We start from the raw sequence: 56,322 nt of genomic DNA on the forward strand, positions 1-56,322 counted from the left end.
CCTGCACGAGCGGTGGGCGGGCGGCGGTGAGCCCAACGCCTGGGTCGAGACGGCCGAGGGGCCGGCCGAGGGCGAGCCCGGCTACACCCACATGGGGGCCCCTCCCGTGCACGGAGTGCTACGGGGGAGGGTGGCCGCGCTGCGGCGGCGCGGGCGCGGCTGCTGCGTGGTCGCGCCGATAGTGATGCACGGGCGGGCGTGGGGCGAGCTGTACGTGGCGCGGCCGGCCGGCGCGCCGGTCTTCGACCGCGGCGACGCGGACTTCGCGACCGTCCTCGCGTCGGTGGTCGCGGCCGGGATCGCCCAGACCGAGCGGCTGGAGGAGGTCCGCAAGCTGGCCTTCACCGACCCGCTGACGGGGCTCGCCAACCGGCGGGCGGTGGACATGCGGTTGGACGAGGCCGTGGAGCGCTTCCTCAGCGACGGGACGGTGGTCTCGCTCGTGGTGTGCGACCTGAACGGCCTCAAGCGCGTCAACGACACGCACGGGCACGCGGTGGGGGACCGGCTGCTGGAGCGCTTCGGCTCGGTGCTGTCGTACTGCGGGGCGATGCTGCCGGGCGCCCTGGCGGCGCGGCTGGGCGGGGACGAGTTCTGCCTGGTGTCGGTGGGGCCGGAGGCGGACGAGGTGGTGCGCGCCGCGGACGAGCTGTGCGTACGCGCCGGGGACCTGGAGCTGGGCGAGGGCGTGGCGTGCGGGGTGGCGTCCACCGGTGACCCGATCGGTCCGGTGCCCTCGGCGCGGCGGCTGTTCCGGCTGGCGGACGCCGCCCAGTACCGGGCCAAGGCCGCCCGGTCGCCCAAGCCGGTGGTGGCGGGCCGCGACGGCACGGTCATCGCGCTGGCGGACCACCCCCCGTCCTCCTCCCGTGACCGCCGCAGCTTCCGCGACGCCCCGGCTCCGCAGGCGCCGGACGCCGCCCCCGGCCCGGGAACCGGGGCGGGTCCGGAGGCCGGTCCGGAGGCCGGACCGGGACCCTCCGGGGCGTAAGGGGCTCCGGACAGGCGGGGTAGTGACACGTTGGGATTCAGTCCGTACGCTGCTGAATATGGATATGCACACAGTCGTGGTGGGGACGTCCGGTACCACCGCCCAGGACGTCATCGCCGTGGCCCGCGGCAACGCAACGGTCGAGCTCTCCCCGGAGGCGCTCGCCGCGCTCGCCAAGGCCCGGGAGATCGTCGACGCCCTCGCCGCCAAGCCCGAGCCCGTCTACGGCGTGTCGACCGGCTTCGGGGCGCTCGCCACCCGGCACATCAGCCCCGAGCTGCGCGCCCAGCTCCAGCGCAACATCGTGCGCTCGCACGCCGCCGGCATGGGCGCGCCCGTCGAGCGCGAGGTCGTCCGCGCGCTGATGTTCCTGCGGCTGAAGACCGTCTGCTCCGGCCACACCGGCGTCCGGCCCCAGGTCGCCCAGACCATGGCGGACGTGCTGAACGCCGGGATCACCCCGGTCGTCCACGAGTACGGCTCCCTCGGCTGCTCCGGCGACCTCGCGCCGCTCAGCCACTGCGCGCTCACCCTCATGGGCGAGGGCGACGCCGAGGGCCCCGACGGGCGGGTGCGCCCGGCCGGCGAACTGCTCGCCGAGCACGGCATCGAGCCCGTCGAGCTGCGCGAGAAGGAGGGCCTCGCCCTCCTCAACGGCACCGACGGCATGCTCGGCATGCTGATCATGGCCCTCGCGGACCTGGACAGGCTCTACAAGTCCGCCGACATCACCGCCGCGCTCTCCCTCGAGGCCCTCCTCGGCACGGAGAAGGTCCTCGCGCCCGAACTGCACGCCATCCGCCCGCACCCCGGCCAGGGCGCCGCCGCCGCGAACATGCTCGCCGTCCTCCGGGGCTCCGGCCTCACCGGCCACTTCCAGCAGGACGAGGCCCCGCGCGTCCAGGACGCCTACTCGGTGCGCTGCGCCCCCCAGGTCGCCGGCGCGGGCCGCGACACCATGGCGCACGCCCGGCTCGTCGCCGAGCGCGAGCTCGCCTCCGCGGTCGACAACCCGGTCGTCCTGCCCGACGGTCGCGTCGAGTCCAACGGCAACTTCCACGGCGCGCCCGTGGCGTACGTCCTGGACTTCCTCGCCATCGCCGCCGCCGACCTCGGCTCCATCGCCGAGCGCCGCACCGACCGGCTGCTGGACAAGAACCGCTCCCACGGCCTGCCGCCGTTCCTCGCCGACGACGCGGGCGTCGACTCGGGCCTGATGATCGCCCAGTACACCCAGGCCGCCCTGGTCAGCGAGCTGAAGCGGCTCGCCGTCCCGGCCTCCGCCGACTCGATCCCCTCCTCCGCCATGCAGGAGGACCACGTCTCCATGGGCTGGTCGGCCGCCCGCAAGCTGCGCACCGCCGTCGGCAACCTGGGCCGGATCATCGCCGTCGAGCTGTACGCCGCGACCCGCGCCATCGAGCTGCGCGAGGGCCTCACCCCGGCGCCCGCCTCCCGCGCCGCCATCGAGGCGCTGCGCGCGGCCGGGGTCCAGGGCCCCGGGCCGGACCGCTTCCTCGCCCCCGACCTGGACGCCGCCGACGCCTTCGTACGCGAGGGCCGGCTCGTCGAGGCGGTCGAGAAGGTCACCGGCCCGCTGGCCTGACCCGGCCCGCGCGCGTGCCCGGGGCGCGCACCGTCACAGGACGGTGTGCGCCCCTCGTCGTACGGCGAAGGCCACCAGGCCCGTACCGACACCCAGGAAGGCCGCGCCCCCGATCAGGTACGGCGTGGTGTCGACGCTTCCGGTGTCGGCGAGCGCGAGGTCCTGGCCGCTCGCCGCGGACGTTCTCGTTTCGTGCTGCTCCGCGGGTGGCCGCTCAACGGTGGCGTTGGCCGAAGGGACGAACCACAGCGCGCCGAGCAGGGTCCCGGCGGCGGTGGCGGTCAGCAGCGGTCGACGTGCGACGGACACAGATTCAGATCCCCTTGCGGAACCGAGAATTGGTGGGTGCGTCGATGCTAATGAACACAGCGGGTCGCTGGAAAGTCGTGGGCCCCGGCGGCTTACGCTCCGTCATATGAGCCCTTCTGAGACATCACGGTATGTGCGCCTTCGAGTGGAACTGCTGATGGAAGTGACGGACGACGAACAACTCACCGCAGCGGCCCTCGAACGCGTCGAAGCCGACGAATTCATGCCCGACGAGGAGCGTACGCAGGCCCAGTCCGCGGTACGAGAAGACGAAGCGGAAGCTCTCGCGTACCTCGTCGAGCCGGTCGATCTGCTGAGCCAGGTGCCGGGTGTCGAACTCGCCCAGGCGTCCTGGAGCAGCGAGCTGGTCGACCACGACCCCGACGCGGACGTGTGGGAGCTGGAGGAGGAGGATGACGAGGATCACCTCGACGACGTACGGCCGTAGCGTGTGACCTGCGACACGCCGCGGGCCCCGGACTCCCACCGCGCGGGTGCGTCCGGGGCCCATTTCACGCGCGTCCGTATACCTCGGGAAGATCGGGAACCAACGGCTCCCCGGGGTGCGTCGATCAGTGGTGTTCCCCACATCCATGCCTGATGGGGAACCGGACGGGTTGTTATGGGTGTTGTTGTAACAGTTGGCAGGGAATCGGCGACGATGGAGAAGCGTGTGATGACGGACAGCAAGCGGCGCAGGGGCCTGGTGGCCGCGTCCGCACTGCTCGGCGGCGTAATGGTGCTCACCGGCTGCAGCGGCGGTGAGGACAAGGCCGACGCCGCCGGAAGCTCCAAGACGTCACAGTCCCAGGTCGACGCGGCGGCGGCGAAGGACGCCTCCCAGGCCCGAATAGCGATCTCGCCGAAGAACGGCGCGCAGAACGCGTCGATCAACAACGACGCCAAGGTCACCGTCAGCGAGGGCAAGCTCACCCAGGTCACCATGACCGCCCCGGACGGCACGACCGTCAAGGGCGAGATGGCCGCCGACGGCACGAGCTGGAAGCCCACCGAGCAGCTCGAGCGGGCCACCACCTACAAGATCGCCGCCACCGCCAAGGACTCCGAGGGCCGCGAGGCCCACGAGAACTCCTCCTTCACCACCGTCTCCAAGGACAACAGCTTCATCGGGAACTTCACCCCCGAGGACGGCTCCACGGTCGGCGTCGGCATGCCCGTCTCCCTCACCTTCAACAAGCCGATCACGGACAAGAAGGCCGTCCAGTCCGCGATCAGCGTCTCCTCCACCAGCGGCCAGGAGGTCGTCGGCCACTGGTTCAACGCCCAGCGCCTGGACTTCCGCCCCGAGAACTACTGGGCCGAGGGCTCCAAGGTCACCCTCAAGCTGAACCTCGACGGCGTCGAGGGCTCCGAGGGCGTCTTCGGCGTCCAGCAGAAGACCGTCACCTTCACCGTCGGCCGCAACCAGGTCTCCACCGTCGACGCCGCAGCCAAGACCATGACGGTCACCCAGGACGGCAAGACGATCAAGACCATCCCGATCTCCGCCGGCGCCCCCGAGAACCCGACCTACAACGGCCAGATGGTCATCTCCGAGAAGTTCAAGGAGACCCGGATGGACGGCTCGACGGTCGGCTTCACCAAGGAGGACGGCAAGGGCGAGTACGACATCAAGGACGTGCCGCACGCCATGCGGCTGTCCACGTCGGGCACCTTCATCCACGGCAACTACTGGGGCAGCGACTCCATCTTCGGCAAGGTCAACACCAGCCACGGCTGCGTGGGCCTGAACGACGCCAAGGGTGCCAACGACCCCGACCAGCCGGGCGCCTGGTTCTACGACAACTCGATCATCGGTGACGTGGTCGTCGTCAAGAACTCCAAGGACAAGACCATCGCCCCGGACAACGGCCTCAACGGCTGGAACATGAGCTGGGCCGAGTGGAAGGCCGGCTCCGCGGTCTGAGCCACCCGGCACGACGACGGGCGGCGGTCCTCCCCACGGAGGGCCGCCGCCCGTCGTCGTACCCGCGCTCAGCGCGCCCCGGCGACCTCGTCCACGCCCCAGTTCGCCAGCAGCCGCAGCGCGTCCGCCGACGGCGACCCCGGCTCCGCCGTGTACGTGACCAGCGCCATGTCGTGATCGTCCGGCACCTTCAGCGTCTCGTACGCCAGCGTCAGCTCACCCACCAGCGGATGGCGCAGTCGCTTGGTGCCGTGCCCCTTGTCCTGCACCGTGTGCGCCGCCCACAGCCTCCGGAAGTCCGCGCTCTTCACCGACAGCTCGCCCACCAGCGACGACAGTTGGGGATCGTCCGCCGAACAGCCCGCGTACATCCGCAGCACGCTCACCACCTCCGTCGCCTTCGCCTCCCAGTCGACGTACAGGTCACGCGCGTTCGGAGCCAGGAACACCTGCCACGCCATGTTCCGCTCGTGCGGCTCCAGCGCCGCCAGATCGCCCAGCAGCGCCCGCGCCATCCGGTTCCACCCCACGATGTCCAGCCGCCGCCCCAGCAGGTACGCGGGCACCCCGTCCATCGCGTCCAGCAGGTGCTGGAGCGCCGGGCGCACCGTCTGCGGCCGGGTGGCGGGCGCCCGCCGCTTCTTCTTGTGCGCCGGCTTCGCCAGGTGTGTCAGATGGTCGCGCTCGGCGTCCGTCAGCCGCAGCGCCCGGGCGATGGCGTCCAGCACCTCCGTGGAGACATTGCGGCCGTTGCCCTGCTCCAGCCGCGTGTAGTACGCCACGGACACCCCGGCGAGCTGCGCCAGCTCCTCACGCCGCAGCCCCGGCACGCGGCGGTGGCGCCCGAACGCGGGCAGCCCCACGTCCTGTGGCTTCAGCCGGGCCCGCCGGGAGCGGAGGAACTCACTCAGTTCGGCACGCTGGTCCATACCGCAAGTATCCCGGGTCGTACGCACCGGACCCGGGGCCGTTCCTGACCCTGCCAGTGGTACGCACACGGGTCGTACGCAGCACAGAGGCCTGGGTGACCCGCACAAACACCGGCAGGCTCACAGCCATGACCACGAACGTTCCCGCATACGCAGCCCCCGCCGCCAACGCCCCGCTGGAGCGCGTCACCATCCCGCGCCGGGCGGTCGGCGAGCGCGACGTGCTGATCGAGATCAAGTACGCCGGAATCTGCCACTCCGACATTCACCAGGCCCGGGACGGCTGGGGCGAGGGCATCTTCCCGATGGTGCCCGGCCACGAGATCGCCGGAATCGTCACCGAGATCGGCCCGGGCGTCACCACCTACCGGGCCGGCGACCGCGTCGGCGTCGGCTGCTTCGTGGACTCCTGCCGCCGGTGCGACCACTGCCGCCAGGGCCTGGAGCAGTACTGCGCCGAAGGCATGACCGGCACGTACAACGCCCTCGACCGCGACGGCGAGCCCACCTACGGCGGCTACTCCACCCACATCGTCGTCGACGAGAACTACGCCGTCCGCATCCCCGACGCCCTGCCCCTGGACGTCGCCGCACCCCTGCTGTGCGCCGGCATCACCCTCTACTCGCCGCTCGTCCACTGGAAGGCCGGCCCCGGCAAGAACGTGGCCGTCGTCGGCCTCGGCGGCCTCGGCCACATGGGCGTGAAGATCGCCCACGCGCTGGGCGCCGAGGTCACCGTGCTCAGCCAGACCCTCCGCAAGCAGGAGGACGGCCTGAAGCTGGGCGCCGACCACTTCCACGCCACCAGCGACCCCGAGACCTTCGAGAAGCTCGCGGGCACCTTCGACCTGATCGTCTCCACGGTCTCCGCACCGCTGGACTTCGGCGCCTACCTGGGGCTCCTGAAGACGGACGGCGCCCTGGTGAACGTCGGCGCCCCGGAGGAGCCCGTCTCCCTGAACCTCTTCTCCGTGATCACGGGCCGCAAGACCCTCGCCGGTTCGATGATCGGCGGCATCGCCGAGACCCAGGAGATGCTCGACTTCTGCGCCGAGCACGGCCTGGGCGCCGAGATCGAGCTGATCAGCGCCGACCGGATCAACGAGGCGTACGAGCGGGTGCTCGCCGGCGACGTCCGCTACCGCTTCGTCATCGACGCGGCGACCATCTGACGGCCCACCGCCCCACGGGCCGATGACCTCCGGGGTAATCGACCCCGGAGGCACGCCCCGCGAGCATGGGGTCATCCCACACGAGGAGGACCCCATGCCCGCCTACGCCCTCGGCAACCTGAAGCCCCCGGCCGTCCTCGACGACGAGGTCTTCACCTACATGGAGCGCATCCAGGCCACCCTCGACCCCTTCGGCGGCCGGTTCCTCGTGCACGGCGCACCGGCCCGGGAAGTCCGCGAGGGCGAGTGGAACAGCGCCCTCGTCGTCATCGGCTTCCCGACGCTCGACCACGCACGCGACTGGTACGACTCCGAGGCCTACCAGGAGCTCATCCCGCTGCGCACCCGCCACATGACCGGAGACGTCCTGCTCATCGACGGCGTCGCACCCGGCTACGACCCGGCCGCGACGGCGGCCGCGCTCAGGGCCGCGCAGACCGGCCGCCCCTGACGGGCACTCAGGCCACCCGGCCCGCCCGCACCTCCAGCCGGTCGCCGGCGAAGCCGCCCCGGAAGCGGCGGTCGTGCGACACCGCGACGACCGCCCCCTCGTACGCGGCCAGCGCCGCCTCCAGCTCCTCCACCAGCCCGGGCGCCACGTGGTTCGTCGGCTCGTCCAGCACCAGCAGCCCGGCCGGACGCGTCACCAGACGGGCCAGCTCCAGGCGGCGGCGCTGGCCCACCGACAGGGCGGCCACCGGGACCGCCAGGTCCTCCTCCCGGAACAGCCCGAGCGCCAGCAACTCCTCCGCGTGGTCCTCCGGCGCCCCCGGGCGCCCCGCCGCGTACTCCGCCAGCAGCGGCCGGCGCGACGCCCGCACGGGCACCTCCTGCGGCAGGTAGCCCACCGGGCCCGGGCGGTGCACGCTACCCGCGTCGGGGCGCAGGTCCCCGGCGATCACCCGCAGCAGGGTGGTCTTCCCGGCCCCGTTCGGGCCGGTCACCAGAAGCCGGCCGCCCGCCGCGACGCGCAGCGCGTCCACCCGCAGCCGGGCGCCCACGGCCACGCCGTCCAGCGCGACCGCCACCCCCTCCGCCTCCGGGGCGACCAGTCGGGCAGCGAACCGCAACGGCTCCGGGGGCGCCGCGACCGGCTCCCGGCGCAGCCGCTCCAGCCGCTGCCGCGCCGCCCTCACCCGCCCGGACAGCTTCGCCTCGTGCGAGCGCCGGTGCTTGCCGAAGCCCTCCCGGGGGTCCCGCCCGGTGCCGGCCAGCCGTTGTCCGGCCGCCGCGACCAGCGCCTCCGCCTCCGCCACGCCGTCCAGCCACGCCCGGTGGTCCAGCTCCCGGCGGCGGCGGGCCGCGGCCTTCGCCGTCCGGTAGCCCTCCCAGCCTTCCCCGTACCGGGTCACCGCCCGGGTGTCCCGGTCCACCTCCAGGATCGCGGTCGCCACCGCCTGGAGGAACGCCCGGTCGTGCGTCACGGCCAGCACCGTGCCGCGGTGCGCCCGCAGCCGCTCCTCCAGCCAGCCGGTGGCCTGCCCGTCCAGGTGATTGGTCGGCTCGTCGAGCAGCAGCAGCTCCGCGCCCGAGGCCAGCGCGCAGGCCAGCGCCAGCCGGGACCGCTCACCTCCGGACAGCGAACCCAGCCGCCGCTCCCGGCCGATGTGCCCGACGCCCAGTCCGTGCAGCGCGGCGTCGACGCGGGCGTCCGCCTCGTAGCCGCCCCGCTCCTCGTACGTGCTCAACAGCTCGCCGTACGCGGCCAGTTCGGCGTCCGTCGCGTCACCCAGGGACGCCTCGGCCGCCCGCAACCGCCGCTCCAGCGACCGCAGTTCGGCGAGCGAGGCGTCCACGGCGTCCCGCACGGTCGCCGCCGGGTCCAGCTCCAGGGTCTGCGCGAGGTACGCCACCCCGCCGGGGAAGTGGACGGTCACCTCCCCGCCGCCGGGCCTCTCGGCCCCGGCGATCAGCCGCAGCAGCGTGGACTTGCCGGAGCCGTTCTCGCCGATGACGCCGATCCGCTCGCCGGGACGCACGGCGAAGGTGACGCCGTCGAGGACGGACCTGTCCCCATAGGCGTGGGAAACGTCCTTGAAGGTGAGTTGTGCAGGGGTGTGGGCGCGCTCGCGCATGGTTTCTTTCCCTGATGTCCGGGTTCGGGCAGGACGGGGCATGACAGGACGCCTACGCGTCCGCGCCCGGAATCAGAGAAAGAAGTAGTACGCACCCATGCGTTCGAGTGTAGGCGGGCACCCCGGGCCGTTCCACCCGATAAAGACGCCCCGCCTACCAGTCGTAGACGTACCGGCCGGCCGCCCGGTCGAAGGCCACGTCCACCGGGTGGGCGGGCAGGCCGAACTCCTCCTCCGCCCACCGCAGCAGCGCGGCGGCCAGCCCTTCCGGCTGGAAGTCGGCCTGCGGGAACAGCACCCGGCGCACCGTGACCGTGGTGTGTCCGCCCGGGAAGCGCGCCTCGATGGCAGGGGCTGCCAGGGCCGCCCCGCGCCGCAGCCACTCCGCCTCGCCGCCGGTGATCCGCCACCCCGAGCGGTCACCGGCCGGATGGTTCAGGACGGCGGCCACATCCAGCCACACCCGCCCGGCGACGTGCTCGGCCCCGGCCGGGGGCCCGGGAGAAAGCCGGGCATCCGCCGTGAGGTCCACGGCGATGCCCCACGGGCCGCGGAGCAGCCGGTACGACGTCGTCCGCACCGGGCGCGGCTCAGCCGTCGGCCCTGGCGACCCCGACCGGGCAGGAGACCCCCGTACCGCCGATGCCGCAGTAGCCGCCCGGGTTCTTGTCCAGGTACTGCTGGTGGTACGGCTCGGCCGGGTAGAAGGGGCGGTCGTCCGCCGGGAGGATCTCCGTGGTGATCGTCCCGTACCCGGAGCCGGTGAGGACCCGCTGGTAGGCGTCGCGGGAGGACGCGGCGGCCGCCTCCTGGGCGGGGGAGTGGGTGTAGACGGCCGACCGGTACTGGGTGCCGACGTCGTTGCCCTGGCGGAAGCCCTGGGTGGGGTCGTGGGACTCCCAGAAGAGCTTCAGGAGCGTGGCGTACGGGACGACCGCGGGGTCGAAGACCACGCGGACGACCTCGGTGTGGCCGGTGAGTCCCGAGCAGACCTCCTCGTAGGAGGGGTTGCGCGTGTGACCGCCCTGGTAGCCCACCAGGGTCGTCCACACGCCGTCGGTCTGCCAGAACTTCCGCTCGGCGCCCCAGAAACAGCCCAGCCCGAAGTCCGCGACCTCCAGACCGTCCGGGTAGGGACCGAGGAGGGGGTTGCCGAGGACGGTGTGGCGGTCGGGAACGGCGAAGCCGGGCTCCGGACGGCCGCGCAGGGCCTGATCGGGGGTGGGGAGCACGGGAGTGCGGCCGAACAGCATGACTCGGTCTCCTTGTCGCGGGACGCCGGGGACGGCATCCGGACAACGTCCGGGGCGCGGCGGGAATTCCGGCCCCGGCGCCCGGCCGCTCAGTGCGGCAGCGTCGCCGGGCTGCCGCCGTTGGCCTCGTAGCCCGCGACCGCGAGCGCGCGGTAGACCGCGTACTCCGCCGCCGGGTCCTCGCTCAGCGTCCAGGGCAGGGCGCCGATGTGGCCGTCCACGTGGACGAGCTGGTGCATGGCCTCCGACCAGCGCTCCGCGCGTACCAGGAAGTGGATCAGCAGGTGGCGGACGTGGGCGAGCATCGGGTCGTCCGGGCGGGCGGAGTGCACCGCGTACAGCGCGCCCTCCATCGCCCTCGACACCACCTCGGTGCCGTAGAAGTCCCGCACCAGCGCCACCTCCGGCAGGTGCTCGAACACCGCGAACAGCGGCAGCGCGGTGAGCAGCGAGCCCTGCGGGGCGCGCGCCGCGGCGGCCGTGGCGAAGCGGTCCGCGTCCTTCCGGGAGCCGTGCCACTTCTCGCACCAGTAGTGCAGGGCGGCCAGGTGCGCGCCCATGTGCTGCGGCGCCCGGTCGATGATCTTCGCCCAGACCTGGTCGAACTGCTCGTGGGTGTAGCCGAGGCCCCGGGCGACGGCCAGCTCGGTGATGTACGGGACCGGGTCGCCGGGAGCCAGCAGCGCGGCCTCCTCGCAGACCGTGCGCGCCTCCTCCAGGATGATCCGGAAGTCGTCGCGGTCCGCCGAGGACGACCGCCACGCCTGCTGCACCAGGAACTCGGCGTGCACCTCGGCACCGCCCGGGTCCTTGGGCTTCTCGGCGCGCCACGCCCGCAGCCACGCCCCGCCCTGGCCGGGCTGCCGCGCCAGCTCGAGCGACGCGGCGCCCGCGAACGCCTGCACCCGCTGCCAGCGCACCTCGCCGTCCCTGCCGGTGCCCGCCAGCAACTGCGACGCGGCCCGCCAGTCCTGGGTGCGCTGCACGACGTCCAGGACGTCGAGGAGGTCCTGGTCCGGTCCCGGCATCCGCACGTCGAGGTCCTCCTGGCGCACGAAGCCGTACGCGCTCGGATCGGCGGCGTCCGGCGAGCCGGGCGCGACCAGGCGGATGCCGCCCCCGGCGCGGCGGCGCATCAGCCACGGCACGAGGACGGCGCCGATCAGGCCCATCGCGAAGAGGAACCAGAGAATCTCCATACGGCCATTGTCCCGGACGTGTCCGGTGCCCGGCGACGCCCGCGACTAGGCTCGGATCCCATGAGCGACGAGCACACCCACCAGAACTTCGAGACCCGCGCCATCCACGCGGGCAACACCGCCGACCCGCTGACCGGCGCGGTCGTCCCGCCCATCTACCAGGTGTCCACCTACAAGCAGGACGGTGTGGGCGGGCTGCGCGGCGGCTACGAGTACAGCCGCAGCGCCAACCCCACGCGCACGGCCCTGGAGGAGAACCTCGCGGCGCTGGAGGGCGGCCGGCGCGGTCTGGCCTTCGCCTCCGGCCTCGCCGCCGAGGACTGCCTGCTGCGCACGCTGCTGGTGCCCGGCGACCACGTGGTCATCCCGAACGACGCCTACGGCGGCACGTTCCGCCTCTTCGCGAAGGTCGTCGCGCGGTGGGGCGTGGAGTGGTCGGTCGCCGACACCTCCGACCCCGCGGCCGTACGGGACGCGATCACCGACCGTACGAAGGTGATCTGGGTCGAGACGCCCTCGAACCCGCTGCTCGGCATCACCGACATCGCGGCCGTCGCCGACGTCGCGCGTACCGCCGGCGCCAGGCTGGTCGTCGACAACACCTTCGCGAGCCCCTACCTCCAGCAGCCCCTGGCGCTCGGCGCGGACGTCGTCGTGCACTCGCTGACCAAGTACATGGGCGGCCACTCCGACGTCGTGGGCGGCGCCCTGGTCACGGCAGACGAGACGCTGGGCGAGGAACTGGCCTATCACCAGAACGCGATGGGCGCGGTGGCCGGGCCGTTCGACTCGTGGATCGTGCTGCGCGGCATCAAGACGCTGGCCGTCCGCATGGACCGGCACAGCGAGAACGCGGCGCGGGTGGCCGAGATGCTGACCCGGCACCCGAAGGTCACCAGCGTGCTGTACCCGGGCCTGCCCGAGCACCCGGGGCACGAGGTCGCCGCCAAGCAGATGCGCAGCTTCGGCGGAATGATCTCCTTCCGCGTCCAGGGCGGCGAGGAGGCGGCCGTCGAGGTCTGCAACCGCGCGAAGCTCTTCACGCTGGGCGAGTCCCTGGGCGGTGTCGAGTCGCTGATCGAGCACCCGGGCCGGATGACGCACGCCAGCGTCGCCGGGTCGCTGCTGGAGGTCCCGGGTGACCTGGTGCGGCTGTCGGTCGGCATCGAGAACGCCGAGGACCTGCTGGCCGACCTGCGCCAGGCGCTGGGCTGAGCCCCCGGGCGGGGCACGGGGGCGGCCGTTCCCGCCCCGCCCCCGTGCCGCCGGCCCGGCCCGTGGTCACCAGCCCTCGAAGGGCGGGGTGACCTCCGCCGGCGGCACCCGCCAGGGCTCGGCGACCGAGGCCCACACCGCGAACGCCACGGCCGCCGCCGCGAGCAGCAGCCACAGCACGCGGCGCAGTGCCCTGGCGCGGTGCTGGGCGCGCGTGCCGCGGCTGATCGCGCGGGGCAGCAGGTCCGGCGGGACCTGGACGCGCGGCGGGGCGTCCAGCATGCGCCGTACCTCGTCCTCCTTGCGGTCGTAGCCGCTCACGGCGCCCGCCTGAGCAGGGTCACCGCGCGCGTGCAGGTCGCCCGGACCCGGTCGGCGGGCAGTCCCATCAGGGCGGCCGTCTGTTCCTCGGCGACGCCCTCGTACAGGCGCAGCACGACGACGAGCCGTTCCAGCGGGGTGAGCCCGGACAGGATGCCGCCGCGGGGGCGGTGGAAGCGCCAGGCGGCGCGGGCGAACCGGGCGGCCAGTTCCCGCCGGGTCAGGTCGTACGGGTCCTCGTCGCGCAGCCGGTCCCAGCGGGCGTACGTGGCCGCCAGCGCGGCCGTCAGGAGGGCCCCGGCACGCGGGGCGCGGCCGGGCGGCTCGGTCGTCAGCAGGGTGGCGGCGTGCAGCAGCCGGCCCGCCGCCCCGGCGACGAACGCCTCGAAGTCCCGGTCCCGGGCGCGGTGGGGCCGCGCCGTGGCCTGCCGCTCTCGCACGTCCTCATATCAGGCCAGGGCCGGGGCCCGGGTCAAGAGGCGGGAGCGGTCCGTGTGCCCGTTCCCGGCTCCGCGTCCGTCTCCTTGCCGGCCGGCTCGGCCGGCTCGGCGGGGGGCAGGCCGGCCTGCCGGGCGGACAGCGCGGAGTTGAAGCGGGTGAGCAGCGTGCAGAACGACGTGCGCTCCTCCTCGGTCCAGCCGTCCGTCACCTCGGCCATCAGCCGGCGCCGTGAGGAGCGGACCTCGTCGAGGCGGGCCTGGCCGCGCGGCGAGAGCTGGAGCACGACGGCGCGGCCGTCCTCCGGGTGCGAGGTCCGCTTGACCAGGCCGGTGTCGACCAGCGGCGCGACCTGGCGCGTGACGGTGGACGAGTCGATGCCCATCCCGGCCGCCAGCGCCTTGACGCCCATGGGGCCTTCCTGGTCGAGGCGGTTGAGCAGCAGGTAGGCGGCGCGGTCCATCGAGTTGCGGAGCTGGCCCGTGCCGCCGAGGCGGGTCTGCTCGGCCCGGCGGGCGAAGACGGCCACCTGGTGCTGGAGGGCATCGAGGAGACCTTGGTCAAGATCAGTCGTCATGTCCTGAGATGTGGGCATGGCTGCGGGCTCTCTCGTGCGGTGGTGGTCGGTTGGTGGGGGACAGAGTACGCGGCCCCGTGCGCCTTGGTACCGGCGCTGCACAAACGTGATGAGCTGCGAGACTTGGCGTCATGAGCTTCGGTACGCCATACCCCTCACACCCCCTCATCCTCGACGATGTCCGGGGGGCGCAGAAGATGCTCTCCGGGGTGGCCAGGGTGACCCCCATGGAGGGCAGCCGGTACCTGTCGCGGCTGGTGGGCTCGCCGGTCCACTTCAAGTGCGAGAACCTCCAGCGGACCGGTTCGTTCAAGCTGCGGGGCGCTTACGTGCGGATCTCCGGGCTGCGTCCGGAGGAGCGGGCGGCCGGGGTGGTAGCGGCGTCGGCGGGCAACCACGCGCAGGGCGTGGCGCTCGCCTCGTCGCTGCTGGGCGTGCGGTCCACGGTCTTCATGCCGGTGGGCGCCCCGCTGCCGAAGGTGGCGGCGACCCGGGAGTACGGGGCGGACGTGCGGCTGCACGGGCACGTGGTGGACGAGACGCTGGCGGCGGCGCAGGAGTACGCGCACGACACGGGTGCGGTGTTCATCCACCCCTTCGATCACCCGGACGTCATCGCGGGGCAGGGCACGGTGGGGCTGGAGATCCTCGAGCAGTGCCCGGAGGTGGGCACGATCGTGGTCGGGATCGGCGGTGGCGGGCTCGCGGCGGGCATCGCGGTGGCGGTGAAGGCGGTCCGGCCGGACGTGCGGGTGATCGGCGTGCAGGCGGAGGCGGCCGCCGCGTACCCGCCGTCGCTGGCGGTGGGTCACCCGCTGGTGGTCGACACCGCGCCCACGATGGCGGACGGCATCCATGTGGGGCGCCCCGGTGACGTGCCGTTCGGGATTGTCGAGGAGCTGGTCGACGAGGTGCGCACGGTGTCGGAGGACGCCCTGTCGTCGGCGCTGCTGCTGTGCCTGGAGCGGGCGAAGCTGGTGGTGGAGCCGGCCGGGGCGAGCCCGGTGGCGGCGCTGCTGAGTGCGCCGGAGTCGTTCCGCGGGCCGGTGGTGGCGGTCCTCTCGGGCGGGAACGTGGACCCGCTGCTGATGCAGCGCATCCTCCGGCACGGCATGGCGGCGGCGGGGCGGTACCTGAGCCTCAGGCTCCGGCTCACGGACCGCCCGGGGGCGCTCGCGACGCTGCTGGGCGTCCTGTCGGTCGCGGACGCGAACGTGCTGGACGTGGGGCACGTGCGGACCGACCCGCGCCTGGGGCTGACGGAGGTGGAGGTCGAGCTGCACCTGGAGACCAAGGGCCCGGAGCACTGCGCGGAGGTGGCGGCGGCGCTGCGCGAGGCGGGCTACACGGTGATGCCCTGAGCTCACCCGGGGCGCCTGGGCGCGGCCCTTGTTGTGACGCGATGTATCGCGTTAGCCTGTGGTCGCAGTCACACAATCGCCGGGCGCGCGGCGTCCGGCATCCCTACGCTTCGGGTAGCGATTCACCCATCAACGGGAGAAGCACATGCCAGGCGCAATTCACGCCGAGGGACTGGTGAAGACCTTCGGCGACGTACGGGCTCTGGACGGTGTCGACCTGGACGTCCCCGAGGGGACCGTTCTGGGGCTGCTCGGTCCCAACGGGGCCGGTAAGACCACCACCGTGCGCGTCCTCACCACCTTGCTCAAGCCCGACAGCGGCAAGGCGGTCGTCGCGGGCATCGACGTCCTCAAGCACCCCAACGAAGTCCGCCGGTCCATAGGCCTGTCCGGGCAGTTCGCCGCCGTGGACGAGTACCTCACCGGCCGCGAGAACCTCCACATGGTCGGCCAGCTCTACCAGATGTCCGGCAAGGCCGCGAAGGCCCGCGCGGGCGAGCTGCTGGAGCGGTTCAACCTCGCCGACGCCGCCGACCGCCCCGCCAAGACGTACTCCGGCGGCATGCGCCGCCGGCTCGACCTCGCCGCCGCGCTCGTGGTGTCGCCCCCGGTGATGTTCATGGACGAGCCGACCACCGGGCTCGACCCGCGCAACCGGCAGCAGCTCTGGGACGTCATCCAGGAACTGGTCGCCGGCGGTACGACCCTGCTGCTGACCACGCAGTACCTGGAGGAGGCCGACCACCTGGCCCACGACATCTGCGTGGTCGACCACGGGAAGGTCATCGCCCGGGGCACCTCCGACCAGCTCAAGGTCCGCACCGGCGGCGAGCGGGTCGAGGTCGTCGTCCACCAGCCCGACCAGATCGACCCGGCCCGCGCGGTCCTCGCCGGCTTCGGCAAGGGCGAGGTCGCCGTCGAGACCCACACCCGCAGGCTCACCGTCCCGGTCACCGGCGGCGCCAAGCTGCTCGCCGAGGTCATCCGCGAGCTGGACGTCCGGGGTGTGGAGATCGACGACATCGGGCTGCGCCGCCCCACCCTCGACGACGTGTTCATCTCGCTGACCGGGCACGCCGCCGAGCTGGCCGACGAGGACGGCGGCGACCGCGAGGAGGCCGCCGCATGAGCGCCGTGTCCGGCACCACGCCCCGCCTCACGGCCCCCCGGCCGCGCGGGGGTGTCGTGCAGTCGCTGACCGACTCCCTGGTGGTCGCGCGGCGCAATCTGATCCGGATGTCGCGGATTCCCGAAATGATCATTTTCGGGCTCATCCAGCCGATCATGTTCGTGGTGCTGTTCAGCTACGTCTTCGGCGGCTCGATGAACATCGGCGGTACCAGCGACCCCGACGTCTACCGCAACTTCCTGATGGCCGGCATCTTCGCCCAGACCGTCACCTTCGCCACCGCGGGCGCGGGTGCGGGCATCGCCGACGACATGCACAAGGGCCTGATCGACCGGTTCCGGTCCCTGCCCATGGCGCGCGGGGCGGTGCTCACCGGCCGTACGCTCGCCGACCTCGTGCAGACCGCGCTGACCGTCGTCGTGCTCGCGGTCGTCGCGCTCCTGGTCGGCTGGCGCATCCACGAGGGGGTGCCCAAGGCGCTCGGCGCGTTCGCGCTGCTGCTCCTGCTCGGGTACGCGTTCTCGTGGATCGGCGCGCTGATCGGGCTGTCCGTGCGGACGCCGGAGGCGGCCACGTCCGGCGGCCTGATCTGGCTCTTCCCGGTCACGTTCGTCTCGAACGCGTTCGTGGACTCGTCGCAGATGACGCCGTGGCTGCGGCACGTCGCCGAGTGGAACCCGTTCAGCGCCACCGTGCAGGCCTGCCGCGAGCTGTTCGGCAACCCGGGCGTCTCCACCTCCAGCGCCTGGCCCATGCAGCACTCGGTGCTCGCGTCGATCATCTGGTCGGTTCTGATCATCGCGGTGTTCCGCACCCTGGCGGTGCGCAAGTACCGCTCGGCGGCGTAACGCGCGCGAAGGGCCGGGCCGCCCGTGCGGCCCGGCCCTTCGTCGTGTGCGATCAGCCCGAGTACGGCTTTGCGTCGAGGATCTTCACCGACGCCTTCTTGCCGTTCGGCAGCTCGTACTCCGCGTCCTCGCCGACCTTCTTGCCGTTCACGCCCGAGCCGAGCGGCGACTGCGGGGAGTACGTCTCGATGTCGGAGCTCGCGTACTCGCGCGAGGCGAGCAGGAAGGTGAGGGTGTCGTCCTCGTCACCGTCGAAGGCGATCGTGACCACCATGCCCGGCGCCACGACGCCGCTCTCCGAGGGAGCCTCGCCGACCTTCGCCTGCTCCAGGAGCTGGGTGAGCTGGCGCACGCGCAGCTCCTGCTTGCCCTGCTCCTCCTTGGCCGCGTGGTACCCGCCGTTCTCGCGCAGGTCGCCCTCCTCGCGCGCAGCCGCGATCTTGGCGGCGATCTCGGTTCGCGCGGGACCAGACAGGTACTCCAGCTCGGCCTTGAGCTGGTTGTACGCCTCCTGGGTGAGCCAGGTGACGTTTTCGCTGGTCTGGGTCACAGGTGCTCCTCGTCGGTACTGGGAATACAAAGCATCGCCCTACCCAGAAGGATTGTGCCTTCCTGGATGGGCGAAACCACGAGCCTAACAATTTCGGCGGGGAAGGGGGAGGACGAAAGCCACGGAATTTTCATCCGCGCAGGTCACGCCCCGCATGCGGGCGCGGCTGCCGGGACGGGCCGGTCCGCGGTGCGCGGGAGGCCTGGTCCCCGGTGCGCGGGACGGGCTGGTCCGCGGTGCGCGGGAGGCCTAGTCCGCGGTGCAGCCCAGCAGCTCGGCGCTGGTCGCCTTGGTGGTGACGCGCACCGTGACGACCTGGTCGATCCGCTCCTCGGCCCGGTCGAAGCGGACGTCCTTGTGGCCCACCTCGCTGCCGTCCTCCGCGAGGGCGCGCAGCGTGCAGGAGCCCTTGGCGGCGGCGTCCTTGCGCACCTCCAGGTGCACCTGCACCCGGTCGGCGGCCGAGACGTCGAACTTGATCACCTCGGCGCTGATCCGCTGGCCGGCGATGTAGTCGTACCCGAACCAGCCCACCAGTGCGAGCAGCCCGGCGCCCAGCACGGAACCCACGATCTTGAGCTTGCGGTCGGCGCGCTCGTCCGCGGAACGGCCGTAACGGCCGTCGGGGAGCCCTTCCCGCACCGCGCTCATGATCTTTCCTCTCCTGTGGGCCGGACGGCGGAATTTTCCGCCCTCCGATTCCGTCACTATAGAAGCCGCCCGATGGGACGAATCATTGAGGATCGAGTCTTGACTGAGCAGCTACGACTGATGGCCGTTCACGCCCACCCCGACGACGAGTCGAGCAAGGGCGCGGCGACGATGGCCAAGTATGTGTCCGAGGGGGTGGACGTGCTGGTCGTGACCTGCACCGGGGGCGAGCGCGGTTCCATCCTCAACCCGAAGCTCCAGGGCGACCCGTACATCGAGGAGAACATCCACGAGGTGCGCCGCAAGGAGATGGACGAGGCCCGCGAGATCCTCGGCGTCAAGCAGGAGTGGCTCGGCTTCGTCGACTCGGGGCTCCCCGAGGGCGACCCGCTGCCGCCGCTGCCCCAGGGCTGCTTCGCCCTGGAGGACGTCGACAAGGCCGCCGGCCGCCTGGTGAAGTCCATCCGCGCCTTCCGCCCGCAGGTCATCACCACGTACGACGAGAACGGCGGCTACCCGCACCCCGACCACATCATGACCCACAAGATCACGATGGTGGCGTTCGACGGCGCGGCGGACGCCGAGAAGTACCCGGAGCCGGAGTTCGGCCCGGTCTGGCAGGCGTCGAAGGTCTACTACAACCAGGGCTTCAACCGCCCCCGCACGGTCGCCCTGCACGAGGCGCTGCTGGCGCGCGGCCTGGAGTCGCCGTACGGCGAGTGGCTGGAGCGCTGGAAGGAGTTCGAGCGGGCCGAGCGGACCCTGACCACGCACGTTCCGTGCGCGGACTTCTTCGAGATCCGCGACAAGGCGCTGATCGCGCACGCCACGCAGATCGACCCGGACGGCGGCTGGTTCCGCGTGCCGATGGAGATCCAGAAGGAGGTCTGGCCCACGGAGGACTACGAGCTCGCCAAGTCCGTGGTGGACACCTCCCTCCCCGAGGACGACCTCTTCGCGGGCATCCGCGACAATGCATGACATGAGCGCACACCAGGCACTGACCCAGCTCGTCCCGCTCGCCGCCAAGGAGCTCGACGAGAACAAGGTGACCCCCGGCGTCCTCGGTTTCATCGTCTTCGCGGTCATGGCCGCGGGCGTGTGGCTGCTGATGAAGTCGATGAACCGCCACATGGGCAGGGTGAACTTCGAGGAGGCCCCGGAACCGGCGGCGGCCACGGGCTCCGAGCGGGAGCCCGGCAAGAGCGCGGGCTAGCGGGCAGCGGCCTCGTACACGGCTCCACGACCACCGGACGGCGGTCGTGGAGCCCTTACGTGTGCGGGGGCGGTCCGGGCGCCCGTGCCCTGACGCCGGAGGCGCGACGGCGCGTGTCGTCCCGGCGCGCGGCTGCCGTGTCCTGGCGGGCCCGCCCCGCCGTCAGGGGCGTGGCGCCGCCGTCGGGACGCCCATCACCTCCCGCGCGTGCCGGCCCGGGGTCAGGCCCAGGGGCCAAGCCTGCCAGGGCGACTCCAGCCGGATGCCGCGCTCCAGCACCAGGGACCAGGCCGCCACGGCGTCCCGCAGCCGGGGGTCGCGGGCCGGGTGCCTCGCGTCCGAGAGCTGGGCCAGCTCCTGCTGGGCCACGGCCGTGCCCACCTCCACCCCGCCCGGCGAGGCGTACGGCAGCAGGGTGCAGCGCAGGAACCGGGCCCAGTCCTCGCCGCGCCGGTCGCCGTACGAGGCGAACAGGGCGGCCGCCTCGTCGCACAGGGCCAGGGCCTGCGGCGCCCGGTCGTTGCCCGCGTCGACCACGGCCAGCTCCAGGCACGTCCACGCCTCCCCGTGCGCCACCCCGATGCGGCGGAAGTCGGCGCGGGCGTCCACCAGCAACTGGCGGGCGAAGCCCGAGTTGCGGAGGTTGCCCGTCCGGGCGGCGCGCTGGTCACGGGTGGCGCGGCCCGAGTGGTGGCGGGCGCACGCCAGCCCGTACACGTCCCGCATCCGGGAGAACATCGTGCGGGCCCGCTCCAGCTCCCGCACCGCCTGATCGGTCTCCTCCCCGTCCTCCAGCGCCTGGCCCAGGTAGTACAGCGTCCACGCCTCGCCCCGCGCGTCCTCGTTGTCCCGGTGGCGCGCCAGGGCCGCCCGCAGCTCCTCGGCCGCCGGGCCGGGATCGCCGTCGACCAGCCGGGCCCGGCCGAGCTGGGTCAGCGCCCACGCCTCGCCGCGCCGGTCGTGCGTACGCCCGTACAGCTCCAGGGCCGTACGCAGCGCCTCCTCGGCGCGCGGCACGTCGCCCATCCGCAGGCACACCTGGCCGAGCTGGAAGTGCGCCCACGCCTCGCCGTGCAGCGACTCGTTCTCCCGGTGCAGCTCCAGCGCCGAGTCCAGCAGCGTCAGCGCCTCCGCCAGGTTCGCCCGGTCCCGCTCCACCGCCGCCAGGGCGTGCAGCGTCCACGCCCGGTCGGCCGCGAGCTCCGGCGACGCCTGGAGCTCCAGCGCCTCCCGCAGCCTCGCCGCCGCCTCCGGCAGATTGCCCTGGTGCTGGAGCGTGATGCCCAGCGAGCACAGCGCGAGCGCCGCCCCCGCGTCCTGGTGGGCCTCCTGGTACAGCGACACCACCGACGTCAGCGTCGTGCGCGCCGTGTCCAGCTCCCCGAGCTGCCGCGCCGCGATGCCCGTCCGCCACTGCACCGACCGCACCAGCAGCCCCTGGTCCACCGCCTCGGACAGCTCCTGGAGCTCGCCCAGCCGGTACAGGTCGCCCCGCAGCAGGCAGTAGTCGCACAGCGCGCCCAGCAGGTCCAGCACCGGCTGACGGTTCACGCCCTCCGCGTTGCGCAGCGCCGCCGTGATGAACGACGACTCGTCGTCCAGCCAGCGCAGCGCCGCCTCCAGCGAGGCGAACCCGTGGCCGCCGAAGCGGGCCCCGTGCCCCGCCCGGGTCGACATCTTGCCGTCCACCATGCGGATCACCGTGTCGGCCAGCTCCGCGTACGCCCGGATCAGCCGCTCCTGCGCGGCCGCCACGTCCCCGGCCTCCTCCTCGGCGTCCAGCCGCCGCGCCGCGAACGCCCGCACCGCGTCGTGCAGCCGGAACCGGTCGCCCCGCACCTGGTCCAGCAGCCCCGCCCGCGCCAGCTCCCGCAGCCGCGCCCCGCCCTCCTCCTCCCCGGCACCCAGCAGCGCCCCGGCCGCCGCCGCCCCCAGCGACGCCCGCCCCGCCAGCGCGAGGCGCCGCAGCAGCCGCCGCTGGTCCTCGTCCAGGTCCGTGGCGTACCGCGCGGCCACCGCCCGCTCCACCGGACCGCCCGTCCCCCGCTCCAGCAGCCGGGCCACCTCCGCCGCCGGCCGTGCCGCGCCGACCGCCGACCCCGCCACCCGCAGGGCGAGCGGCAGCCCGCCGCACAGCTCCCGCACCCGCTCGGTCGCCTCCGCGTCGTAGGGCGCCCGCTCCTCCTCCCCGGCCGCCCGCCGCAGCAGCTCCTCCGCGCCCGCCGCGTCCAGCCCCGCCACGGGAAGGTGGTGCACCCACGCCGGGACGCCGTCGCCCAGCTCCAGGGGTTCGTCCGCGGTGACCAGCACCAGGCTCTCGGACCGCTCCGGTATCAGCGTGCGCACCTGCTCCGCGTCCCGCGCGTCGTCCAGCACCACCACGACCGGCAGCCCGGTCAGGTGCTGGTGGTACAGCTCGGCCAGCCGCCGGACCTGCTGCCCCGCCGACGGCGAGCGGTCGCGCAGCAGCAACTGCTCGCGCGGCGCGCCCAGCCGGTTCAGCAGGTGCAGCAGGGCGTCCCGGGTCGACACCGGCCGCCCCTTGGGCCCGGTGCCCCGCAGATCCACCAGGCACGCCCCGCGGAACAGGTCCTTCAGCCGGTGCGCGGCCCGCACCGCCAGGGCGGTCCGTCCCGCGCCCGGCTCGCCGTGCAGCACCACGACCGTGGGCCGTGTCTCCGTCGCCGCGCGCCCCGAGCGCACCCACCGCTCGATCCGCTCCAGCTCTCCGCGCCGCCCCGCGAAGGGCTCCCCGGACTCGGGCAGGTGCGTGAAGGACTGCTCCAGGACCGTGCGCCGACGGGCGACGGCGCTGCGGTCCACACCCCGCAGCGCCGGCGCCTTGTCGGCCGGCTTCTGCGCCGCGGCCGCCGCCAGGATCCGCTGCTGATCCAGGAACGGGCGTATCCCGCGCACCTCCAGCGCCGTCAGCCACTGGAGCCGCAACTGCTCCGGCCCGCCCGGCTGGCCCAGCGCCCCGGCCCTGCGGTGCGCGGCCGGCCAGTGCGCGGCGGTCACCTTGAGCACCGTCGCCGCGGCACCCGCCACCGCCACCACCGCCCCGGCGCCCAGCGCCGTGCCGGCACCCGTGCCCAGTGCCAGGTCCGCCCCGGCCGCCGCCACCGCCGCGACCACGGTCACCAGGGCGGGTGTGCCGACCGCCCGCCCGCTGAACAGCTCCGCCGGGGAAGGCCGGTCCGCCTCCGCCGCGTCGAGCGCCGCCGTGTACGCCGCGTACTCCTCCGCCGCGCTCGCCGCCAGCGTCCCGAGCGCCTCCCGGCCCCGTGCCAGCAGCACGCCCGCGCCGGCCCGCCCGCCGGAGCGCCGCACCTCCTCCTCCACGGCCCGCGCCAACAGCCGCTCGGCCTCCGTGCGATGGCTCTCCCGCAACAGCGACATCCGCGTCCCCCTCCGCCGGCGATCACATCCGCGACCAGTGTCCGCCGAACGGCTGGTCGGCGCGAGGGGCTGTGGACAACCCGGGACACCCGCCGGACGCCCGAGGCGCGTGGTACGCACATCCGGCAGGATGGGTGGTATGGCGAACCGACTGGCCCATGAGACGTCCCCGTACCTCCTCCAGCACGCCGACAACCCGGTCGACTGGTGGCCCTGGTCGGACGAGGCGTTCGAGGAGGCCCGGCGCCGCGGCGTGCCCGTGCTGCTGAGCGTCGGCTACAGCTCCTGCCACTGGTGCCACGTCATGGCGCACGAGTCGTTCGAGGACGAGACGACCGCCGCGTACCTCAACGAGCACTTCGTGCCCGTCAAGGTCGACCGCGAGGAGCGGCCCGACGTCGACGCCGTCTACATGGAGGCCGTGCAGGCCGCCACCGGTCACGGCGGCTGGCCCATGACCGTCTTCCTGACGCCCGGCGCCGAGCCGTTCTACTTCGGCACGTACTTCCCGCCCGCGCCCCGCCACGGCATGCCGTCGTTCCACCAGGTCCTCCAGGGCGTCGCGGTCGCCTGGGCCGAGCGGCGCGAGGAGGTCGACGAGGTCGCCGGCAACATCGTGCGGGAGCTCGCGGGGCGCTCCCTGGTGCCCGGCGGCACGGGGGCGCCCGGGGAGCAGGAGCTCGCCCAGGCGCTGCTCGGGCTGACCCGCGACTACGACGACCGGCACGGCGGCTTCGGCGGGGCGCCGAAGTTCCCGCCGTCCATGGTGGTCGAGTTCCTGCTGCGCCACTACGCCCGCACCGGTGCCGAGGGCGCCCTCCAGATGGCCGCCGACACGTGCGAGGCGATGGCCAGGGGCGGCATCTACGACCAGCTCGGCGGCGGCTTCGCCCGCTACTCGGTGGACCGCGAGTGGGTCGTGCCGCACTTCGAGAAGATGCTGTACGACAACGCCTTGCTGTGCCGCGTGTACGCCCACCTGTGGCGGGTCACGGGCAGCGATCTGGCCCGCCGGGTGGCCCTGGAGACGGCCGACTTCATGGTGCGGGAACTGCGCACGGCCGAGGGCGGGTTCGCCTCGGCGCTCGACGCCGACTCCGACGACGGCTCCGGCAAGCACGTCGAGGGCGCGTTCTACGTGTGGACGCCCGGGCAACTGCGCGAGGTGCTCGGCGAGGAGGACGCCGTCTACGCCGCCCAGTACTTCGGTGTCACCGAGGAGGGCACCTTCGAGCACGGTTCCTCCGTGCTGCAACTCCCGCAGGGCGTGGGCGTGGTGGACGCCGAGCGCCTGGAGGGCATCCGGCGCCGGCTGCTCGCCGCCCGCGACGAGCGCCCCCGGCCGGGCCGGGACGACAAGATCGTCGCCGCCTGGAACGGGCTCGCGATCGCCGCGCTGGCCGAGACCGGCGCCTACTTCGACCGCCCCGACCTGGTCGAGCGGGCCACGGAGGCCGCCGACCTGCTGGTACGGCTCCACCTGGACTCCCGGGCGCGCCTCGCCCGCACCTCACGGGACGGCCGCGCGGGCGCCAACACCGGGGTGCTGGAGGACTACGCCGACGTCGCCGAGGGGTTCCTGGCGCTGGCCGCAGTGACCGGTGAAGGCGTGTGGCTGGAGTTCTCCGGCTTCCTCCTCGACATCGTGCTCGACCAGTTCACCGGCGAGGGGGGCTCGCTCTACGACACCGCGCACGACGCCGAACGGCTGATCCGCCGCCCCCAGGACCCCACCGACAACGCCGCCCCCTCCGGCTGGACCGCCGCCGCCGGGGCCCTGCTGTCGTACGCGGCCCACACCGGCTCCGAGGCCCACCGCACCGCCGCCGAGGCCGCCCTCGGCGTGGTGAAGGCCCTCGGTCCGCGTGCGCCCCGCTTCATCGGCTGGGGCCTGGCCGTCGCCGAGGCGCTGCTCGACGGGCCGCGCGAGGTCGCGGTCGTCGGCCACCCGGACGACGAGGCCGCCCGCGCCCTGCACCGCACGGCGCTGCTCAGCACGGCTCCCGGCGCGGTCGTGGCGTTCGGCGCGCCGGACGGTACGGGCGAGGAGTTTCCGCTGCTCAGGGACCGTCCGCTGGTCGGGGGCGTGCCCGCCGCGTACGTCTGCCGCCACTTCACCTGCGACGCCCCTACCACGGAACCGGACGATCTGGCGCGGAAATTGGCCAACTGACGCCGGTAACACAGTTTTTATCGGGACAGCTCCTGACTGTCACTGTCTGCCTCTATTCTCATCCGACATAAGGAGTGGAGACTCCGCGCACGTTCTGGGGAGGGCGTGTGCGGGTCATGACCGAGGGCGTCGACGGCCAGGGGGGTCCTGCCGCGATCCGCCTCTGACATGTCTCTTGGGGATCGACCTGCCGCGACGGCGCGCCATCGGTGTGCGCACCTGCATCCGTCGCGGCGTGGTCGGAGGGGGGAACCTTTCCGTGCTCGTTTCCGTGTCCGTTGCCGCCATTTCGCTGGCACTGTTCTGGATGGCCGCCTTCACCCTGTGGTGGCAGATGCATGCCTGGCGTACGCCGGAGACGCTCGCCGCCACCAGGTTCGCGAGCCCGGACGGGCAACAGGGGCTGTCGTTCTCGCTGCTGCTGCCCGCCCGCCATGAACAGCTCGTCCTGGAGCACACGATCGACCGGCTGCTGGAGTCCAGCCACCGGGACTTCGAGATCATCGTGATAGTCGGCCACGACGACCCGGAGACCACCGAGGTCGCCGAGCGTGCCGCCGCCCGCGACCCCGGCCGCGTCCGGGTCGTCGTCGACACCCATGAGTCCAAGAACAAGCCCAAGGCCCTCAACACCGCCCTGCCGTACTGCCGGGGCGACGTCGTGGGCGTCTTCGACGCCGAGGACCAGGTCCACCCCGAGCTGCTCGCCCACGTGGACCACGCCTTCACCGCCACCCGCGCCGATGTCGTGCAGGGCGGCGTCCAGTTGATCAACTTCCATTCGAGCTGGTACTCCCTGCGCAACTGCCTGGAGTACTTCTTCTGGTTCCGCTCCCGCCTCCACCTGCACGCCGCCAAGGGCTTCATCCCGCTCGGCGGCAACACCGTCTTCGTGCGCACCGACGTCCTGCGCGAGGCCGGCGGCTGGGACCAGAACTGCCTGGCCGAGGACTGCGACCTGGGCGTGCGGCTGTCCAGCGTCGGCAAGAAGGTCGTCGTCGCCTACGACGCCGACATGGTCACCCGCGAGGAGACCCCCGGCACGCTGATGAGCCTGCTCAAGCAGCGCACCCGCTGGAACCAGGGCTTCCTCCAGGTCTACCGCAAGAAGGACTGGAAGCAACTGCCCACCCTCGGGCAGCGGATGCTCGCCCGCTACACGCTGATGACCCCCTTCATGCAGGCGTTCACCGGCGTCATCATCCCGCTCAACGTGGCCGTCGCGCTCTTCCTGGACGTCCCCATCGGCATCGCCGTGATCACCTTCCTCCCGCTGCTGACGGCGATGGTGACGTTCGTCTTCGAGATCGTCGGACTGCACGACTTCGGCCGGCAGTACGGGCTGCGGGTGAGGCTGGCGCACTACCTGAAGCTGATCGTCGGCGGGCCCTTCTACCAGATGCTCCTCGCCGGAGCGGCCGTCCGCGCGGTCTGGCGCGAGCAGCGCGGGCGCAACGAGTGGGAGCTCACGAGCCACGTCGGCGCCCACCTCGTCCGCGAGGAGGCCACCCGATGACCGCCACCCTGCCCGCCGCCGCCCCCACGGCACCCGAGCCGGCCACCGCCCCGGCGCCGCACGACAAGAGACGGCTCGTCACCCGGCCCGTCATACGCTTCCGCAGCTCCCGCCCCGACCTGGTCGTGTGCGGGGCGCTGCTCGTCGCGATCCTGCTGGTCCAGGGCTGGAACATCCAGCAGTACCCCACCCTCAGCGACGACGAGGGCACCTACCTCGCCCAGGCGTGGGCCGTGCAGAACGGCCGGGGCCTGGCCCACTACACGTACTGGTACGACCACCCGCCGCTCGGCTGGATGCAGCTCGCCGCCCTCACCTGGATACCCTCGCTGATCGCGCCCGAGACGATGACGGTCGCCTCCATGCGCCTGGCGATGCTGCTGGTCAGCGCCGCCTCCGCGGTGATGCTGTACGTGCTCGCCCGCCGGCTGTGGCTGCCGCGCTGGGCCGCCGGTCTGGCCATGGCGCTGTTCGGGCTCTCCCCGCTGTCCGTCGTCCTCCAGCGGGAGATCTTCCTCGACAACCTGGCCGTGATGTGGATGCTCCTGGCGTTCTGCCTCGCCGCCTCGCCCAGCAGACACCTGTGGCACCACTTCGGCGCCGGCATCACCGCCGCCACCGCCGTCCTCACCAAGGAGACGATGCTCGTCGTCCTGCCGGCGCTGCTGGTGACCATGTGGCGCCACAGCCACCGCGACACCCGCAAGTTCGCCGTCACCGGCGCCATCACCGCCTGCGCCCTGATCGGCTTCTCCTACCCGCTGTTCGCGCTCCTCAAGGGCGAGCTGCTGCCCGGCGACGGGCACGTCTCCCTCTGGGACGGCATCACGTACCAGATGAGCCGCCCCGGCTCGGGCTTCATCCTCAGCGAGGGCACCGGTTCCAACGGCGTCCTGGACTCCTGGCTCTACTACGACCGGGTCCTGCCGGTCGGCGGCCTCACCGGCGCCGCCCTGCTCCTGCTCACCCTCAGATGGTCCGTCACCGCGCGGGCGCTGGCCGGCCCCGCGCTGGCCGTCGCCATCCTGGCGCTCGTCGCCATGCGCCCCTCCGGCTACCTGCCCGCCATGTACGTCATCCAGGCGCTGCCCTTCCTGGCCCTGGTCCTCGCGGGCGGCGCGGCGAGCGTCGCCCACGCCGTGCTGCGCCGGGGCCGCCGCACGCCCGCCCTGCTCCCGGTCCGCCGGGCGGCCGCCGTCCTCCTCGCGGCCACCGCCGCCCTCTACGTCCTCCCGCGCTGGTACGACGGCGACCGCACCGCCATGACCGCCGACGCCAACGCCCCCTACCGCGCCGCCGCCGACTGGCTCGCCCACGAGGTCCCCGACCCGGCCCACGCGCGCGTGCTGGTCGACGACGCCCTCTGGCTCGACCTCGTCCACGCCGGGTACCAGCCCGGCCTCGGCGCCATCTGGTTCTACAAGGCCGACCTCGACCCGGCGGTGACGAGGACGATCCCGCGCGGATGGCGGGACCTGGACTACGTCGTCGCCTCCCCGACCGTACGGCGCGACGCGCGTGACCTGCCCAACGTCAGGGCGGCGCTGGAGCACTCGACGCCCGTCGCCACCTTCGGCGAGGGCGAGGAACGGATCGAGATCCGGAAGATCACCGGAGCGGAGGCCTCTTGACCATCCAGCCCACCGGCGCCGAGCACGTCGCCCCCATCACCGGGGACGTACCCGAGCCGGGAGCCGTCACCGTCGTCATCCCCACCTTCAACGAGTCCGCGAACGTACGCGAGCTGCTGCGCCGTGTCGCCGCGTCCGTCCCGGACCGCCTGCCGTGCGAGGTCGTCTTCGTCGACGACTCCACCGACGACACCCCCGCCGTGATCGCCGACGCGGCACGGGACTGCGCCTTCCCCGTCTCCGTCATCCACCGCGACACCCCCGTCGGCGGCCTCGGCGGCGCCGTCGTCGAGGGCATCAGGGCCGCCACCGCCGACTGGGTCGTCGTCATGGACGCCGACCTCCAGCACCCGCCCGCCCTCGTGCCCGACCTCGTCGCCACCGGCGAGAAGGAGGACGCCGACCTCGTCGTCGCCAGCCGCTACCTGCCCGGCGGCAGCCGCGCCGGACTGGCGGGCGGCTACCGCGTCGCCGTCTCGCGCGGGGCGACCTGGCTCGCCAAGGGGCTCTTCCCGCGCGCCCTGTCCGGCATCAGCGACCCCATGAGCGGCTTCTTCGCCATCCGGCGTGCCGCGGTGACCGCGGACGCCCTCAAGCCGCTCGGGTACAAGATCCTGCTGGAGCTGGCCGTGCGGTGCCGGCCGGACCGGGTCGCCGAGGTGCCGTTCGTCTTCGAGGAGCGGTACGCCGGCGAGTCCAAGTCCACCGCCAGGGAGGGGATGCGCTTCCTGCGCCACCTGGTGGAGCTGCGCACCGCCTCCCCGCTCGCCCGCATGATCGCCTTCGGGCTCATCGGCCTCACCGGCTTCGTACCGAACCTCGCCGCCCTCTACGCCCTCACCCGCGCCGGAGTGCACTACCTGCCCGCCGAGATCCTGGCCAACCAGCTCGGCGTGGCCTGGAACTTCCTCCTCATCGAGGTGCTGCTGTTCCGCGACCGCCGCCACCACCGGCACTGGGCCGACCGCGCAGGACGCTTCGCGCTGCTCGCCAACGCCGACCTCGTCCTGCGCATACCGCTGATCGCCCTGTTCGTCGGGCAGTTCCACCTCGCGGTGCTGCCCGCCACCGCCCTCGCGCTGCTGACCACCTTCGTCCTGCGCTTCGCCGGGACCGAGGCGCTGGTCTACCTGCCGCGCCGGGGCCGTTCGGAAACGAGCCGCACGGGAAGGAACGACCGGTGAAACCGACCCCTCCACGACGGCGGAGAGTGGCGCTCCTCGCCATCGGCGCCATGACCTCCGGGCTGCTGATGGCGGCCCAGTCCCCGGCCGCCGCCGGGATCAACCTCATCAAGAACCCCGGTTTCGAGACCCCGGGCACCGACCACACCGGCATGCCGGAGTGCTGGTCCCGCTCCGGCTGGGGGGACAACGACTTCACCTTCACCACCACCACCGACGCCCGCTCCGGCAACGCCGCCATGAAGGTCGAGCTGACCCGCCGCACCGACGGCGACCGCAAGGCGCTCATCACCGAGTCGGACGCCTGCGCCCCGGCCGTCGCCGCGGACCGGCAGTACGACCTGTCCCTCTGGTACAAGTCGACGACCCCCGACACGGCGATCACGCTCTTCCGCCACGACACGGGCGCCGGCTGGCAGTACTGGACCGACCTGAAGACGCTCCCCCTCGCCGGGGAGTACACCCGCGCCGAGGTGCGCACGCCCGTCGTGCCGCCCGGCACCGACCGGATCGCCTGGGGCGTGTCGGTCTTCGGCACCGGCAGCGTCACCACCGACGACTACGTGATGGAGGAGGTCGCCCCGCCCCCGCCCGACCCGGTCTGCACCGGCACGGCCGAGGAGTGCGCCAAGGGCGCGTGGGAGGTCCTGCCCACCAGGAACCCGGTCCGCTCCATGCACTCCGTCGTCCTCCACAACGGAAAGGTCCTGCTGATCGCCGGCTCCGGCAACGACCCGGAGATGTTCAGGGCCGGCACCTTCACCTCCGCCGTGTACGACCCGGCGAACGGCTCCTTCAAGACGATCCCCACGCCCGTCGACATGTTCTGCGCCGGCCATGTCCAGCTCTCCGACGGCCGCGTGCTGGTGATGAGCGGCAACAAGGGCTATCCGTCCGCCGACGGGAAGATCGGCTACCAGGGGCTGAAGGACTCCTACATCTTCGACCCCGCCACCGAGTCGTACGTCCGGACCAACGACATGCACGACGGGCACTGGTACCCGTCGGCGACGATCCTCGGCAACGGCGACGTGATCTCCTTCGGCGGCCTGAAGCAGGACTCCACCGGCAATGTGACGGCGGAGAAGTTCTCGGCCGCGCGGAACACGTGGCTGCCCATCAACGAGGTCAAGCAGACCTGGTCGTACTGGGGCCTGTACCCGTCGATGATCCTCATGCAGGACGGGCGGCTGTTCTACTCCGGCAGCCACACCTTCGGCAACGGCACCCCCGGCACCGGCGCGTCCATCTACGACTACGACGCCAACACCATCACCGACGTACCGGGCCTGCGGAACAAGGACGAGCGCGACGAGTCCGCGAGCGTGCTGCTGCCCCCGGCGCAGGACCAGCGGGTGCTGACCCTCGGCGGCGGCAACAACGAGCGCAACCCCGCCGCCAACCGCCTCACCGACATCATCGACCTCAAGCAGCCCAACCCGCAGTACGTCGCCGGGCCGCCGATCCCGCACGGCCTGGTCGACCAGGGCCAGGGCAAGCGCCCGCAGACCGGAGACGAGGGCAAGATGTACGTCTCCGCGGTGCTGCTCCCCGACGGCAAGGTCCTGGAGACCGGCGGCGCCCTGCACGACCGCGCCGACCCGGTGTACGAGGCGTCGATCTTCGACCCGGCCACCGACACCTACCAGGCCGGCATGGCCGCCGACCCGGTGCCGCGCGGCTACCACTCGTCTGCGTTCCTGCTGCCCGACGGCCGGGTGATGGCCGTCGGCGACAACCCCGGCAACGGCTCGTACAACCACGACGTGTCGATCTACACACCGCCGTACCTGTTCAGGGGCCCCCGCCCCCGGATCACCTCCGTGATCGACGGCCGGTGGAACTACGGTGACACCCAGCGGATCACGGTGGACCGGCCGATCGCCAAGGCCGAGCTGATCCGCCCGGCCGCCGTCACCCACTCCTCCGACCCCAACCAGCGGTTCGTCGACCTGCCGTTGTCCGTCGTCGACGACCGGACGGTCGACCTGAACGTCACCGGCAACCCGAACCTCGCCCCGCCCGGCTGGTACATGCTCTTCGCGGTCGACGCCAACGGCATCCCGTCCGTCGCCCAGTGGGTGCACCTCGGCGGGCCGGCGGCGATGGCGGCGGAGGCGGAGCGCTCGGCGCACGTCCACGACTTCGCCGGCGACCTCGCCGCCACCCCCAAGAAGCCGCTGAAGAAGCGGGACTCCGCCCCGGTCAGCCCGCGCATCGCCGGCTGCGACCGGCACTACGGCTCGGCCGGGGTGTGCGTACCGACGGTGTTCCCGCGGTCGGTGAAGGCGACGACGAAGGCCCGCTGCGACTGGCTGGCCGTCCACGACTACGGCCGGCTGAAGGTCAACGGCAAGGACGACCCGCTGCGCCTGGACCCGGACCGGGACGGCGTGGCGTGCGGGAAGGGGGACACCTCGAGGGCCTGGCCTACAGGGCCGGTCCGCCCCTGAGCGTGTCCAGGGTGCGGTGCACGAGCGCGATCAGATCGTCCCGCTGGTCGCGCTCGGCCCAGTAGACGATCGCCTCGCGCAGCGCACCCATCACGGCGGCGGTGAAGACCCGCACCTCCAGGTCGTCCGCCGCCCGGCCGGTGCGGTCGGCCAGCGCACGCGACAGCGACTGGGAGGTCTCGGCCATCGTCTCGGTCATCCGGGCCCGGACGGCCGGGACCTCCACCATCAGCCGGGCCCGCTCACGGGTCTCCTCCGGCTCGTGCTCCAGGAACGCCGCCACGGCCCCGGTGATCACGATCCGGAGGGATTCCAGCGGGTCCTCCCCCGCGGGCCGCTCCCGCAGCGCCCGCTCCATGACCGCGTCGTACTCGTCGGTGAGGACGATGTCCTCCTTGGTGGGGAAGTACCGGAAGACGGTGCTCGGTGACACCTCGGCCGCCTCGGCGATCTGCTCCACGGTGGTGGCCTCGTACCCCTGTTCGGCGATCAGCCGGTAGGTGGCCCGGCGGATCGCGAGACGGGTCTTGAGCTTCTTGCGCTCGCGCAGTCCCATGGGCGCGCGGGCGGCGGCGAGCCGGTCGAGCGGGGCGAGGTATTCGGCGGCCATGTGGCTCATTGTCGGCCATCGGAGAAGGCCGCGGCGCCGGAGCGCCGCGGCCGTTTCCGCTGCGTGGAGGCCGTGTCCGCCGCCGGAGGCGGGGACGCGGGTCAGGCGTGCCGGTAGGCCACCAGCGAGATGCCGACGTAGTGGGCGACGAACGCCGCCAGCGTCAGGGAGTGGAAGACCTCGTGGAACCCGAACCACCGGGGCGACGGGTTCGGCCGCTTGATCCCGTAGACGACGCCGCCCAGGCTGTAGAGCACGCCGCCGACGATCACCAGGACCAGGACCGCGATGCCGCCGGCGCGCAGGAAGTCCGGCAGGAAGAAGACCGCAGCCCAGCCCATGGCGATGTAGCAGGGCGTGTACAGCCAGCGCGGCGCGCCGACCCAGAACACACGGAACGCGATCCCCGCCACCGCGGCCGCCCAGACCGCCCACAGAAGCACCCGCCCGGTGGAGTCGGGGAGCAGGAGCAGCGTCAGCGGGGTATAGGTGCCCGCGATGATGAGGAAGATATTGGCGTGGTCCAGGCGCCGCAGCACCGCGGTGGCGCGCGGGCCCCAGTCGCCCCGGTGGTAGAGGGCGCTCACGCCGAAGAGCAGGCAGGCGGTGACGGCGTAGACGCCGCAGGCGATCCTGGCGCGCGTCGAGTCGGCGAGCGCGGTGAGGACGATGCCGGCGACGAGGGCGGCGGGGAACATGCCCGCGTGCAGCCAGCCGCGCAGCCTCGGTTTCACCGGCGGAGGGTCTATCTCGGTCACGTCGGACCCGGCGGCAGTCATGCCGGGAATGCTACCGACGCATCCGTAGGTACCCAACGCGAGTGGCAATGCTCACGTGAGAGGCCCTCTGGACATATGCGCACAAGGCACGGATGATCAGATGAGTGCGGTCGGCACCGGATGAGCGCCAGAGGTCCATGCAACGAAGCATCCGGGTCGCAGCCCCCACGGGGCAGACAACCCAAAACCCCTCGACAAGGAGCAATCGTGGCGCGCGGTAATGCGGCTCCCACCACCGTCCCCACCCACCACCAGGAGCTGATCTCCTGGGTCGACGAGATCGCCAGCATCACGCAGCCGGACAACGTCGTCTGGTGTGACGGTTCCGAGGCCGAGTACGAGCGCCTGTGCGAGGAGCTCGTCGCGAAGGGCACGTTCCGCAAGCTCGACGCCATCAAGCGTCCGAACTCGTACTACGCCGCGTCCGACCCGACCGACGTGGCGCGCGTGGAGGACCGCACCTTCATCTGCTCCGAGAAGGAGGAGGACGCGGGCCCGACCAACCACTGGAAGGCCCCGGCGGAGATGAAGGAGATCTTCGCCGGCGAGAAGGGGATCTTCCGCGGCTCCATGAAGGGCCGCACGATGTACGTCGTGCCCTTCTGCATGGGCCCGCTCGGCTCGCCGCTCTCCGCCATCGGCGTCGAGATCACCGACTCCGCGTACGTCGCCGTCTCCATGCGCACCATGACCCGCATGGGCCAGGCCGTGCTCGACGAGCTGGGCGAGGACGGGTTCTTCGTCAAGGCCGTCCACACCCTCGGCGCCCCGCTGGAGGAGGGTCAGGAGGACGTGCCGTGGCCCTGCAACTCCACCAAGTACATCTCGCACTTCCCCGAGAGCCGTGAGATCTGGTCGTACGGCTCCGGCTACGGCGGCAACGCCCTCCTCGGCAAGAAGTGCTACGCCCTGCGCATCGCGTCCGTCATGGCGCGCGACGAGGGCTGGCTGGCCGAGCACATGCTGATCCTGAAGCTCACCCCGCCGCAGGGCGAGTCGAAGTACGTCGCCGCCGCCTTCCCCTCCGCCTGCGGGAAGACCAACCTCGCCATGCTGGAGCCCACGATCTCCGGCTGGACCGTCGAGACGATCGGCGACGACATCGCGTGGATGCGGTTCGGCGAGGACGGCCGGCTGTACGCGATCAACCCCGAGGCCGGCTTCTTCGGTGTCGCTCCCGGCACCGGCGAGCACACCAACGCCAACGCCATGAAGACCCTGTGGGGCAACGCCGTCTTCACCAACGTCGCGCTCACCGACGACAACGACGTGTGGTGGGAGGGCATGACCGAGGAGGCGCCGGGGCACCTCACGGACTGGAAGGGCAACGACTGGACGCCGGAGTCCCAGGCGCCCGCCGCCCACCCCAACGCCCGCTTCACCGTGCCCGCCTCGCAGTGCCCGATCATCGCGCCCGAGTGGGAGGACCCCAAGGGCGTGCCGATCTCCGCGATCCTCTTCGGCGGCCGCCGCGCCACCGCCGTCCCGCTGGTCACCGAGTCCTTCGACTGGCAGCACGGCGTCTTCCTGGGCGCCAACGTCGCCAGCGAGAAGACCGCCGCCGCCGAGGGCAAGGTCGGCGAACTGCGCCGCGACCCGTTCGCCATGCTGCCGTTCTGCGGCTACAACATGGGCGACTACATGGCGCACTGGATCAAGGTCGGCGCGAACGCGGACGCGTCGAAGCTGCCGAAGATCTACTACGTCAACTGGTTCCGCAAGAACGACGCCGGAAAGTTCGTCTGGCCCGGCTTCGGCGAGAACAGCCGCGTCCTGAAGTGGATCGTCGAGCGCCTCGACGGCAAGGCCGAGGGCGTCGAGACCCCGATCGGCATCCTGCCGACGCGCGAGGCCCTCGACACCGACGGGCTCGACCTGCCGGAGGAGGACCTCGACTTCCTGCTCAAGGTCGACACCGAGGTGTGGCGCGAGGAGGCCGCCCTGGTGCCCGAGCACCTCAACACCTTCGGCGCCCACACGCCCAAGGAGCTGTGGGACGAGTACCACGCCCTGGTGAAGCGCCTGGGCTGAGCGGCCCCGAGCCGCGCCCGCGCCCCTCAGACTCGTGGCGGGCTGCCCCGACAACCGCCCTGACCAGTGGGGTCACGACGGTCCGCCACGATCCCCTCGGCCCCCGGAGCCCCCTCAGGCTCCGGGGGCCGAACTTTCCCCACCGTCTTATTCGAATGCCTGTGCACCATGTGTGTACGGCAGTTACATTTCCCCCACGTGTCCCTCTCCTCACGGGGAGGGCCAATCACGCCTGTGGGGGGCCCAGTTGAGTACTTCCGTACGTTCCGCACGTTCCCGGCGACGCGTCGCGTCCACGCTCGTCGCGCTCTCTCTCACGCTCGGCACGACCGGCCTGGTCGCGGCCGCCGCACCCGCCGCGTACGCCGCCGAGGCGAGCGACGTCGTCGCCAAGCTGCCGATCTCCTCGTACTCCGCGCTGGCCGTCGACAGTGCCCGCGAGCGCGTCTACATCGCGGACAAGCGGTCCTTCTACTACAACGACAAGGGCAGCATCCTCGTCCACAACTTCCAGGGGCAGCGGGTCGCGACCCTGACCGGCACCGGCCCGGTCACCGGACTCGCGCTGAGCGCCGACGGCGCGACCCTGTACGCCGGTGAGCGGGACGCGATCACCGCCTACGACACCGGCACGCTCCAACTGACCGGGCGGACCCCGGCGTACAGCGACAACTGCGGGCGGGAACTCGCCTTCTCGGGCGGCAAGGAGTGGCACACCAGGGCGAACGCCCAGTACGACAGCGAGTGCGCGTACGCCGTTCACGCGCTCGACTACGTCAGCGGCGGCGTCCAGTCCGTCACCAACTGGAACGTCACCGGCCGGATGCTGCTGGAGTCGGGCCCGGGCGCCGCGAACCGGCTGTTCATGGGCCAGACGAAGAACGAGAAGGCCACCGACCCGGCCCTGACCTCCTTCGACACCAGCGGCGAGACCCCCGTGCGCGGCGACGCGCGCCGCTTCGCGGACGCCGAGGGCAAGGGCGGCCTGGACCTGAAGGACCTCGCGGTCAGCGCGGACGGCAAGCACCTCGCGGTGGCGGACGCCGCCCACGGCACCCGGCTGCTGAACTCCGGCGACCTGTCCGACGCCGCGACCCCGTACCAGCCGCTGCCCGCCGGGGCGGTCGCCTCCGCCGTCGCCTTCAGCGGCGACGGAAAGTACATCGCCCGCGGCGCCTCCGCCGGCGGCTCCACGCCCGACCTGCTGATCCAGCCCGCCGACCCGGCGAACGGCACCACCGCGCTGGAGTTCGCCTACGAGGGCGAGCTCGACGGCAACCGGATCGTCCCGCGCGGCATGGAGTGGTCCGCGGACGGCTCCCGGCTCTTCGCGCTCACCACCAACGCGGCCGGCAACGCCTACTGGCTGCACATCATCCAGCCGCCCGCCGCCCAGTACGACTCCCGCTTCACCGGCGGCCTGACCTCCACCCCGGCCCAGGCCGTGGTCGGCGAACCGGTCGGCATCCGGGGCCGCCTGGAGCTGGACGGCCCGGCGCCCGCCGAGCCGGTCCAGGTCACGGCCGTACGCACCGACGCGGACGGCACGCGCCGGATCGCCGCCGCCGAGGTGGCCGCGGACGGCACGTTCACCGTGCTGGACGTGCCCGCCCGGGTGGGGGAGTCGACGTACACGCTGTCCTTCCTCGGCGACCTCACCCACCGCCCGGCCGAGGACGTCAGCCTGACCGTGTCCGTGGCCAAGGCGCCCAGCGCGATCACGCTCACCGCGCCCGCCGAGGCGTCCAAGAGCACGGGCCTGGAGATCACCGGCAAGCTCACCGCCCAGGGCAGGCCGCTGCCGTCCGGCATCACGCTGGCCGTCCAGCGCGCCGACCGGCTCGGCACCGGCGCGCTCACCTCGGTGGCGGTCGCGGCCGACGGCACGTTCACCCTCAAGGACCTGCCGCGCGTGCGGGGTTCGGTGACGTACACCGTCAGCTACGCGGGCGACGACGTCCACGAGGCGTCCAGCGCCGAGGCGACGGTGTGGGTACGCCGCTGACACCGCGCCAATGAGTGGCAACCCGGTCCGCGTCCCTCCCCGGGCGCGGACCGGGGCCGTCAGTGGGCGCCGACGGGGCGGCGGTCGCCGCCGAGCCCGTTCAGCGCGGCGGTGTGCGCGTCCATGCGCTCGGCGGCGAGGATCGCGGCGGCCGTGTCGGCCCGGGAGGCGGCGACGACCAGGGCCCGGCCCGCCAGCGCGTGGGCCCGGCGGTGCAGGGATGCCGGATCGGCGCCGGTGAGCCCCGCGTGCCGCGCGGGCGGGGCGCCGCGCAGCCGGGCGACCTGCTGGGCGATGCGCTCCGCCGCCGTCTCGTCGCCGAGCTCGTCGGTCACGGCGAGCAGGGCGGACAGGTGCCCGGCGAGCTGGATGTCCAGCTCCTCCTCGCGGGAACGGTGCGGGATGCGGTCCTGGGCGTCGTCGGCCATCCGGTGGACCGACTTGGTGCGGATCGGTTCGTACATGGTGGACGGCCTCCTGCTCTCGACAGGAGACCATCCTACCTTGGATTCTGTCTAAAGTTGAGTCGACTCTATGTGTGGCGGTCAGTGCTGGCTGTAGCCGTCCAGGAAGTTCCCGATCCGCGTCACCGCGTCCGCCAGGTCCGTGGCGTTCGGCAGGGTGACGATCCGGAAATGGTCCGGCTCGTGCCAGTTGAAGCCCGTCCCGTGCACGACCATGATCTTCTCGGACCGGAGCAGGTCCAGGACCATCTGCCGGTCGTCCTTGATCTTGTAGACGTCCGGGTCGAGCCGGGGGAACAGGTACAGCGCGCCCTTCGGCTTCACACACGTCACGCCCGGGATCTGCACCAGCAGCTCGTACGCCACGTCCCGCTGCTCCAGCAGCCGCCCGCCCGGCTGCACCAGCGCCTCGATCGACTGCCGCCCCTGGAGCGCGGCGGCGATCGCGTGCTGGGCCGGCATGTTGGCGCACAGCCGCATGTTGGCCAGGATCGTCAGGCCCTCGATGTACGAGGAGGCGTGCGCCTTCGGCCCGCACACCGCCAGCCAGCCGCTGCGGTAACCGGCCACCCGGTAGTTCTTCGACATGCCGTTGAACGTCAGCACCAGCAGGTCGGGGGCGATCGCGGCGGTCGGCGTGTGCGTGGCGCCGTCGTAGAGGATCTTGTCGTAGATCTCGTCCGAGCAGACGACCAGGTTGTGGCGGCGGGCGATCTCCGTCAGCCCGCGCAGCATCTCGTCGTCGTACACCGCACCCGTCGGATTGTTCGGGTTGATGATGACGATCGCCTTGGTGCGGTCGGTGATCTTCCGCTCGATGTCGGCGAGGTCCGGCATCCAGTCGCTCTGCTCGTCACAGCGGTAGTGCACCGCCGTGCCGCCCGAGAGGGACACCGACGCCGTCCACAGCGGGTAGTCCGGGGCCGGTACGAGCACCTCGTCGCCGTCGTCCAGCAGCGCCTGCATCGCCATCTGGATCAGCTCGGAGACACCGTTGCCCAGGTAGATGTCCTCGACCGACAGCGGGATGCCCTTGGTCTCGTAATGACTCATCACCGCCCGCCGCGCGGACAGCAGCCCCTTCGCGTCCCCGTACCCGTGCGACTCGCCGAGGTTGCGGAGCATGTCCTCGAGGATCGCGGGCGGGCACTCGAAACCGAACGCGGCGGGGTTGCCGGTGTTGAGCTTCAGGATCCGGTGACCCGCGGCCTCGAGCCGCATCGCCTCCTCGAGCACCGGGCCCCGGATCTCGTAACAGACGTTGGCGAGCTTCGTGGACTGGATCACCTGCATGTCGCGAGCTTACGGCGGTGGCGGGTGGGACGCCTCGTGTTTTGTGCCACTTCGCCCCCGCGCGAGGCGCTCTTGATCACCCCGCGCCCGCGCGGGATCATCGCCGGATGGGTGCTCCGGGACGGTTCGACGGGTACGGCGCGGTGGTCACCGGCGCGGCACGCGGCATCGGCGAGGCCACCGCGCGCAGGCTCGGCTCCGAGGGCGCGCGGGTACTGGTCGTGGACATCGACGAGGGCCTCGCGCACGAGGTGGCCGCGACCATCCCCGAGGCGGCGGCGTACGGCTGCGACGTGGGCGACCCGGCGGCGGTCGGGGCGGCGGTGGCGTACGCCGCGGAGACCTTCGGCCGCCTGGACGTGCTCGTCAACAACGCCTTCGCGCGCACCCCGGACGCCGCGCGCTTCGAGGACGAGACCGACGAGGTCTGGCAGCGGTCCCTGGACGTCACCCTGGTCGGCGCCCTGCGGTGCGCCCGGGCCGCGCTGCCGCACCTGGCGGCGTCGGGGCGCGGGGCGATCGTGAACATCGGGTCGGTCAACGCCGAGCAGGCGTTCGGCGGCCACGCGTACAGCGCCGCCAAGGCCGGGCTGACCTCGCTCACCCGCACGCTCGCGGCCGAGGCCGCCCCGCGCGGGGTGCGCGTCAACCAGGTCAACCCCGGCACGATCCGCACCCGCGCCTGGGAGGGCCGGGAGCGCGAGCTGGAGGCCCTGGCGGACCGGGTCTACCCGCTGGGCCGAGTGGGTGAGCCGGAGGACATCGCGGCGGCGGTCGCCTTCCTCGCCTCCCCGGACGCGTCCTGGGTCACGGGCACCACCCTCCGCGTCGACGGCGGCCTCATGGCGGTCAACACGGGCTTCGCCCGGGCCCTCGCGGACGACTGACGCCCGGCGGGGTGCGTGCGGCGCGGTGGGGGTGACCGGTTGGTCGGCTGATGCCGGTGGGTCCGGGTCGGGGCGGGGTGCCGTGCGGCGCGGTCACCGGTGGGTCGGCTGATGTCGGTGGTCCGGGTCGGGGCCCCTCCGGGCTCGCCTCCTCGCCGTCGGCGGGGCGCCGAGCCGGTCTCGTCGCCGTTTCACGCCGCCAATCGTCCCCCTACGCCCGGAGGGCGTGGGGGGACCCCCAGCGGGGGCGACCCTGCACGGCCCCTCCTCGCCGTCTCCCCACACCCACCGGCCCGCGGTCGGCGTACGGCCGGGGCCCCGCTGTCTTTCACACCCACCGGCCTGCGGACGGCGTACGACTGGAGGCTCGCCGCCTCCCACACCCACCGGCCCGCGGACGGCGTACGGCCGGGGTGGGGCCGTGCAGGGTCGCCCCCGCAGAGGCTGGCGGCAAGGGGTGGGCTCCCTTCATGTGAGACCCAAGGCCGCCGGCCTCGAGGAGGCGAGCCCGGAGGGGCCACGCCCCACCACCACCGGCGGCGGCCGGGGGTGACGCCAGGGGCGTCAGTGGGCCGGCCGGGCAGGGCGAAGGGGGCCACGCCCCACCACCACCCGGCGGCAGCCGGGGGCGACGCACCGGGGCGGTCAGTGGGCCGGCCGGGAGGCACGACGGACGTGTCCGGGGCCGCCCGATAGGTTGGCGGGTCATGTGGGCAATGAGCGCTGCCGGGTACCGCCGGCTCGGGGCGGCCGGGGCGGTCGCGGTGGCCGCGGGCGGCTGGGCCGCCGGAACGCTGCCGGCCCGGGACCCGTGGGGGATCTGGGTCCCGCACGGGCCGGGCGTCACCGTCGCGGGGACCGTCCTCGCGTACGCCGGGCTGACCGTGCTGCTCGCCGCCTGGTGGGGCCACGGGCGGGCCGGGGCGTCCGTGCGCGAGACGCTCACCACGCTCGGCTGGTGGACGGCGCCGCTGCTGCTCGCCCCGCCGCTCTACAGCGCCGACGTCTACAGCTACATCGCCCAGGGCGCGATGGTCCTGGAGGGCCACGACGTGTACGGCGCCGGGCCCTCCGTACTCGATCCGGCGGGCCTCGGCGGGGACGCGGCCGCGAGTGTCGGCGGGAACTGGACGGACACGCCCGCCCCGTACGGGCCGGTCTTCCTGGTGCTGGCACAGGCCGTGACCTGGGTGACGGGCGGGACGATCGTCCCCGCGGTGCTCGGCATGCGGCTGATCGCCGTGGCCGCGCTGGTCCTGACCGTCCGGGCGCTGCGCCGGCTCGGGCGGTCCTCCGAGGGGGGCGAGAGCGGCGCGCTCTGGCTGGGCGCGCTCAATCCGCTGCTGCTGATGCACGTGGTCGGCGGCATGCACAACGACGGGCTGATGATCGCGCTCATGCTGACCGGCGTGGTCCTCGCCCGGGACGGCCGGTGGATCGCGGGCAGCGCGGTGATCGGGCTCGCGATGATGGTCAAGTCCCCGGCGGCCGTCGCGCTGCTGTTCGTCGGTGTGATCGTCGGGCGGGCGGCCCGCGGCCCGCTCCCTGGCCGCGTGGCCAAGGGGCTGCTGGCCCCGGGGGCGATCGCCGGGGCGGTGGCCGTGGCCGCGACCCTGGCGGCCGGCACCGGGTTCGGCTGGCTGCGCACCCAGAGCGTCGCGGGCACGATCCACACCGCGCTGTCGGTCACCAGCGACCTGGGCCTCGCCCTGGGTGAGCTGCTCCACCTGCTGCTGGGCACCGATCCGGACCCGGTCAAGGCGGCCGTCCAGCGCCTGGGCCTGGCGGCCGCGCTGGCGGTCATCGGCCACCTGGCGTGGCGCGCCGCCCGCGGCCGCCTCGACCCGGTGCGCGCCCTGGGCCCGGCCCTGCTCGTCCTGGTCGCCCTCTCACCGATGGTCCAGCCCTGGTACCTGCTGTGGGGTGCCACCGTGGTCGCCGCCACCGCGCACGACGGCCGCGCCGGGCGCGTCGTCCTGGTCCTGAGCGCCGCCCTCGCCTATGAGACGGCGCCCTCCGGTGCCACCCCGCCGTACGGCTTCGCCCTGGCGGCCGTCGCGGGCGTGGTGGGGTGGGCGCTGGTACGGCGGGAGGCGGCGGCCGGGCAGGGCTGGGCGCCCCGTGCGGCTCACGCGCCCTAGGGTGCCGGGGTGCGCCGGACGGACCGCCCCGCGAGGACATCGGTGCGCCGGCCGTCCCGGATGACGAAGCGGCCGTCGACGAGGACGTGCGGGATGCCGGCCGGCAGGGTGCGGGGGGCGTCGAAGGTGGAGCCCGCGGCGACCGTGTCCGGGTCGAACAGGACCAGGTCGGCGCGGTGGCCCTCGCGGACCAGGCCCCGGTCGGGCAGCCGCAGCCGGGCGGCCGGGCGGGACGTGAGGTGGGCGACCGCCTCCTCCAGGGACAGGACGCCCAGCTCACGCGCGTACCGCCCCAGGTAGTGCGGGAACGTCCCGTAAGCGCGCGGGTGGGGCTTCGCGCCCTGGAGGATGCCGTCCGAGCCGCCCGTGTGGACGCGGTGGCGCATGATCGCCCGGACGTTCTCCTCGTGGCCGACGTGCTGGAGGATCGTCGTGCCCAGGCGGTCCTCCAGCAGCAGCCGGCGTGCCGCGGCCCAGCCGTCGAGGCGCCGGCCCACGTGGTCCGCCAGGTCCGGCCGGGCGACGCCCGAGATCTCGACGGTGTCCCACTCGACGGGTACGCCGTGACAGCCGTCCGAGCCGGTGACCTCCAGGTCGTGGCGGATGCGCTCGGCCGTGGCGTCGTCGCGCAGCTTCGCCAGGACCGCTTCGGGGCCGCCCTCGCTCGCCCAGCCCGGCAGCAGCGCGACGAGCGTCGTGCAGCCGGGGGTGTAGGGGTAGGTGTCGAGCGAGATGTCGGCACCGTCCGCGAGCGCCGCGTCGAGCAGCGCGAGCAGCTCGGGCGCCCGGCCCTCGTTGACGCCGAAGTTCATGGTGGCGTGGGCCAGGTGCAGGGCACAGCCCGCCTCGCGGGCGAGGGCGACCATCTCCTCGTACGCGGCCAGGGCGCCCGCGCCGTAGCTGCGGTGGTGCGGGCAGTAGTAGCCGCCGTACGCGGCCACCACCCGGCACAGCTCGGTCAGTTCGGCGTTCCCCGCGTACATCCCGGGCGTGTAGGTCAGGCCGGACGACATGCCGACCGCGCCCTGCTCCAGGCCCTCGGCCACCAGTTGCCTCATCCGGGTGAGTTCGGCGTCCGTCGGCGGGCGGTCCTCCCAGCCCATGGCGTACGCGCGGACCGTGCCCTGCGGGACCAGGTACGCCGCGTTGACGGCGGTGCCCTGGCGGTCCAGGCGGTCCAGGTACTCGCCGACGGTCCGCCAGTCGAGGTCGACGTCCGAACCGTCGCCGTTCCAGCCGGTGACGGCCCGGCGGACCTCGTCCAGGGTGCGGTCGTCGACCGGCGCGTACGACAGACCGTCCTGGCCCAGCACCTCCAGCGTGACGCCCTGCGCCGCCTTGGCGCTGTGGTCCGGGTCGCGCAGCAGCGCCAGGTCGCTGTGGGCGTGCATGTCGATGAACCCGGGGGACAGGGCGAGACCGTGCGCGTCCAGGACGCGCGCCCCGGTCAGGGAGCGCTCGCCCTCCCGGCGGATCGCGGCGATCCGGCCACCGGTGACGCCCACGTCGGCGCGGTAGGAGGGGCCACCGGTGCCGTCGACGACGCGTACGTCCCGTATGACGAGGTCCATTCCGGCGGCTCCTAGAAGAAGGTACGGATGAAGTCGACGACCGTGCCGTCCTCCTCGACCAGCGGGATGAGCTGCCACTTGTCGAAGGACGTGCAGGGGTGCGACAGGCCCATGCCGACCCAGTCGCCCACCTCCAGGCCGCTGCCGGCCGCCGTCTCCAGCCAGGCGTGCTGGTCCGACAGCCGCGTCACGGTGATCCCGTCCGCCGGGCGGACCGAGCCGTCCCGCGCGGAGCGGACGACCTGCGCCTCGGGCAGGTGGAGGTCGTACGCGGCGTCCCGCTTGCCCGCGTTCACGAACGCCTGTTCCGGCGTGGGGCGGGACACCACCTGCGCCCACAGGCGGAACGCGGGCCGGAGGGCGCCCTCCTCGGGAACCCGGTTGAAGGGGGTGAGGTTCCTGTACTGGCCGTCGTCGTGCGACACGTACGCGCCCGAGCGCAGCAGCTTGAGCACCGGGCGGGACAGCGGCGGCAGTCCGGCGAACACCTCGGCGACCGTGTCGAACCAGGCGCTGCCGCCCGCGCTGACCACGATCTCGTCCAGGTCGTCCGCGAACCGGCCCGTCTTGTCGAACGCGACGGCGATCGCGGTGAGCCGGTTCAGCCAGGCGCGCACGGACTCGGGCGTGGCGTCCGGCACCTCGCCCTCGTACCCGGCGACGCCCACCAGGCGCAGCGTGTCCGTCGCGGCGACGGCGTCCGCGACGGCGGCGCAGTCCGCCTCCGTACGCGCCCCGGTGCGCGCACCGTCGCCCGCGCCCAGCTCGACGACGACGTCGACGGGTCGCCCGCGGCCCGCCAGGGCCTGGTCCATCAGCTCGACCCCGCGGACGGAGTCGACGTAGCAGATGAACCGGAAGTCCGGGTCCCGGTCCAGCTCGGCGGCGACCCAGCGCAGGGCGGCGGCGTCGACCAGCTCGTTGGCGAGGAAGATCCGCCGGATGCCGAAGGTCCGGTAGACCCGGGCCTGGTGCGGCACTGCCGCCGTGATGCCCCAGGCGCCGTACTCCACCTGCCGGTCGAACAACTGCGGTGCCATGGACGTCTTGCCGTGCGGGGCGAAGGCCAGGCCGTGCCGCTCGGCGTACGTCTCCAGCAGCGCCAGGTTGTGCTCCAGCGCCTCGGCGGACAGGGCGAGGACGGGGGTGGTGAACCCGCCGGTGAAGAGATCGCGGCGCTGGGCGGCCAGCTCGCCCACGGTCAGGCCCTCGGCGTCCATGGGGAGGCCCTTGAACCGGTGGTCGATCTGCTCGCCCGAGAGCTGCTCGGCCGTGAGGTGTGCGGCGGCCATGGCGACCCCTCCCCATCTGTTGCATTCTCTGCAACGGTCATTGCGTGTATTGCTCAGTGGTGTCTAACATCCGGCGAACGCCGGGTCAATGGACCGATCCCGGAGCATCCCGTGAGGAGCCCCCGCGTGACCACCACCGACGTCGTCTGCCTCGGCGAGTCCATGGTCACATTCCTGCCGACCCGCCCCGGCCGCCTCGCCGACGTGCCCTCCTTCACCCGCGCCATCGGGGGCGCCGAGTCCAACGTCGCCTGCGCGCTCGCGGCGGCGGGCCACCGGACACGGTGGGTCAGCCGCGTCGGCGCCGACGGATTCGGCGACCACCTGGTCGCGGCCGTCGCCGCGTACGGGGTCGACACCACCGCCGTACGCCGCGACCCCACCCGCCCCACCGGTGTCTACTTCCGCACCGCCACCGACCGCGCCACCGACGCCCACGAGGTCGTCTACTACCGCGCCGGGTCCGCCGCGTCCGCCATGTCCCCCGGGACCGTGCCCCGCGAGGACCTCGCCGGCGGGCGCGTGCTGCACCTGTCGGGCATCACCGCCGCGCTCTCGGACGGCTGCCTCGCCCTGACGCGCGCCCTCACCGCCCGCAGCCCGGGCCGCCCGCTGGTCTCCTTCGACGTCAACTACCGGCCCGGCCTGTGGCGCGCCGCCGACCCCGCCGTCCTGCTCGGCCTGGCACGCGGCGCCGACCTCGTCTTCGTCGGCGAGGACGAGGCGGAGGCGGCGTGGGGCCTGCGGGGCGCGCCGGCGATCCGGGCGGCGCTGCCGGAGCCCGCCGTGGTGGTCGTGAAGCACGGCGGGCGCGGGGCCACGGCGTTCAGCCGCGAAGGCGACGGCGCGGGGCTCCCGCCCGCGGGAGACGCCTCCGCGCCCCCGCCCCCGGAAGACGCCTCCGCGCCCGCGCTCCGGGACGCCGTCACCTTCGTGCCCGCCCCGCGCGTCGACGTCGTCGCACCCGTCGGCGCCGGTGACGCGTTCGCCGCCGGGTACCTCTCCGCCGCCCTCCGCGGGCGGCCCGCAGGGCAGCGCCTGCGCCACGGACACCTCATGGCCGCCGCCGCGCTCACCGTCCCCGGCGACCTGGGCGTCCCGCCCGCCGCCGCGCACGCCGACCGCCTCGCCCGCCTGGACGACGCCGCCTGGGAGAGACTGCACCTCGGCCCCGGCTGGACGCGGACCGGGGAGGACCAGGAGGTACGTACGCCATGAGCCAGACCGTCGACCGCGCGCTCAGCATCCTGCCACTGCTCGCGCGGGGCCCCGCCGACCTCGGACAGGTCGCCGACGCACTCGGCGTACACAAGTCCACCGCCCTGCGCCTGCTGCGCACCCTCCACGAGCACGGCCTGGTCTACCGCCAGGAGGACCAGCGCTACCGCCTCGGCGCCCGGCTGTTCGCCCTCGCGCAGGAAGCCGTCGAGAACCTCGACATCCGCGAGATCGCCCACCCCCACCTCGTGCGCCTGGGCGAGGAGACCGGGCACACCGTGCACCTCGCCGTGTACGAGGAGGGCGAGGTGCTCTACATCGACAAGGTCGACAGCCGCTACCCGGTCCGCATGTACTCGCGCATCGGCAAGCCCGTCGCGATCACCGTGGCCGCCGTCGCGAAACTGCTCCTCGCCGACCTGCCCGAGCCCGAGCGCCGCGTGCTCGCCGCGAAGCTCGACTACCCCATGTACACGTCCCGTTCGATTCCGAACGCCGCCGCCTTCCTCCAGGAACTGGCGACCGTCCGCGAACAGGGCTGGGCCACCGACCTCGGCGGCCACGAGGAGTCCATCAACTGCGTGGCCGCCCCCGTGCGCGGCGCCGACGGCCGGGCCGTCGCCGCCATGTCGGTGTCCGCGCCGAACGTCGTCGTCACCGCCGACGAACTCCTCGGCCTGCTCCCGCTGGTGCGCCGCACCGCCGACGCCATCAGCCGCGAGTACTCAGGAACCACCCCACCCAAGGAAGCGACCGCATGACCGAGAAGACCGCGATCACCCCCGCCACCCACACCACCCCGCCCGCCCGCTTCTCCCACGGCGTGCGCAAGGGCAACATCCTCCAGGTCGCCGGCCAGGTCGGCTTCCTCCCGGCCGTCGAGGGACAGGCGCCCATCCCCGCGGGGCCGGCCCTGCGCGAGCAGACCCTGCAGACGCTCGCCAACGTCGAGGCCGTCCTCACGGCGGGCGGCGCGAGCTGGGACGACGTGATGATGGTGCGCGTCTACCTCACCGACACGGCGCACTTCGCCGAGATGAACGCCCTCTACGACGAGTACTTCGCCGGCCTCGCCGTGCCCCCCGCCCGCACCACGGTCTACGTCGGTCTGCCCGCCGGCCTGCTCATCGAGATCGACGCCCTGGCGGTCCTGGACTGACCCGTCCCCCCCCCCGCCCGGTCGCGCGGCGGGGGCACCCGGCCGTCACGGGCCGGGTGCCCCTTCACGCGCGTACCGCCGTCAGGCGGCGCAGTACTGCTGTTCCTTGCCGATGGAGCGGTACATGCAGTCGGCGTTCTCGACCAGTTGCAGCACCGCGTCGCGGTTGCGGCTGGTCTCCCGCTCGATGACCTCGTCGGGCGGGTAGAAGCCGCCGCCGGAGGCGGAACGCGGGTACATCTCGAAGGTGTAGCCGAAGATCTTGTGCGCGCCCCACAGGTAGTCGTCGATCGACCCGTCGGTGATGTACAGGTCGCTGGACTGCTCGGGGGTGTAGCCGTTGCTCGCGGCCATCTTGCGGCCGACGGTCGCGAAGGCGTCGCGGTCGTCCTGGGTGAGGCCGGGGGCGGTGTCGTTGTAGGTGTAGCCGTACGGCCACAGCACCAGCTCGCTGTACGTGTGGAAGTCGATGCCCGCCTTGATCTGCTGCTTGCCGCCCACGACGCGGGAGCGGACGAAGTCGGCGACGACCTTCACCTCGGGGGCGGACTCGGGCGCCGAGCCGCGGTAGGTCTCGGAGCCGTACGAGCCCGAGGAGCCGCCGCAGCAGCCCCACTTGAAGTTCCAGTTGCGGTTCATGTCGGTGCCGACGTACGAGGAGCCGGAGTTGGGCTGCCGGTTCTTGCGCCAGCTCCGGTAGGAGCCGGAGGCGATGTCGTACTCGCCGCCGTCCGGGTTGAGGTCGGGCACGATCCAGATCTCGCGGTTGTTGACGGCGCTGGTGATGCGGGGGTCGGAGCCGTAGCCGGCGCCGAACTCGCGCAGCAGGTACAGGGCCATCTCCACGGTGAGGTGCTCGCGGGCGTGCTGGTGGTGGGTGAAGAGGATCTCGGGCTCGTTCTCGTCCGTGGCCACGTTGTCGCTGATCTTGATGGCGACGATGTCGCGGCCCTGGTACGACTTGCCGATGACCCGGCGGCTCATGATGGTCGGGTACTGCTGGAGCCGCTGGCTGATCTCCGCGTTCATCTCCGCGTAGTTGTGGTAGCGGGCGTCGGCGGAGGGGAAGTCCATGGCGCCGACGGCCTTGCCGCCGGTCCGGTCGGGCGGGGCGGGCAGGGCCTCCAGCCTGTGGCCCAGGGCGCGCAGCTTGCGTGCCTGCTCGTGGTTGGCGCTGACGACGACCGCGTGGTCGTCGGCCTCGTCGATCGCGACGCCGGTGGCGGCGATGGCGGTGCGTTCGGCGGGGGTGGAGGGGCCGTGGATCTCGTACTGCCGGATGACCTCCTCCGTGGTGGCGGCGGAGGTGGCCGGTATCGCGGTGGGCGACGCGGTCGCGGTGGCGGCGAGCGGGGCCGCGACGGCGAGCGCCAGGAGGGCCGTGAGGGTGGCGGACCTTCTGCCGCGTGTGCGGATGCGCAAGCGCATGTCGTCTCCTGCGGTGGGGGGTACGGGGTGGGTCTCCCCGTGCGAGGCATCGTCCGGCGCTGGCATGACCGCGTCAAGAGCGCCGTCGGCCGTGTCCCCGCTCCGGTCCTCTTGCGCGATCACCCCGCCCCGCGCTTTGGTGACGTCACGTCGGGTGAACGAAAGGCGGTCCACGCATGGCAGACACCGCGCGACAGGACGAGACCGAGGGCACCGGCCCCGGGCTCCGCAAGGCGAGCTGGCGCCACATCGGCCCGGGCATCGTCGTCGCCGCGACCGGCGTAGGCGCCGGCGACCTCGTCGCCACGCTCATCGCGGGCAGCAAGTTCGGCTATACGCTCCTGTGGGCGGCCGTCGTCGGCTGCCTCATCAAGATCGCTCTGGCGGAGGCCGCCGGGCGCTGGCACCTGGCCACCGGCCGCACCCTCTTCGACGGCTGGCGCAGCCTCGGCCCCTGGACCACCGGCTACTTCGCGGTGTACGTCGCCGTCTGGGGCTTCGTGTACGGCGCGGCCGCCATGTCCTCCAGCGCGCTCCCCCTCCAGGCGCTCTTCCCGGACGTCATGGACCTGAAGTGGTGGGCCGTCCTGTGCGGCGTGGGCGGACTGGTCTTCGTCTGGTTCAACCGCTACGCCGTCTTCGAGAAGGTCATGACCCTCCTGGTCGGCGTGATGTTCGTCGTCACCGTCTACCTCGCCGTCCGCGTCACCCCGCACCTCGGGGACGCCCTCGCCGGCCTCGTGCCCGTGCTGCCGGGCGGCTCCCTGATCTACACCCTCGGCCTGATCGGCGGCGTCGGCGGCACGATCACCCTGGCCGCGTACGGCTACTGGGTCAACGCCAAGGGCTGGACCGACACGTCCTGGATGCGGGTGATGCGCCTGGACAACCGGGTCGCCTACATCACCACCGGTGTCTTCGTCGTCGCCATGCTCTTCGTCGGCGCCGAACTGCTGCACTCCTCCGGCATCGCGCTCGCCAAGGGCGACAAGGGCCTCCTCGACCTCTCGGGCGTCCTGGCCGACCGGTACGGCACCGTCACCTCCAAGCTGTTCCTCATCGGCTTCTTCGCCACCTCCATCACCTCCCTCATCGGTGTGTGGCACGGCGTGAGCCTGATGTTCGCCGACTTCGTGACCCACTTCCGCAAGCGGGGTGCGACCACCGGCGAGGAGGTCGCGGCCGGGGAACGCGAGAAGTCGGTGCCCTTCCGCGCGTACCTGCTGTGGCTGACGTTCCCGCCGATGGCCCTGCTCTTCCTGGACCAGCCGTTCGGCCTGGTCATCGTCTACGGCGTGATCGGCGCCTTCTTCATGCCCTTCCTGGCCCTGACCCTGGTGTGGCTCCTCAACTCCGACCGGACGCCCCGCGAGTGGCGCAACGGCCCGCTCAGCAACGGCACCCTGGCCGCGGCGGGCCTGCTGTTCGTGGTGCTCTGCGTCCAGCAGGTGCGCGAGCTGCCCTGGTAGGACGCCGGTGCGGCCCGGGTGGCCATACTGGGGGGCATGACGACGCCCCCCGGATTCGGCCCCCCGATGCCGATACAGCCGCCGTACGGCGCGCCGCCGGCCCCGTACGGCGGCCCCGTGCCGCCCGCCCCGTACGGCGGCCCGCCGCCCGCCCCGTACGGCGTCGCGCACCCCCCGCCGTACGGCGTGCCCGCCGACGGGCCCGAGTTCATGGCGCACGACCGGCACAACTCCGTGATCGTGGACGCCTCCGGGGTGTCCCTGGAGGTCAACGGCCACACCATGGACTTCCCGTGGCAGGGCGTCGCCACCGTGCACCACGCGCCCTCGCCGCACGGGGGCGCCGTCCTGATGGTGGCCGTCACGCACCCCAGCGGCATGCTGTACGAGTGCCGGATCGACGCCAGGCGCAAGGCCCAGCTCCACCAGTGGCTGGCGGAACTGGGCCCCGTACTGCACCACTACCTGGCGAACCGGGCCTGACCCCTACGGCAGGTTGTGGACGTGCGGCCCCACCGCGTTCGACCAGGCGTTGCCGGCCGTGGCGTCCCAGTTCGTCGACCAGGTCATCGCCCCGCGCAGCGCCGGGTAGGTCTTCGACGGCTTGAACGAGCCGCAGTTGGTGCCGCGCGTGAGGCAGTCCAGCGCGTTCTTCACGATCTGCGGGTCGACGTAGCCGCTGCCGGCGCCCCGCGTGGAGGCGGGCACCCCCAGTCCGACCTGCGAGGGGTCGAGGCCGCCCTCGAGCTGGATGCAGGCCAGGGCGGTCAGGAAGTCCACGGACCCCTGGGAGTACACCTTGCCGTCGCAGCCCAGCATCGAGCCGCTGTTGTAGTACTGCATGTTGACGACGGTGAGGATGTCCTTCACGGCGAGCGCCGTCTTGAAGTACTCCGTCCCGGTGTTCTGCATGTCGATGGTCTGCGGCGCCATCGTCAGCACCATGCCGGGCCCGGCCTTCGCCGAGAGCTGGCGCAGTGCCTTCGTCAGGTACGTGGAGTTGATGCCGTGTTCCAGGTCGATGTCGACCCCGCTGAAGCCGTACTCCTGCATCAGCGCGTACGCGCTGTTCGCGAACGCCGTCGCCGACGCGTCGCTGTTGATGGTGACGTTGCCCTTCTCGCCGCCCACCGAGATGATCACGGACTTGCCCGCGGCCTTCTTGGCCGCGATGTCCGCCTTGAAGTCCGCCACCGAGGCGTAGCCGACGGCCGGGTCGAGGTTGAAGACGATCTGGCCGGGGGTCGCGGTCGAGTCGGCGAACGACACGGCGATGATGTCGTACTGCGCCTGCACGTCGCGCAGCTTCTGCACCGTGGCGCCGTTGTTGAAGTTCTGCCAGTAGCCGGTCACCGCGTGGCGGGGCACGGCCGGGTCGGGGTTCTGCCCGCCGGGTGAGGTCCTCGCCGCGACCGCCGCCGACCTGGCCGACTCGCCGGCCGCGTTGGTGGCGCTGACCTGGAAGCTGTACGAGGTGTCCGCGGCCAGCCCGGTCACGGTCGCCGACGGCCCGGTCACCGACTGGACCCGGGTGCCGTCCCGGTAGACGTGGTAGCCGGTCGCCCCCTGGACGGGGCTCCAGCTCAGGGCGACGGACGAGGAGGTCACCGCGCCGGCGGCGAGCCCGGCGGGCGTGGCGGGCACCACCGGGTCGGGGTCGCCGCCCCCGCCGCCGTCGGGCCCGAAGACGGAGATGTCGTCCGCGTAGTAGGCGGCCTGCCCGTACCAGCCGTGCGTGTAGACGGTCACGGACGTGGTGCTCGCGCCCGTGGTGAACCGGGTGGTGAGCTGCTTCCAGCCCGCCGAGTCGGGCGTCCACGCCGACACGTCGGTGGTCCCGGTGCCGGTCGCGCCCAGGTAGGCGTACCCGCCCTGCACCCAGGCGCTGAGCGTGTACGTGGAGTTGGGCTTGACGGCCACCGTCTGGGAGCACCGGGCGTTGTCCTGGCCGGCGGGCGTGGCCCTGAGCGCGGCGGTCCCGCCGTGCACGGGCGAGGAGACCGTGGCGCCGCTGCCCGCGGAGCAGGTCCAGTTGGCGAGGCCGGACTCGAAGCCGGCGTTCTTGGCGACGTTGACGTCGGCGGCGTGGGCGGTGCCGGCCGTGCCGCCGGCCAGGGCGAGCCCGGCGCCCACGGCCAGCGCCAGGCTCCCTGAGAGCCATCTTCCGTGACGCGTGCGTGCGCGGTGCGTGGGGTCCACGTGCTGCCTCCGGTGGGGGAGTCGGGGAGGTGCTGGGGAACGGTGGCCACCGCCGTTTCCGTAAAACTGGTCCAGACCAATCGACTTGTCAAGACCTGTGGAACGAAACAGGAGTTAACTGCTGACGCCTTCGTCCTGATTGGTCACCCGCGGTCCTTCGCCCCGGCGTGAGCGAGCGATCTGAAAGCTGTTCTCTGGCCCCTGAGACGTGGCTAAAGTGCGGGTGGGCAGGGGAGCGTGGAGGAGCGGGCAGAGCTTGTCCGCGGTTCGCCGGAACGCCGGCGGCCGGAGCTGAACGGGGAACAGCGTGCCGACCGCAATTGCCGTCACCAGCGCCGATCTGGTGCTGCCACCGACCGACCACCAGACGCCCACGGCGGCCCTGCTGCCGCACCCCGACGCGCAGCCGCTGGACGCCGCCGTCGCGGACATGCAGGTCATGGTCGAACAGCACGGCTACGTCGTCGCCCTCTACCCCGCCTCCCTGCCCGCCGCCCACGAACGCCGCCTGCACACCGTCCGCTCCGTCCTGGAGAGCGACCGCATCGCCCTGCTGAGACTGGACCTCCCGCCGCTCGGCGTCGCCGTACTCGTACGCCAGCTCCGCCAGTTGTCGGTCTGCGACTTCGGCGCCGGCGTGCTGGCCTCGGCCGCCCGGCTGCTGGCCCACTACGTCTACGCGGGCGCCCTGCTCCACAGCGTCACCCGGCTCGACCGCGTCCCCGTCGGCCTGAAGTCCCACGCCAAGTCCTGGGTGCCCGGCTCCCAGTTCGGCGTCCTGGCCAACCCGGCGCCGCAGCTCGTCAGGATCGGCACCGGGGAGCAGCTCGCCGGCCCCGAGTTCGGCACGCACTTACTCGTGGCACGGGGCCAGTCGACGTCCGCATGGGTCACCGAGTCCCTCGCACCCGCCTGGCGGGTCCAGAGTGTCGTGGACAGCCCGCTGCCGGCCGCGTCCCCGAAATGGTGGGGCACCGCGAAGCTGATCGAGTTCGCCGCCTTCCTCCCCGACATCTCGATCCTCTACCAACTCGTCGCCTCCGTGCGGCGGGAGATCTGTTCCTGGTGCGGCATCGACCTCATCGGCGACCGCTGCGGATTCTGCTCGGCCCCCCTCGTCCCGCCCGAGCCCGTCCAGGGCACGGCATGAGGCCCCCGCCGGCGCCGGGCCCGCCCTCGCGCCCTCGTCAGCCACCCGCACGTCTCCGCACGGTCCCACGCCCACGTCCACTCACGAGGTCCCCCCGCCCATGAATTCACGTCAGCGCCGCGGTGTCCTTCTCCTGCTCCTTTCGGTCCTGTGCGCCCTCGGCGCGTTCGCCGGTGTGGTCACGGTGATCAGCGACGTGAATTCCAAGGTCGGCCCGGAGGTCGACGCGTACGAGCTGAAGGCCGACGTGGCCGCCTACACCGCGCTCCAGCCGGGTCAGTTCCGGAAGATAAGGATGCCCGAGCGCTGGCTGTCCGGAAATGCCGTCACCGACCTCGCCGTCGTCAAGGACAAGATCGCCGTCACCGACCTCAAGAGAGGCTCGCTCCTCCAGGAGGACATGATCGCCAACCGGCCCGCGCTCGAGAGCGGCCAGCAGGAGATCGCCATCATGATCGACGCCGCCACCGGCGTCGCCGGGAAGATCACGGCCGGCTCGCTGGTGAACATCTTCGCCACCTTCGACGACGACAACCGCGAGAAGAACGCCGTCGCCGAGTCCCGCATCATCGTCGCCAACGCCCGCGTCCTCGACGTCGGCAAGCTCACCCCGCTCGACGGCAAGCGGGACGACAACCGGGGCGTCGGCATCCGGGAGGCCGTGCCGATCACCTTCGCCCTCTCCACCGCCGACGCCCAGCGCGTGGCGTACGCCGAGTCGTTCGCCGAGCACGTGCGGCTCGCGCTGCTGCCCAGGAACAGCCCCACCGTCCTCCGGCCCGGCGAGGGCAGCTACACGCTCGACGAAGACAGGAACAAGTGAGGGCCGGATGACCACACGCATCCTCCCGGCCGTCGGCGACCCCGACGCCGCCCGCTCCATCACCACCCTCCTCAGCCAGCTCCCCGACACCGAACCGGCCGGACCGGTCGGCGACTCGACCTCGCTGATCGACACCCTCGCGCGGCTCGCCGCCGAGTCCCTGGAGGAACTGCCCGAGGTGGTGCTGGTCCACGAGCGGATCGGCCCCGTCCCCGCCCTCGAACTCATCCGGGAGGTCGCCCTGCGCTTCCCGGCGGTGGGCGTCGTCCTCGTCACCACCGACGCGGGCCCCGGGCTCTACTCGGCCGCCATGGACTCCGGCGCCCGCGGCCTCGTCGGCATGCCGCTGTCGTACGAGGAACTCGCCCAGCGCGTCCAGTCGGCCGCCGCCTGGTCCGCCGGCGTACGGCGCCACCTGGGGCAGGGCGGCGACGTGTTCACCGGACCGGGCGGCCGGGTCGTCACCGTGAGCGGTGCCAAGGGCGGCGTCGGCACCACCGTCACCGCGGTGCAGCTCGCCCTGGCCGCCCGGGCGTCCGGCCTGTCCGTCGCCCTCGCGGACCTGGACCTCCAGTCCGGGGACGTGGCCTCCTACCTGGACGTGCAGTTCCGGCGGTCCATCGTGGACCTCGCCACCATCCAGGACATATCGCCCCGGGTGCTCCAGGACGCCCTCTACGCCCACCACTCCGGCATCGCCCTGCTGCTCGCGCCCGGGGAGGGGGAGCGGGGCGAGGACGTCACCGACCGGTCCGTCCGCCAGATCGTCAGCGCGCTGCGCAACCGCTACGAGGTCGTCGTCGTCGACTGCGGCACGCACATGGACACCGCCAACGCCGCCGCCATCGAGATGGCCGACACCGCGCTGCTGGTCGTCACGCCCGACGTGGTGGCCGTGCGGGCCGCCAAGCGCATGGTGCGGCTGTGGGACCGGCTCCAGATCCGCAAGGCGGAGGAGACCGTGACGGTCGTCAACCGGCACGTCCGCACCACCGAGATCCAGCCGCCGCTCGTCGAGAAGATCACCGGCACCCGTGTCGCCCGGACCTCCGTACCCGCGCACTTCAAGGAGCTCCAGTCGGTCGTCGACGCCGGCCGCATGCAGGACCTGGAGGCCAAGTCCACCGTCAAACAGGCGCTGTGGGCACTCGCCGGCGAGCTGGGGATCGTCCGGGCGCCCGAAGGGGAAGGCAAGCAGGGGAAGTTCCGTGGCGACCGGGGCGCGGTGGGCCTCCGGCGGGCACGCGGCAAATAGGGGACACGTCATGAGACGCCGTTACGGAAACGACCGGGGGCAGGTCGCCGTCGAGTTCACCGGCATGGTCCCGGTCGTGCTCGGCGTGATCGTCCTGCTCTGGCAGGCCGCCCTCGTGGGCTACGCCTACTCCCTGGCCGGCAACGCCGCGGACGAGGCGGCCCGGGCGGGCACGGTCGGCGGGGACGGCGCGTGCGCGGCGGCCGCGCAGGGGAGCGTGTCGGGGGCGTGGACGGTCAGCCCCGAGTGCGGCGGGGGCGGTGCCCTCTACACGGCCTCCGTGGAGGTGAACGTCCCCGTGCTGTTCCCCGGATTCGACATCCCCGTACCCGTGCGGGGCACGGCGTCCGTGGCCAGGGAGGGCGACGAATGACCGTCCGCGCGTGGACAGGGCGGCGCCACCGGGAGGGCGGCCAGTCGGCCGT

Annotated in this window: 51 protein-coding genes (2 of these 51 running past the window's edge); 31 read left to right on the top strand and 20 right to left on the bottom strand. The window is 72.8% G+C overall.

The annotated features are described in order from the left end of the window. Positions 1-991 carry the 3' portion of a GGDEF domain-containing protein gene (locus tag E2B92_RS19895; protein ID WP_126883481.1) on the top strand. It extends 263 nt beyond the left edge of the window, so 991 of the gene's 1,254 nt are visible here — the last part of the coding sequence; its start codon lies beyond the left edge, outside the window; its stop codon occupies positions 989-991. Positions 992-1,055: 64 nt separating this feature from the next. Next, the gene (gene hutH / locus E2B92_RS19900) at positions 1,056-2,597 is read left to right on the top strand and encodes a histidine ammonia-lyase (protein ID WP_126883517.1); all 1,542 of its coding nucleotides are present in this window, start codon (positions 1,056-1,058) and stop codon (positions 2,595-2,597) included. A 33-nt stretch (positions 2,598-2,630) separates the two neighbouring features. Here the strand turns inward: hutH and E2B92_RS19905 are convergent, their stop codons facing one another. Then, positions 2,631-2,906 (bottom strand): hypothetical protein, encoded by a 276-nt coding sequence (locus E2B92_RS19905; protein ID WP_126883482.1) that lies wholly within the window; start codon positions 2,904-2,906, stop codon positions 2,631-2,633. 157 nt (positions 2,907-3,063) lie between these two features. Between E2B92_RS19905 and E2B92_RS19910 the strand changes: the two genes are divergently transcribed. Both E2B92_RS19910 and E2B92_RS19915 read left to right on the top strand, forming a co-directional pair. Next, the gene (locus E2B92_RS19910) at positions 3,064-3,354 is read left to right on the top strand and encodes a hypothetical protein (RefSeq protein WP_235023892.1); all 291 of its coding nucleotides are present in this window, start codon (positions 3,064-3,066) and stop codon (positions 3,352-3,354) included. A gap of 213 nt (positions 3,355-3,567) precedes the next feature. Further along, complete coding sequence (locus tag E2B92_RS19915; RefSeq protein ID WP_126883483.1) at positions 3,568-4,833, top strand: L,D-transpeptidase; 1,266 nt, start codon at positions 3,568-3,570, stop codon at positions 4,831-4,833. Between the two features lie 68 nt (positions 4,834-4,901). On the opposite strand, the gene E2B92_RS19920 is transcribed toward E2B92_RS19915, so the two are convergent. Further along, a complete protein-coding gene (locus tag E2B92_RS19920) occupies positions 4,902-5,762 on the bottom strand; it encodes a helix-turn-helix domain-containing protein (RefSeq protein ID WP_126883484.1) in 861 nt (286 codons plus the stop codon). A 128-nt stretch (positions 5,763-5,890) separates the two neighbouring features. On the opposite strand from E2B92_RS19920, the gene E2B92_RS19925 reads away from it, so the two are divergent. Together E2B92_RS19925 and E2B92_RS19930 are read left to right on the top strand one after the other, a co-directional pair. After that, on the top strand, positions 5,891-6,934 hold the full coding sequence (locus tag E2B92_RS19925) for an NAD(P)-dependent alcohol dehydrogenase (RefSeq protein ID WP_126883485.1): 1,044 nt from the start codon (positions 5,891-5,893) through the stop codon (positions 6,932-6,934). 94 nt (positions 6,935-7,028) lie between these two features. After that, the gene (locus E2B92_RS19930; RefSeq protein WP_126883486.1) at positions 7,029-7,385 is read left to right on the top strand and encodes a DUF1330 domain-containing protein; all 357 of its coding nucleotides are present in this window, start codon (positions 7,029-7,031) and stop codon (positions 7,383-7,385) included. A gap of 7 nt (positions 7,386-7,392) precedes the next feature. Here the strand turns inward: E2B92_RS19930 and abc-f are convergent, their stop codons facing one another. From abc-f to E2B92_RS19950, 4 genes are all read right to left on the bottom strand, one after another. Further along, positions 7,393-9,009, bottom strand: coding sequence for a ribosomal protection-like ABC-F family protein (gene abc-f / locus E2B92_RS19935; RefSeq protein WP_126883487.1), 1,617 nt, complete (start codon positions 9,007-9,009; stop codon positions 7,393-7,395). Positions 9,010-9,163: 154 nt separating this feature from the next. Further along, positions 9,164-9,589, bottom strand: a complete 426-nt coding sequence (locus tag E2B92_RS19940) for a hypothetical protein (protein WP_126883488.1) — start codon at positions 9,587-9,589, stop codon at positions 9,164-9,166. 10 nt (positions 9,590-9,599) lie between these two features. After that, entirely contained in the window at positions 9,600-10,262 is a 663-nt protein-coding gene (msrA, locus tag E2B92_RS19945) for a peptide-methionine (S)-S-oxide reductase MsrA (RefSeq protein ID WP_126883489.1), read from the bottom strand. An 89-nt stretch (positions 10,263-10,351) separates the two neighbouring features. Further along, positions 10,352-11,461, bottom strand: coding sequence for a hypothetical protein (locus E2B92_RS19950; RefSeq protein ID WP_126883490.1), 1,110 nt, complete (start codon positions 11,459-11,461; stop codon positions 10,352-10,354). Between the two features lie 60 nt (positions 11,462-11,521). Here E2B92_RS19950 and E2B92_RS19955 point away from each other — a divergent pair, with 60 nt between their 5' ends. Next, positions 11,522-12,676, top strand: a complete 1,155-nt coding sequence (locus E2B92_RS19955; RefSeq protein ID WP_126883491.1) for a cystathionine gamma-synthase — start codon at positions 11,522-11,524, stop codon at positions 12,674-12,676. Between the two features lie 66 nt (positions 12,677-12,742). Here the strand turns inward: E2B92_RS19955 and E2B92_RS19960 are convergent, their stop codons facing one another. From E2B92_RS19960 to E2B92_RS19970, 3 genes are read right to left on the bottom strand one after another with little or no spacing between them, the layout of a single operon-like run. After that, positions 12,743-12,997 carry a hypothetical protein gene (locus E2B92_RS19960; RefSeq protein ID WP_126883492.1) on the bottom strand — a complete coding sequence of 85 codons (255 nt, stop codon included), beginning with the start codon at positions 12,995-12,997 and terminating at the stop codon, positions 12,743-12,745. Beyond that, the gene (locus E2B92_RS19965) at positions 12,994-13,437 is read right to left on the bottom strand and encodes a sigma factor-like helix-turn-helix DNA-binding protein (RefSeq protein WP_126883493.1); all 444 of its coding nucleotides are present in this window, start codon (positions 13,435-13,437) and stop codon (positions 12,994-12,996) included. Before E2B92_RS19965 ends, E2B92_RS19960 begins: the two co-directional genes overlap by 4 nt. A 32-nt stretch (positions 13,438-13,469) precedes the next feature. After that, positions 13,470-14,030 carry a MarR family winged helix-turn-helix transcriptional regulator gene (locus E2B92_RS19970; protein WP_235023893.1) on the bottom strand — a complete coding sequence of 187 codons (561 nt, stop codon included), beginning with the start codon at positions 14,028-14,030 and terminating at the stop codon, positions 13,470-13,472. A 113-nt stretch (positions 14,031-14,143) separates the two neighbouring features. On the opposite strand from E2B92_RS19970, the gene ilvA reads away from it, so the two are divergent. The 3 genes from ilvA to E2B92_RS19985 all read left to right on the top strand — a co-directional run bounded on the left by ilvA (position 14,144) and on the right by E2B92_RS19985 (position 17,350). Further along, the gene (ilvA, locus tag E2B92_RS19975; protein WP_126883495.1) at positions 14,144-15,373 is read left to right on the top strand and encodes a threonine ammonia-lyase; all 1,230 of its coding nucleotides are present in this window, start codon (positions 14,144-14,146) and stop codon (positions 15,371-15,373) included. 145 nt (positions 15,374-15,518) lie between these two features. Next, positions 15,519-16,502: an ATP-binding cassette domain-containing protein gene (locus E2B92_RS19980; protein ID WP_126883496.1), complete on the top strand. Its 984-nt coding sequence runs from the start codon at positions 15,519-15,521 to the stop codon at positions 16,500-16,502. Further along, complete coding sequence (locus E2B92_RS19985; RefSeq protein ID WP_126883497.1) at positions 16,499-17,350, top strand: ABC transporter permease; 852 nt, start codon at positions 16,499-16,501, stop codon at positions 17,348-17,350. The genes E2B92_RS19980 and E2B92_RS19985 overlap by 4 nt, the downstream gene beginning before the upstream one ends. A gap of 52 nt (positions 17,351-17,402) precedes the next feature. Here the strand turns inward: E2B92_RS19985 and greA are convergent, their stop codons facing one another. Continuing rightward, positions 17,403-17,900, bottom strand: a complete 498-nt coding sequence (greA, locus tag E2B92_RS19990; protein ID WP_126883498.1) for a transcription elongation factor GreA — start codon at positions 17,898-17,900, stop codon at positions 17,403-17,405. A 249-nt stretch (positions 17,901-18,149) separates the two neighbouring features. Continuing rightward, positions 18,150-18,551, bottom strand: coding sequence for a DUF4307 domain-containing protein (locus E2B92_RS19995; protein ID WP_126883499.1), 402 nt, complete (start codon positions 18,549-18,551; stop codon positions 18,150-18,152). Positions 18,552-18,650: 99 nt separating this feature from the next. Between E2B92_RS19995 and mca the strand changes: the two genes are divergently transcribed. Both mca and E2B92_RS20005 read left to right on the top strand, forming a co-directional pair. Then, entirely contained in the window at positions 18,651-19,532 is an 882-nt protein-coding gene (gene mca / locus E2B92_RS20000; protein ID WP_126883500.1) for a mycothiol conjugate amidase Mca, read from the top strand. Position 19,533: 1 nt separating this feature from the next. Beyond that, complete coding sequence (locus tag E2B92_RS20005; protein ID WP_126883501.1) at positions 19,534-19,767, top strand: hypothetical protein; 234 nt, start codon at positions 19,534-19,536, stop codon at positions 19,765-19,767. A 162-nt stretch (positions 19,768-19,929) separates the two neighbouring features. Here E2B92_RS20005 and E2B92_RS20010 read toward each other — a convergent pair whose 3' ends face one another. Next, entirely contained in the window at positions 19,930-23,166 is a 3,237-nt protein-coding gene (locus E2B92_RS20010) for a tetratricopeptide repeat protein (RefSeq protein ID WP_133087624.1), read from the bottom strand. Positions 23,167-23,305: 139 nt separating this feature from the next. On the opposite strand from E2B92_RS20010, the gene E2B92_RS20015 reads away from it, so the two are divergent. From E2B92_RS20015 to E2B92_RS20035, 5 genes are all read left to right on the top strand, one after another. Next, complete coding sequence (locus E2B92_RS20015; RefSeq protein WP_126883503.1) at positions 23,306-25,339, top strand: thioredoxin domain-containing protein; 2,034 nt, start codon at positions 23,306-23,308, stop codon at positions 25,337-25,339. Between the two features lie 259 nt (positions 25,340-25,598). Beyond that, on the top strand, positions 25,599-26,855 hold the full coding sequence (locus tag E2B92_RS20020; protein WP_126883504.1) for a glycosyltransferase: 1,257 nt from the start codon (positions 25,599-25,601) through the stop codon (positions 26,853-26,855). Next, positions 26,852-28,486, top strand: coding sequence for an ArnT family glycosyltransferase (locus tag E2B92_RS20025; protein ID WP_126883505.1), 1,635 nt, complete (start codon positions 26,852-26,854; stop codon positions 28,484-28,486). Before E2B92_RS20020 ends, E2B92_RS20025 begins: the two co-directional genes overlap by 4 nt. Then, positions 28,483-29,670, top strand: a complete 1,188-nt coding sequence (locus E2B92_RS20030; protein WP_126883506.1) for a glycosyltransferase — start codon at positions 28,483-28,485, stop codon at positions 29,668-29,670. Before E2B92_RS20025 ends, E2B92_RS20030 begins: the two co-directional genes overlap by 4 nt. A 50-nt stretch (positions 29,671-29,720) precedes the next feature. Next, positions 29,721-32,123: a galactose oxidase early set domain-containing protein gene (locus tag E2B92_RS20035; protein WP_126883519.1), complete on the top strand. Its 2,403-nt coding sequence runs from the start codon at positions 29,721-29,723 to the stop codon at positions 32,121-32,123. Here E2B92_RS20035 and E2B92_RS20040 read toward each other — a convergent pair. Then, positions 32,101-32,733 (bottom strand): TetR/AcrR family transcriptional regulator, encoded by a 633-nt coding sequence (locus E2B92_RS20040; RefSeq protein WP_126883507.1) that lies wholly within the window; start codon positions 32,731-32,733, stop codon positions 32,101-32,103. The two genes, E2B92_RS20035 and E2B92_RS20040, sit on opposite strands and share 23 nt — an antisense overlap. 101 nt (positions 32,734-32,834) lie before the next feature. Then, entirely contained in the window at positions 32,835-33,512 is a 678-nt protein-coding gene (trhA, locus tag E2B92_RS20045) for a PAQR family membrane homeostasis protein TrhA (protein ID WP_126883508.1), read from the bottom strand. A 207-nt stretch (positions 33,513-33,719) separates the two neighbouring features. On the opposite strand from trhA, the gene E2B92_RS20050 reads away from it, so the two are divergent. Both E2B92_RS20050 and E2B92_RS20055 read left to right on the top strand, forming a co-directional pair. Then, positions 33,720-35,543 carry a phosphoenolpyruvate carboxykinase (GTP) gene (locus E2B92_RS20050; protein ID WP_126883509.1) on the top strand — a complete coding sequence of 608 codons (1,824 nt, stop codon included), beginning with the start codon at positions 33,720-33,722 and terminating at the stop codon, positions 35,541-35,543. A 247-nt stretch (positions 35,544-35,790) separates the two neighbouring features. Further along, positions 35,791-37,548 carry an Ig-like domain repeat protein gene (locus E2B92_RS20055; RefSeq protein WP_235023894.1) on the top strand — a complete coding sequence of 586 codons (1,758 nt, stop codon included), beginning with the start codon at positions 35,791-35,793 and terminating at the stop codon, positions 37,546-37,548. 59 nt (positions 37,549-37,607) lie between these two features. Here the strand turns inward: E2B92_RS20055 and E2B92_RS20060 are convergent, their stop codons facing one another. Both E2B92_RS20060 and E2B92_RS20065 read right to left on the bottom strand, forming a co-directional pair. Beyond that, positions 37,608-38,012, bottom strand: coding sequence for an SCO4983 family protein (locus E2B92_RS20060; protein WP_126883510.1), 405 nt, complete (start codon positions 38,010-38,012; stop codon positions 37,608-37,610). 81 nt (positions 38,013-38,093) lie between these two features. Further along, positions 38,094-39,305: a pyridoxal phosphate-dependent aminotransferase gene (locus E2B92_RS20065; RefSeq protein ID WP_126883511.1), complete on the bottom strand. Its 1,212-nt coding sequence runs from the start codon at positions 39,303-39,305 to the stop codon at positions 38,094-38,096. 107 nt (positions 39,306-39,412) lie between these two features. On the opposite strand from E2B92_RS20065, the gene E2B92_RS20070 reads away from it, so the two are divergent. Together E2B92_RS20070 and mptB are read left to right on the top strand one after the other, a co-directional pair. After that, positions 39,413-40,192, top strand: coding sequence for an SDR family NAD(P)-dependent oxidoreductase (locus E2B92_RS20070; protein ID WP_126883512.1), 780 nt, complete (start codon positions 39,413-39,415; stop codon positions 40,190-40,192). A 707-nt stretch (positions 40,193-40,899) separates the two neighbouring features. Next, positions 40,900-42,333, top strand: coding sequence for a polyprenol phosphomannose-dependent alpha 1,6 mannosyltransferase MptB (mptB, locus tag E2B92_RS20075; protein WP_126883513.1), 1,434 nt, complete (start codon positions 40,900-40,902; stop codon positions 42,331-42,333). On the opposite strand, the gene E2B92_RS20080 is transcribed toward mptB, so the two are convergent. Further along, complete coding sequence (locus tag E2B92_RS20080; RefSeq protein WP_126883514.1) at positions 42,330-43,904, bottom strand: N-acyl-D-amino-acid deacylase family protein; 1,575 nt, start codon at positions 43,902-43,904, stop codon at positions 42,330-42,332. The two genes, mptB and E2B92_RS20080, sit on opposite strands and share 4 nt — an antisense overlap. 11 nt (positions 43,905-43,915) lie before the next feature. Beyond that, entirely contained in the window at positions 43,916-45,196 is a 1,281-nt protein-coding gene (locus E2B92_RS20085) for an amino acid deaminase (RefSeq protein WP_126883515.1), read from the bottom strand. A 162-nt stretch (positions 45,197-45,358) separates the two neighbouring features. On the opposite strand from E2B92_RS20085, the gene E2B92_RS20090 reads away from it, so the two are divergent. From E2B92_RS20090 to E2B92_RS20100, 3 genes are read left to right on the top strand one after another with little or no spacing between them, the layout of a single operon-like run. After that, the gene (locus tag E2B92_RS20090) at positions 45,359-46,414 is read left to right on the top strand and encodes a sugar kinase (RefSeq protein ID WP_126883521.1); all 1,056 of its coding nucleotides are present in this window, start codon (positions 45,359-45,361) and stop codon (positions 46,412-46,414) included. Next, a complete protein-coding gene (locus tag E2B92_RS20095; RefSeq protein ID WP_133087625.1) occupies positions 46,411-47,175 on the top strand; it encodes an IclR family transcriptional regulator in 765 nt (254 codons plus the stop codon). Before E2B92_RS20090 ends, E2B92_RS20095 begins: the two co-directional genes overlap by 4 nt. Beyond that, on the top strand, positions 47,172-47,573 hold the full coding sequence (locus tag E2B92_RS20100; RefSeq protein WP_133087626.1) for a RidA family protein: 402 nt from the start codon (positions 47,172-47,174) through the stop codon (positions 47,571-47,573). Before E2B92_RS20095 ends, E2B92_RS20100 begins: the two co-directional genes overlap by 4 nt. A gap of 81 nt (positions 47,574-47,654) precedes the next feature. Here E2B92_RS20100 and E2B92_RS20105 read toward each other — a convergent pair whose 3' ends face one another. Continuing rightward, a complete protein-coding gene (locus E2B92_RS20105) occupies positions 47,655-48,995 on the bottom strand; it encodes a M14 family metallopeptidase (RefSeq protein ID WP_235023900.1) in 1,341 nt (446 codons plus the stop codon). Positions 48,996-49,177: 182 nt separating this feature from the next. Between E2B92_RS20105 and E2B92_RS20110 the strand changes: the two genes are divergently transcribed. After that, positions 49,178-50,470 carry an Nramp family divalent metal transporter gene (locus E2B92_RS20110; RefSeq protein ID WP_126888109.1) on the top strand — a complete coding sequence of 431 codons (1,293 nt, stop codon included), beginning with the start codon at positions 49,178-49,180 and terminating at the stop codon, positions 50,468-50,470. 36 nt (positions 50,471-50,506) lie between these two features. Continuing rightward, positions 50,507-50,953, top strand: a complete 447-nt coding sequence (locus tag E2B92_RS32710) for a hypothetical protein (protein WP_126888108.1) — start codon at positions 50,507-50,509, stop codon at positions 50,951-50,953. A 3-nt stretch (positions 50,954-50,956) separates the two neighbouring features. On the opposite strand, the gene E2B92_RS20125 is transcribed toward E2B92_RS32710, so the two are convergent. Then, the gene (locus E2B92_RS20125; RefSeq protein WP_126888107.1) at positions 50,957-52,669 is read right to left on the bottom strand and encodes a chitinase; all 1,713 of its coding nucleotides are present in this window, start codon (positions 52,667-52,669) and stop codon (positions 50,957-50,959) included. A 307-nt stretch (positions 52,670-52,976) separates the two neighbouring features. Here E2B92_RS20125 and E2B92_RS20130 point away from each other — a divergent pair, with 307 nt between their 5' ends. The 5 genes from E2B92_RS20130 to E2B92_RS20150 all read left to right on the top strand — a co-directional run. Continuing rightward, on the top strand, positions 52,977-53,819 hold the full coding sequence (locus E2B92_RS20130) for a hypothetical protein (protein ID WP_185923711.1): 843 nt from the start codon (positions 52,977-52,979) through the stop codon (positions 53,817-53,819). Positions 53,820-53,919: 100 nt separating this feature from the next. Further along, a complete protein-coding gene (gene cpaB, locus E2B92_RS20135) occupies positions 53,920-54,642 on the top strand; it encodes a Flp pilus assembly protein CpaB (protein WP_126888106.1) in 723 nt (240 codons plus the stop codon). A 7-nt stretch (positions 54,643-54,649) separates the two neighbouring features. Next, positions 54,650-55,897 (top strand): AAA family ATPase, encoded by a 1,248-nt coding sequence (locus tag E2B92_RS20140; protein WP_126888105.1) that lies wholly within the window; start codon positions 54,650-54,652, stop codon positions 55,895-55,897. Positions 55,898-55,907: 10 nt separating this feature from the next. Continuing rightward, entirely contained in the window at positions 55,908-56,270 is a 363-nt protein-coding gene (locus E2B92_RS20145; protein WP_126888104.1) for a TadE/TadG family type IV pilus assembly protein, read from the top strand. Further along, a protein-coding gene (locus E2B92_RS20150; protein WP_126888103.1) for a TadE/TadG family type IV pilus assembly protein crosses the window boundary here: on the top strand, positions 56,267-56,322 show its start. Its footprint extends 325 nt past the window's final position; the window shows 56 of its 381 coding nt (coding positions 1-56); the start codon lies at positions 56,267-56,269; the stop codon falls past the right edge of the window. The genes E2B92_RS20145 and E2B92_RS20150 overlap by 4 nt, the downstream gene beginning before the upstream one ends.

The organism is Streptomyces sp. WAC05374, from assembly GCF_004353505.1.
GTDB lineage: Bacteria > Actinomycetota > Actinomycetes > Streptomycetales > Streptomycetaceae > Streptomyces.

Bases quoted from the DNA above. Each gene is read 5' to 3' on its own strand.
- hutH (WP_126883517.1), top strand. From the start codon at position 1,056: ATGCACACAGTCGTGGTGGGGACGTCCGGTACCACCGCCCAGGACGTC.
- E2B92_RS19910 (WP_235023892.1), top strand. From the start codon at position 3,064: ATGGAAGTGACGGACGACGAACAACTCACCGCAGCGGCCCTCGAACGC.
- E2B92_RS19915 (WP_126883483.1), top strand. From the start codon at position 3,568: ATGGAGAAGCGTGTGATGACGGACAGCAAGCGGCGCAGGGGCCTGGTG.
- E2B92_RS19920 (WP_126883484.1), bottom strand. From the start codon at position 5,762: ATGGACCAGCGTGCCGAACTGAGTGAGTTCCTCCGCTCCCGGCGGGCC.
- E2B92_RS19925 (WP_126883485.1), top strand. From the start codon at position 5,891: ATGACCACGAACGTTCCCGCATACGCAGCCCCCGCCGCCAACGCCCCG.
- E2B92_RS19930 (WP_126883486.1), top strand. From the start codon at position 7,029: ATGCCCGCCTACGCCCTCGGCAACCTGAAGCCCCCGGCCGTCCTCGAC.
- abc-f (WP_126883487.1), bottom strand. From the start codon at position 9,009: ATGCGCGAGCGCGCCCACACCCCTGCACAACTCACCTTCAAGGACGTT.
- msrA (WP_126883489.1), bottom strand. From the start codon at position 10,262: ATGCTGTTCGGCCGCACTCCCGTGCTCCCCACCCCCGATCAGGCCCTG.
- E2B92_RS19950 (WP_126883490.1), bottom strand. From the start codon at position 11,461: ATGGAGATTCTCTGGTTCCTCTTCGCGATGGGCCTGATCGGCGCCGTC.
- E2B92_RS19955 (WP_126883491.1), top strand. From the start codon at position 11,522: ATGAGCGACGAGCACACCCACCAGAACTTCGAGACCCGCGCCATCCAC.
- E2B92_RS19970 (WP_235023893.1), bottom strand. From the start codon at position 14,030: ATGCCCACATCTCAGGACATGACGACTGATCTTGACCAAGGTCTCCTC.
- ilvA (WP_126883495.1), top strand. From the start codon at position 14,144: ATGAGCTTCGGTACGCCATACCCCTCACACCCCCTCATCCTCGACGAT.
- E2B92_RS19980 (WP_126883496.1), top strand. From the start codon at position 15,519: ATGCCAGGCGCAATTCACGCCGAGGGACTGGTGAAGACCTTCGGCGAC.
- E2B92_RS19985 (WP_126883497.1), top strand. From the start codon at position 16,499: ATGAGCGCCGTGTCCGGCACCACGCCCCGCCTCACGGCCCCCCGGCCG.
- E2B92_RS19995 (WP_126883499.1), bottom strand. From the start codon at position 18,551: ATGAGCGCGGTGCGGGAAGGGCTCCCCGACGGCCGTTACGGCCGTTCC.
- E2B92_RS20005 (WP_126883501.1), top strand. From the start codon at position 19,534: ATGAGCGCACACCAGGCACTGACCCAGCTCGTCCCGCTCGCCGCCAAG.
- E2B92_RS20010 (WP_133087624.1), bottom strand. From the start codon at position 23,166: ATGTCGCTGTTGCGGGAGAGCCATCGCACGGAGGCCGAGCGGCTGTTG.
- E2B92_RS20015 (WP_126883503.1), top strand. From the start codon at position 23,306: ATGGCGAACCGACTGGCCCATGAGACGTCCCCGTACCTCCTCCAGCAC.
- E2B92_RS20025 (WP_126883505.1), top strand. From the start codon at position 26,852: ATGACCGCCACCCTGCCCGCCGCCGCCCCCACGGCACCCGAGCCGGCC.
- E2B92_RS20035 (WP_126883519.1), top strand. From the start codon at position 29,721: ATGACCTCCGGGCTGCTGATGGCGGCCCAGTCCCCGGCCGCCGCCGGG.
- E2B92_RS20040 (WP_126883507.1), bottom strand. From the start codon at position 32,733: ATGGCCGCCGAATACCTCGCCCCGCTCGACCGGCTCGCCGCCGCCCGC.
- trhA (WP_126883508.1), bottom strand. From the start codon at position 33,512: ATGACTGCCGCCGGGTCCGACGTGACCGAGATAGACCCTCCGCCGGTG.
- E2B92_RS20060 (WP_126883510.1), bottom strand. From the start codon at position 38,012: ATGTACGAACCGATCCGCACCAAGTCGGTCCACCGGATGGCCGACGAC.
- E2B92_RS20065 (WP_126883511.1), bottom strand. From the start codon at position 39,305: ATGCAGGTGATCCAGTCCACGAAGCTCGCCAACGTCTGTTACGAGATC.
- E2B92_RS20070 (WP_126883512.1), top strand. From the start codon at position 39,413: ATGGGTGCTCCGGGACGGTTCGACGGGTACGGCGCGGTGGTCACCGGC.
- mptB (WP_126883513.1), top strand. From the start codon at position 40,900: ATGTGGGCAATGAGCGCTGCCGGGTACCGCCGGCTCGGGGCGGCCGGG.
- E2B92_RS20080 (WP_126883514.1), bottom strand. From the start codon at position 43,904: ATGGACCTCGTCATACGGGACGTACGCGTCGTCGACGGCACCGGTGGC.
- E2B92_RS20085 (WP_126883515.1), bottom strand. From the start codon at position 45,196: ATGGCCGCCGCACACCTCACGGCCGAGCAGCTCTCGGGCGAGCAGATC.
- E2B92_RS20090 (WP_126883521.1), top strand. From the start codon at position 45,359: ATGGTCACATTCCTGCCGACCCGCCCCGGCCGCCTCGCCGACGTGCCC.
- E2B92_RS20095 (WP_133087625.1), top strand. From the start codon at position 46,411: ATGAGCCAGACCGTCGACCGCGCGCTCAGCATCCTGCCACTGCTCGCG.
- E2B92_RS20100 (WP_133087626.1), top strand. From the start codon at position 47,172: ATGACCGAGAAGACCGCGATCACCCCCGCCACCCACACCACCCCGCCC.
- E2B92_RS20110 (WP_126888109.1), top strand. From the start codon at position 49,178: ATGGCAGACACCGCGCGACAGGACGAGACCGAGGGCACCGGCCCCGGG.
- E2B92_RS32710 (WP_126888108.1), top strand. From the start codon at position 50,507: ATGACGACGCCCCCCGGATTCGGCCCCCCGATGCCGATACAGCCGCCG.
- cpaB (WP_126888106.1), top strand. From the start codon at position 53,920: ATGAATTCACGTCAGCGCCGCGGTGTCCTTCTCCTGCTCCTTTCGGTC.
- E2B92_RS20140 (WP_126888105.1), top strand. From the start codon at position 54,650: ATGACCACACGCATCCTCCCGGCCGTCGGCGACCCCGACGCCGCCCGC.
- E2B92_RS20145 (WP_126888104.1), top strand. From the start codon at position 55,908: ATGAGACGCCGTTACGGAAACGACCGGGGGCAGGTCGCCGTCGAGTTC.